The organism is Bacillus sp. FSL K6-0923, from assembly GCF_038630825.1.
Lineage (GTDB): Bacteria > Bacillota > Bacilli > Bacillales > Bacillaceae > Bacillus > Bacillus pumilus.
Genome location: NZ_CP152044.1, coordinates 346,029 through 403,699, shown reverse-complemented (window position 1 = coordinate 403,699; position 57,671 = coordinate 346,029). Strand labels below are relative to the sequence as shown.

Annotated in this window: 27 protein-coding genes and 1 riboswitch (2 of these 28 cut by a window edge); of the genes, 8 read left to right on the top strand and 19 right to left on the bottom strand. The window is 44.4% G+C overall.

Translation table 11 applies throughout. The annotated features are described in order from the left end of the window. From MHI16_RS01990 to MHI16_RS01945, 10 genes are all read right to left on the bottom strand, one after another. Window positions 1-7,943 carry the 5' portion of an amino acid adenylation domain-containing protein gene (locus MHI16_RS01990; RefSeq protein ID WP_342498048.1) on the bottom strand. 2,188 nt of this gene lie to the left of the window's left edge, so only the first 7,943 of its 10,131 coding nucleotides appear in the window; the start codon lies at window positions 7,941-7,943; its stop codon lies off the left edge, out of view. Between the two features lie 63 nt (window positions 7,944-8,006). After that, entirely contained in the window at window positions 8,007-11,840 is a 3,834-nt protein-coding gene (locus tag MHI16_RS01985; protein ID WP_342498047.1) for an amino acid adenylation domain-containing protein, read from the bottom strand. 44 nt (window positions 11,841-11,884) lie between these two features. Beyond that, on the bottom strand, window positions 11,885-22,579 hold the full coding sequence (locus tag MHI16_RS01980; RefSeq protein WP_268467738.1) for a non-ribosomal peptide synthetase: 10,695 nt from the start codon (window positions 22,577-22,579) through the stop codon (window positions 11,885-11,887). A 20-nt stretch (window positions 22,580-22,599) separates the two neighbouring features. Beyond that, entirely contained in the window at window positions 22,600-33,306 is a 10,707-nt protein-coding gene (locus tag MHI16_RS01975; protein WP_268467739.1) for a non-ribosomal peptide synthetase, read from the bottom strand. Between the two features lie 146 nt (window positions 33,307-33,452). Next, window positions 33,453-33,542: riboswitch (cyclic di-GMP riboswitch) on the bottom strand. 369 nt (window positions 33,543-33,911) lie between these two features. Continuing rightward, a complete protein-coding gene (locus tag MHI16_RS01970; protein ID WP_058015294.1) occupies window positions 33,912-34,715 on the bottom strand; it encodes an ABC transporter permease in 804 nt (267 codons plus the stop codon). Beyond that, entirely contained in the window at window positions 34,708-35,577 is an 870-nt protein-coding gene (locus MHI16_RS01965; RefSeq protein ID WP_058015293.1) for an ABC transporter permease, read from the bottom strand. The genes MHI16_RS01970 and MHI16_RS01965 overlap by 8 nt, the downstream gene beginning before the upstream one ends. Next, a complete protein-coding gene (locus MHI16_RS01960; RefSeq protein WP_058015292.1) occupies window positions 35,577-36,668 on the bottom strand; it encodes an ABC transporter ATP-binding protein in 1,092 nt (363 codons plus the stop codon). Before MHI16_RS01960 ends, MHI16_RS01965 begins: the two co-directional genes overlap by 1 nt. Before the next feature lie 8 nt (window positions 36,669-36,676). Further along, complete coding sequence (locus MHI16_RS01955; protein ID WP_058015291.1) at window positions 36,677-37,762, bottom strand: ABC transporter substrate-binding protein; 1,086 nt, start codon at window positions 37,760-37,762, stop codon at window positions 36,677-36,679. After that, window positions 37,759-39,744, bottom strand: coding sequence for a hydantoinase B/oxoprolinase family protein (locus MHI16_RS01950; protein WP_058015290.1), 1,986 nt, complete (start codon window positions 39,742-39,744; stop codon window positions 37,759-37,761). The genes MHI16_RS01955 and MHI16_RS01950 overlap by 4 nt, the downstream gene beginning before the upstream one ends. Continuing rightward, window positions 39,734-41,803: a hydantoinase/oxoprolinase family protein gene (locus MHI16_RS01945; protein WP_058015289.1), complete on the bottom strand. Its 2,070-nt coding sequence runs from the start codon at window positions 41,801-41,803 to the stop codon at window positions 39,734-39,736. Before MHI16_RS01945 ends, MHI16_RS01950 begins: the two co-directional genes overlap by 11 nt. A 367-nt stretch (window positions 41,804-42,170) precedes the next feature. On the opposite strand from MHI16_RS01945, the gene MHI16_RS01940 reads away from it, so the two are divergent. From MHI16_RS01940 to MHI16_RS01930, 3 genes are all read left to right on the top strand, one after another. Beyond that, window positions 42,171-42,599, top strand: a complete 429-nt coding sequence (locus tag MHI16_RS01940) for a NucA/NucB deoxyribonuclease domain-containing protein (RefSeq protein WP_268467741.1) — start codon at window positions 42,171-42,173, stop codon at window positions 42,597-42,599. Window positions 42,600-42,726: 127 nt separating this feature from the next. Then, on the top strand, window positions 42,727-44,424 hold the full coding sequence (locus MHI16_RS01935; RefSeq protein WP_058015287.1) for a methyl-accepting chemotaxis protein: 1,698 nt from the start codon (window positions 42,727-42,729) through the stop codon (window positions 44,422-44,424). A gap of 120 nt (window positions 44,425-44,544) precedes the next feature. Continuing rightward, window positions 44,545-44,931, top strand: a complete 387-nt coding sequence (locus tag MHI16_RS01930; RefSeq protein WP_058015286.1) for a competence protein ComJ — start codon at window positions 44,545-44,547, stop codon at window positions 44,929-44,931. 1 nt (window position 44,932) lies between these two features. Here MHI16_RS01930 and MHI16_RS01925 read toward each other — a convergent pair whose 3' ends face one another. Both MHI16_RS01925 and MHI16_RS01920 read right to left on the bottom strand, forming a co-directional pair. Next, on the bottom strand, window positions 44,933-45,739 hold the full coding sequence (locus MHI16_RS01925; protein ID WP_058015285.1) for an AAC(3) family N-acetyltransferase: 807 nt from the start codon (window positions 45,737-45,739) through the stop codon (window positions 44,933-44,935). Window positions 45,740-45,768: 29 nt separating this feature from the next. Then, the gene (locus tag MHI16_RS01920) at window positions 45,769-46,185 is read right to left on the bottom strand and encodes an Lrp/AsnC family transcriptional regulator (protein WP_058015284.1); all 417 of its coding nucleotides are present in this window, start codon (window positions 46,183-46,185) and stop codon (window positions 45,769-45,771) included. A 115-nt stretch (window positions 46,186-46,300) separates the two neighbouring features. Here MHI16_RS01920 and MHI16_RS01915 point away from each other — a divergent pair, with 115 nt between their 5' ends. Beyond that, on the top strand, window positions 46,301-47,065 hold the full coding sequence (locus MHI16_RS01915) for an MBL fold metallo-hydrolase (RefSeq protein ID WP_058015283.1): 765 nt from the start codon (window positions 46,301-46,303) through the stop codon (window positions 47,063-47,065). A 50-nt stretch (window positions 47,066-47,115) separates the two neighbouring features. Here the strand turns inward: MHI16_RS01915 and MHI16_RS01910 are convergent, their stop codons facing one another. After that, window positions 47,116-47,445, bottom strand: a complete 330-nt coding sequence (locus tag MHI16_RS01910; RefSeq protein ID WP_058015304.1) for a YckD family protein — start codon at window positions 47,443-47,445, stop codon at window positions 47,116-47,118. Between the two features lie 180 nt (window positions 47,446-47,625). Between MHI16_RS01910 and MHI16_RS01905 the strand changes: the two genes are divergently transcribed. Continuing rightward, the gene (locus MHI16_RS01905) at window positions 47,626-48,498 is read left to right on the top strand and encodes a transporter substrate-binding domain-containing protein (RefSeq protein WP_058015282.1); all 873 of its coding nucleotides are present in this window, start codon (window positions 47,626-47,628) and stop codon (window positions 48,496-48,498) included. A 12-nt stretch (window positions 48,499-48,510) separates the two neighbouring features. Continuing rightward, window positions 48,511-49,188, top strand: a complete 678-nt coding sequence (locus MHI16_RS01900) for an amino acid ABC transporter permease (RefSeq protein WP_058015281.1) — start codon at window positions 48,511-48,513, stop codon at window positions 49,186-49,188. Between the two features lie 46 nt (window positions 49,189-49,234). Here MHI16_RS01900 and MHI16_RS01895 read toward each other — a convergent pair whose 3' ends face one another. The 5 genes from MHI16_RS01895 to MHI16_RS01875 all read right to left on the bottom strand — a co-directional run bounded on the left by MHI16_RS01895 (window position 49,235) and on the right by MHI16_RS01875 (window position 55,459). Beyond that, window positions 49,235-50,533 (bottom strand): arsenic transporter, encoded by a 1,299-nt coding sequence (locus MHI16_RS01895; RefSeq protein WP_058015280.1) that lies wholly within the window; start codon window positions 50,531-50,533, stop codon window positions 49,235-49,237. A gap of 115 nt (window positions 50,534-50,648) precedes the next feature. Continuing rightward, the gene (locus MHI16_RS01890; RefSeq protein WP_058015279.1) at window positions 50,649-51,881 is read right to left on the bottom strand and encodes a helix-turn-helix domain-containing protein; all 1,233 of its coding nucleotides are present in this window, start codon (window positions 51,879-51,881) and stop codon (window positions 50,649-50,651) included. Between the two features lie 125 nt (window positions 51,882-52,006). Beyond that, a complete protein-coding gene (pruA, locus tag MHI16_RS01885) occupies window positions 52,007-53,554 on the bottom strand; it encodes an L-glutamate gamma-semialdehyde dehydrogenase (RefSeq protein ID WP_058015278.1) in 1,548 nt (515 codons plus the stop codon). A gap of 23 nt (window positions 53,555-53,577) precedes the next feature. After that, window positions 53,578-54,495, bottom strand: coding sequence for a proline dehydrogenase (locus MHI16_RS01880; RefSeq protein ID WP_061406706.1), 918 nt, complete (start codon window positions 54,493-54,495; stop codon window positions 53,578-53,580). Between the two features lie 160 nt (window positions 54,496-54,655). After that, window positions 54,656-55,459: a nucleotidyltransferase domain-containing protein gene (locus MHI16_RS01875; protein WP_081106420.1), complete on the bottom strand. Its 804-nt coding sequence runs from the start codon at window positions 55,457-55,459 to the stop codon at window positions 54,656-54,658. Window positions 55,460-55,519: 60 nt separating this feature from the next. On the opposite strand from MHI16_RS01875, the gene MHI16_RS01870 reads away from it, so the two are divergent. Further along, entirely contained in the window at window positions 55,520-55,834 is a 315-nt protein-coding gene (locus MHI16_RS01870) for a hypothetical protein (RefSeq protein WP_012008865.1), read from the top strand. A 35-nt stretch (window positions 55,835-55,869) separates the two neighbouring features. On the opposite strand, the gene MHI16_RS01865 is transcribed toward MHI16_RS01870, so the two are convergent. After that, window positions 55,870-56,829, bottom strand: coding sequence for an acetylxylan esterase (locus MHI16_RS01865; protein ID WP_061406702.1), 960 nt, complete (start codon window positions 56,827-56,829; stop codon window positions 55,870-55,872). A gap of 236 nt (window positions 56,830-57,065) precedes the next feature. On the opposite strand from MHI16_RS01865, the gene MHI16_RS01860 reads away from it, so the two are divergent. After that, window positions 57,066-57,671, top strand: the 5' portion of a protein-coding gene (locus MHI16_RS01860) for a carbon-nitrogen family hydrolase (RefSeq protein ID WP_061406700.1). The gene runs 180 nt beyond the window's last position; the window shows 606 of its 786 coding nt (coding positions 1-606); the start codon lies at window positions 57,066-57,068; its stop codon lies beyond the right edge, outside the window.

Sequence of the window (57,671 nt, the reverse complement as noted above, 5' to 3'; positions counted from 1 at the left end):
AATAAATCTTCGCGTCCGTGCCCTTCTAACGTGATCAGTAATGACTTTCCAACAGCTTGCGCAAGTCCAGATAAGAGTAAATCGTTCACTTCTGTTCGGTACGCTTGTGATGCGTGCCTTAGTAAAATGTCTGTTTGATCCTTCGTCAGTTGAACAGTCAGGATCTCTGCATGTTCTTCTATATTGAAAAGCGCAGGTGTTTGAAAAGGAGAACCTTCTTCCTCTTGATCGATGATTTTTTGCCAAAAAGGAACCTGCTCTTGTAATTGATCAGTTTGTGCATATTCATAGAGTGCCTCTGCCCACTGTTGATAGGAAGCGGTTTTCTTAGCAAGCGTGATCTCCTGCCCTGCCGCAGCCTGCTTCAACCCGTTTAAGATATCTTCCTGTATGATGCGCCACGAAATTCCATCCATCACAAGATGGTGGGCTGCGATGAAGAGTTCAGACGTGCGATCACTTGTCTGAAAAAGATTAAATTTGATCAATTCTCCTCTCTCTAATGACAGTGTTCCTTGACAAGCACTTGTCTCCATGCGGATTTGCTCTATCGCTTCCTCGTGAGACACATCCGTCAAATCAAAGATTGTGACACAAGGGATGATGCCGGGCGCACGAATGGTTTGAATCCATGTGACGTCTGCTGCTTTTGTATAAATGGCTCTCAGCATATCGTGATGATCGACAAGTTTTGAAAGAACTTGTGTTAACAATTCGGGTTGTATAGATTGCTTGAATTCAATATGAGCTGATAGATTCCAATAATCTTGGTTTGTCATCGATTGCTCAAGGAACCAAGATTGGATTGGAAGCAGACGTACATCTCCTGTAACAGGTGATTGATCATAAGACACAGATACATCTGCTCTTTTCATCGCGCGTGCCAGCTGTGAAATGGTCTGTTTTTCAAATACATCTCTCGGCTGTATGATGAAGCCTTCCTGTGCTAGGCGTGCCACCATTTGTATGACAATAATAGAATCTCCGCCAAGCTCAAAGTAGTTATCATGAACACCGATTGAAGGAGTGCCCAGAAGCTGAGTCCACACCTTTTCAAGTACTTGTTCTTCCTCACTGAGTGCCTGATCTGCTGGTTTGTCTGCTTCTTCCTGTCTCCACACTGGCGGCGGGAGACGCTTTTGATCTACCTTGCCGTTTGGCGTGAGCGGCAGTTCCTCGAGCTCTATGAATAGGCTCGGTACCATATAATCTGGCAGTCGATCTTTTAACTTGCGGCGAAGGTCTTGTTGGGTCCATGCACCTTTTTGGACAAAGTAACCGATGAGGCGCTTATGACCACTCTCATGCTGATGCGGAATGACCGCACATTCTATGATGTCTTCAACACTCAGCATAGCGGCTTCAATTTCGCCGCATTCGACGCGATGTCCGCGTATTTTCACTTGATGATCGATTCTTCCAAGGCAGTCGATGATGCCATTTGGGAGCCAGCGGCCCATATCACCTGTTTTATATAAACGCTCTCCTTTATGGAAAGGATGCGGGATAAATGATTGCGATGTTTTTTCTTCATCTCCAAGATAACCTAGTGCCAGCCCTGTTCCGCCAACATAAATCTCTCCAATGACACCTTGTGGAACCGGCTGCAGCTGGTCGTCTAATACATAGGCTTGTGAATAAGCAATTGGCTGACCGATAGGGACGGTCGTCTGCTCTTCGTCTAATGAGCAAATGTGATACACACAAGAGAACGTCGTATTTTCAGTTGGTCCATAGCCGTTTAAAAGACCTTCAGGTAAATATGGCAGTGCCTTGCGAATATGAGCTGCTGATAGCGCATCACCACCGACCAACAATGCATCGAATCCAGATAAAGCTTCTGGATGTTCCTCCGTCAATCGGTTGAACAGCGGCACTGTCAGAAATCCTGTTGTGATCTTGTATGACGTCAGCGTGTCAGCCAGTGTATCCATTGATAAAACTGTATTTCGATCGGTAAGAATCAGCCTTCCCCCGTTTAGAAGAGCTCCCCATATTTCATACGTAAAGGCATCAAAGGAGAAGCTGGCCATTTGTAAAATGCGCGTATGTTCATCAAAAGTGACATAGTCTGTTTCACAGACAAGCCGGATGACTGCTTGATGCGGAATCAAAACCCCTTTTGGCTGTCCAGTTGACCCTGAAGTGTAATTGATATAAGCGAGTCCATCAGGTTTTAGGGCAGCAGGTATAAGTTCTGCTTCTGATAAAAATTCTTCATATCCTTCATCAAGACAAATGAGTTCGGTTTGACTGATGGACACCTTTTTCAGCCATTCATTTTTTGTCAGTAACAGCTGAATACCTGTATCTCTCAGCATAAAATCAATGCGTGCATCTGGATATTCAGGATCAATCGGCACATAGGCGCCTCCTGCTTTCACAATCGCCAGCACCCCAAGAATCATTTCAGGCGACCTGTCCATGAGCAGTCCTACTGGTTCATGCGGCGTCACACCTCGCTGCTGAAGAGAAGCCGCCAGCCGGTCGACTTTCTCTTGTAACACATGATACGTCCACTGCTCTTCCCCGAATTCGAGAGCGATGGCATCAGGTGACTTTCTCACTTGCGCTTCAAACCGCTCCGTAATGAGAAGCGGGCCTGCCGGCTGATCCATTTTGCCGCTCCATTCATAGAGCAGCTGATGCTTCTCTTTTTCTGGCAGGTAATTCATTTGTTTGATCGGCTGTGCTGGATTTTCACAAATACGCCCAAGCAGCTGCTCGTAGTACCGAAGGAACCGGTCCATCGTTTCGTCAGAAAATAAGTCCACATCATACTCCAGTTTTAATTGAAGACCCTCCGCTCCTTCAAAGACAAACAGAGATAGATCGAATTTGGCGGTATCGTTATCTTCAATAGCTAAAACAGATGTCGCCTCCCCCATCGGAGAAGCCTCAAGCGGCAGATTTTGCAAAACGAACATGACCTGAAACAGCGGCTGTTTGCCAGCCTCACGTACAATATTCAGCTCATCTACGACCATCTCAAACGGCACATCCTGATGCGCATAGGCGCCCATTGTTGTTTCTTTCACCCGTTCTAATAGATCAGTGAAAGCAGGATTCCCGCTATGATCGATCCGAAGTGCCAGCGTATTGACGAAAAAGCCGATGAGTTGTTCCATCTCCGTCCGATTTCTCCCAGCAATGACTGACCCAATCACAAACTCATCCTGTGAAGACAAACGGTGCAGCAGTGTTGAAAAGGCGGTCAGCAGCGTCATATAAAGGGTACTGTCAGTTTTTTTAGAAAGCTCAGCCAGCTGATCGGACAGCGACTTCGACAGGTGGTATTTTTTCGTTTTTCCTTTGTAGGATTGAACAGCTGGCCGCGGGTAGTCATACGGCAAAACCAAATCTTCTACAGGGACTGCAAATTGCTCCTTCCAATAGGAAAGCTGCTTCTCCAGCGTCTCTCCAGTCAAATACTCCTTCTGCCATAGGGCGTAATCCGCATATTGAATCGGCAGCGGCGATAGATTAGGCTCCCGCCTGTCGATCATTGCTGTATACCATTCAGACAGCTCTCTTGCGGCAATCCCAACCGACCAGCCATCTGACACAATGTGGTGAATGGACATCAGCAGCAAATGATCTCTTTCCGACAGCCGAATGAGTTTTACACGAAAGAGCGGATCATGCTCTAAGCGGAAAGGTGTGCTTGCCTCTCTTTTTGCCCATTCAGCCGCTTTTTGTTCTTTTTCTTCCTGCGACGTCAAATCTGATAGATCCACCACTTCAAGCTCTGGAAGGATTATATGCTCATGGATCATCTGCACCGGTTCATCGCCGTTCATAGTAAAGGACGTTCTAAGCGACTCATGCCTTTGCACCATTTGCTGAAGACTGCGCTGAAGTACCTTCACATCTAAAGATCCATTTACCCGAAAGGAAATTGTATTATTGTAAAATGGCAGATCAGGCTGTAATTGATAGAGAAACCACTGTCTTTGCTGGGCATAGGACATCGGAATCTCCTGGCCCTTGGCCATTTTCCGTACCTGTACCGCTTCATCCACTTTTGCATGTGAATCGATCCATGCCGCTAATTCCCCAAGTCTCGTATGCTCGAAAAGAACAGCGAGCGGCACATCAAATCCCATTCTTTGTCTCACCGCTGACAGCATTTGCGTTGCCTTGAGCGAATGACCTCCGAGTAGAAAGAAATGATCACCACAGCTGACATTTGAGACTTCAAGGAGTTCGGACCAAATGCTTGCCAAAAGTTTCTCCGTCTCCGTTTGAGGCGCTCTGTCTTCTGCATCCTGTCCGCTTTCCTCAATGAATGCTTTGAAATACGCTTCATCCGGCATGCCATCCTCTGATTCTTTCCAGTATTCCTCAGGAAATAGATGGACGGAATATTCACCAGATAGATGAGTCTGCAAACATGTATAAATGGACTGATACAGCCGTTCTTCAATGGCTTTTGTTTTGTCGGTTTTGTAAAAGACATACACAGCTTTCTCTGTTCGGCTCTCCGCATAAAGCATCTCTTGAATGTCCTGCTTCGACCGATCTAATCCCATATAAATGAGAGGTGCATCTGTCATTAAACATGCCAGCATCGTCTGGAAGCCCGCCCGCTTCGGAATCGGAAGATAGCCTCTTTCTTTTAACATACCTTTGATCATCGAACCCTCGCTCATGCCAATCTCATCCCACATGCTAAAGCTAAAGCAGTATGGCTTCACGGACGATGTCAGCCTCTGATAATGAGCAAATTGTTCAACGAACTCATTGGCAGCAGAGTAAGCGCCTACGGTCATCCCGCCCTTCAATGTTCGTGCTGATGAGCTGGAAATAAATAAGACGTTCTTCCGTTTAGAAGCCGCTTCATGAAGCGCAATCGTGCCATATACCTTTGCTTCGTACATCGCATGTAAGGACACAGACGTCATGTCAGCAAGCAGCTCTTCTTGAATGATGCCAGCGAAATGAATCACGCCATGCAGCCTTTTTCCATGGGCCACCTCTTGTCTTGAGATAAGGGCTTCAAGGGCTTTTGCATCCGTCAAGTCCACTTCTTCATAATGAACAGTGCCGCCGCGTTTTTCCGCTTGTTTCTCAAGTGAGGTCAATACGTCTTGCTGCTCCACAGATAAAGCTACTCGTGCCTTTCTTCCAAGCAGAACAAGATGCGCTTGATAGGACGTCAGAAGATGTTCACTTAGCATCCGTCCTATTCCGCCAAGCCCGCCTGTCATCACGTAAAGCCCGGTTGATTCAAATGGTGGTGTCTTCCTCTTTTGCTCTCTTTCTAGATGAATCGGCGTTAAAAGAGGAATATAACGAACACCTTCGCGGTAAGCAGCAATATGACAGCTTGTGTCCTGTGTAAGCTCTGTCATGATCGCTGATGCATGGGAACGGTCAGCCGATTCTGTCAGAGAAAAATCAAGACACCGCACCTTGAGAAACGGCCACTCATGCTGTACAGCTGTCATCAATCCTGCTGTCGTTGCTTTTTCCACATGATGTGTTTGATCTTCTGGCAGATTCATCGCATGAGCGGAGACAAAAGTGATCTCTACAGGTTCCTCATAGGCGGCAATCGCTTTTGTTGTATATAATGCACTCATGCTGCCAATTTTCTGCGCTTCCTTCGCCATTGCTGCTTGAAGTGTGTCTTCCTTGTTTGTGTAGTTCCAAAGGTGAATGATTTGTTTCACCGAAACGCCATACGAACGGAGCGCCTCAAAGAGTTGTTCGTAGTCTGACGGCCGATTCGGGTGGATGATGAAGTGAGTATGTGTGAGTTGTGTGAATGCTTGACCCGGTTCAACCGTAATATAGGTTTGTTCATTGTTTGATAGGGATTTCAATTGATCTGCCAGACCTAATGCATCCGCAAAGATCACTGTATCCCCTGCTGTTTGCTTTTCAGTTTTATGAAGCGGAGCGGGTGTCCACTTCTTTTGATAACTCCAATCAGGCAAGGTGTGTTCATTTTCAAGTCTGATGTCCAGTTCCTTAATGATTTCGTCAAATTCTCCTTCCTGCCACCTTGTCTTGAGCTGTGCCCTTTCTATTTTTCCAGAGCTTGTTTTCGGAAAGGCATGCTTTTGGACAGGAATAACCCTTGGTGCAGAAAGACCCATTTTTGTTGCAATATGGGTTTTGATGTGCTGGCTAGCCCTCATGATATAAGCAGGCTCATACAGCTTCGGTGTAAAAAAGAGAATCAGTTCATCGGATGCAGATGCCTCCATTCGCACGGAGCAAGCAGCCACAAAGCTTGTTTCTACGCCGGGTACTTCCTCTGCCATGGCTTCAATTTCATAGTTGTGATAATTTTTCCCGTTGATGATGATCATGTCTTTTTCCCTACCAGTTAATGTCAGCTTTCCTTCATGCAGAAAACCTAAATCACCCGTGTGGAACCAGCCCTCTGTTTGAAAAACCTCTTCATTCGCTTCGTCATTCTTGTAATAGCCCTTCATTGTCGTCGGCCCTTTGATTTGCACGCTGCCAATATGATCTTCAGGAAGAAGCTCATGCTCATGGTTGACGATACGAATCGTGATACCTGGAATCGGTTTCCCCAACTCTGTAAAGCTGACGGTTCCAGTGTCGCGTGCATCCGCTGGTCTTAGCTGCTCTGTCAGCGATGTTTCCTCAAAGGTCAGAACCCCGCTGTTTTCATCTCCCCGCTCAATCGCAAAAGAGAAGACAACGGCTGATGAGATTTCTGACATGCCGAAAGCCGGTCTGATGACGTCTCCTTTTAAGCCGTGCGGAGCGAGCAAGTGTAAAAACCGGTGGATCGTCTTCGGTACGACCGCTTCTGCCCCATTGATCATGCACGACATGGAAGAAAGATCCCAAGACCCTGAAGAGATTTCTTTCTCATAATCATTGATCATCGCAAATGCGAAGTTAGGTGCCCATGTCTTCGTTGCACGATAACGGTCCATCCAGTCAAGCCAGCGCAGCGGCTGAGCGATGAAGTCATCTGTTCTTGCCCGAATCTGCTCACAGCCTGTGTACACATTGACAAGATGGAACATGACAATGCCGCCAATATGATCTAATGGCATCCAGTCTAACGAGACATCTTCTTGTGTAAACCCATTGGCTGCAACCGTTCCTTTGACATTCGCCAACACACTTCTATGAGAATGCTCTACGCATTTGGGCATCCCCGTACTTCCAGACGTTAAGATAAAAAAGACGGAATCATCAGGCGTGACTGGATGTGCTTCTAGATCTCTTTCTAAAGTAAGCATTGGTTCAACGGCTGCAACACGTAATTGATCTGTATGCCACAGTAAAGCTAAGCCTTGCACCTCATCAATCAGCGAATCATCCGTGAGAATGAGCGGATGCTCCAGCAGGTTCCAAGCGTGATGAAGCTTCTTCACTGAGGCATTCATTTCCCGATAGGTCGGGGCTGCCGATACAAGTGTTGGGACAAATCCGCCTAATACACATGCCCAAAAAGCCGTGACCATCGCATGATTCGATGAAAATTGAAAGAACACAGGATCTCCCGGCTCAAGGCCTAGTGCTCTTAAACCCGTCAGCACCCGCTCGGCATCCTCCTTCAACTGCGCGTAGGATTGCGTGAGCTCATTTTCACTATTGATGATATAAGTCAGCCCATTTGTTGATTTGGCTGCCTCAGTTAGAGCGTCCTGCAAGGTTTGAGCTCCTGCACGAACATCTATATCCCCTCCATAGGAAATGGCTGGGGGCATGTCTGCTAAAACAGGTGAAGCCATTTGCGTTTGTATCCATTCAGCTGCGGCCTCCTGCTCCATGTGATGGTCTAGAAATAAATGAGAGAGGTGATATGGCCGAGGTCGAATGGTTTTTTCACGAGAAAAAACAGCGAAGCGTTCGATTTCGTTGGTTTGTAAAATGGTATTCTGTACATCTTGTAAAATCGTATCCATTGATTCATGTACATTCGATTGATTGATGGTTGATGGTTTCATATGAGTTCCTTCCCTTTTTTGTCAGGCAGGGCTGCCAGTGTGCACCCCTGCCTCATCTAAAGTTTACAAGACTGTTTCTCTATTTTTATGATGGACTATTTCTTTAATGAGCTGTGCATTTCGGACGGCACATTCTTTGTTTTTGAACATGTCGGCGTGCTGACCAAAGCCTTGAAATTCTCGATAAGCGCCGGTCGTCGCAGTTTCCCATTTATCCATCCATTCTGGTATCGCAATATGCTCTTCGGATTGGATAAAGTCAATGTCTGCGTGTATCTCTCCTTGGTTCACCCCCTTAACAAAAGCTTCATAGTAAGCCCTCGTTTTTTGAGCAAGCTCGTCTTGAATGAGCTCCGCTTGGGCAAGTTCACTTTGCTTCGACTGATGGACGATCGCGGCGATATCGTCATCAATGGATCGTCCTTCTAAATCACTTTCTCCTATTTTCTTATACGAATCGATCATGATGACCTTTTCGACGGTCCGCCCTGCTTGTTCGAGCGATTGAACAAGCTCAAATGCTAGGTAGCACCCGCCAGAGTAACCCATCAAAGTCAGTGGTCCTTCAGGCTGAAGGTGCTGGATATGCTGAACGTATTGCGTGATTCGGTGATCAGCTTCAATAAAGTCAAAGGCGATAAAACGAATACCATCAAGCGTTTTTGCGGCTTCCTGATAGATAAAGCCATAGCCCGGTAATGGTGGTAGAGCAAAGACTGTTGGCGTTTGAGATTCATTGAATACAAGATAGCCTGCAGCTTCCTGATCCTGCTGTTGAATATAACGGCTGACTGCTTCAATGGTAGGTGTCTCAAACAGCAAGTGAATAGGCACTTGAACATCAAATTCCTTTGTCACCTTAGATAAAAGCGACATCGCTTTTAATGAATGCCCGCCAAGCTCAAAGAAATGGTCATCTGTGCTGATATCTTCTCTTTCAAGCACTTCCCGCCACATCACAAGCAGCTTTTGTTCTACCTCATTTACCGGAAGCTTCACATGACGGTTTCCTTGAGGCACCTCTGGCTTTGGCAGCTGACGTTTATCAACCTTTCCATTTGGCGTAAGTGGCATTTTCTCAAGTCTGATCAGTTCATGAGGCTGCATGTAAGCCGGAAGTTTTTCCTTTAGCCCTGACCTGATCACATTGAGTTTATCCTTCCACTCCTCCTCACACGTCATATAGGCAAGCAGCCTTGTATGCTGCGTGTTATGCTGATCAGCTATAAGGGCCGCTTGTTTTACACCTGGATGCATGAGAAGGTGGGCTTCAATTTCTGTCAGCTCAATTCGATGACCGCGAATTTTCACCTGATCATCCACTCTGCCCGCATACTCAATCAAACCGTCCGCTCGAAAATAAGCCAAGTCTCCTGTACGATACAGCCTTTCTCCCGCAGCGAATGGATGCGTGATAAAGGCTTGTTTCGTCAGATCAGGACGATTCAAATACCCCTTTGCAAGCCCTTTGCCGCTCAGACAAAGCTCTCCGACCATTCCAATCGGCTGAAGCTGTCCGTGCTGACTCAATATATAAGCACCCGTCTGGTTGAGCGGCTTTCCGATTGGAATCGAACGCGCTTCCATCGGCAGAGCCTCATCGACTGGATAATAAGTGGCGAATACTGTTGATTCGGTTGGGCCGTAGACATTGATGAGTCTGCCTTTCCCCATAACAGCAAAGGCTTTCCTCACATGCTGGACTGATGCCCGCTCTCCACCAAACAGCACCTTGCGCACACTGCGCATCCAGTCGGTTTCTTCATCAACGAGGAGATTAAATAATGCTGTCGGAACAAACATGACAGAAATATTTTCCCTTTTAATCAATCCCGTCAGCTCGCCCATGTTTAAAATGGTCTCTTTTTTCGGCAAGACAAGCTTCGCTCCGTTTAAAAGTGCGCCATACACATCAAATGTAAAGCCATCAAATACGCTGTTGGATAGTGACAGCAGTGTATCTGTTTCTGAAATGGTTAAGTAGTTTGTATTTTTGACCACCCGGGCAATATTCGAATGGGTCGTCATAATGCCTTTTGGCTGACCTGTTGTACCAGACGTATACATGATGTAAGCCGTATCGTGTAAGCCTGCTTCAAGCGGCAGATTCTCTGAGCTCATCAGTGAAATTTCTTGATCATCTGCAAACAGATACGTTCCATCAAACGCAAGTGCCTTCACTTGACCGATAAAGGATGAGTGAGTCAGTAGATGCGTTGCTGCGCTGTCTTTAAGCATGTATTGAATGCGGCTTTCTGGATAATCGGGATCAATTGGCACATAGATTGCACCTGCTTTTAAGACAGCAAGCAGACTGACAATCAGTTCAGGTGTGCGGCCCGCTAAAATGGCGATGACCGTTTGATGCGTGACCCCATTTTTTTGCAAATGTCTTGCCAATCGGTTGGCTTGTTCATTCAGCTCCGCATATGTCATCGTGTGCTCACCTGCTGATAATGCGACCGCATTCGGCTGTTTGCGGACATTATGCTCAAACCATTTCGACAAATACAGCTGGTCATGCTCAAGCTCGGGCGCATTCCATTCCTCAAGAATCAGCTGCTTTTCCTGTTTTGTGACAAGTGTAAGTGTATGAACCGATTGATCAGGATGTTTGACCGCCTCCTTCATCAATAGACTCAGCTGTTCCTTTAACCGTTGAACAAATTGAGGATCAAATGCTTTTTGATTAAAGGCCAGCTTCAATTGCAATTGTTCTCCTGGTGATGCCAGCAAATTGAGATCATAGTTCGATTTTTCATACACATTCATGTTTTCCACAGTAAATCCTAACCGCTCCTCTTGCTCTTCCTTCTTTGCGGCTGGGACATTTTCAAACACGACAATATGATCCATGAGTGGCTGATGACCTGTCTTTGCCTGAATATCATAAATTGGAATGTATTGGTGCGGCTCGGCCGCAAGAGACTGCTGCTGCGTTACTGACAGAAGAGAACGGAATGTCATGTCATCTGTCAGCTGAATTCTTCTTGGGATGACATTAATGAACAAGCCAACCATTCTGTCAACACCAGCCAAATCTGCCGGACGCCCCGACACAACCGTGCCAAACAGCACATCATTTGAACGCTGATATCTGCTCAATAAAATTGACCAGACTGATTGAAGGACACTGCTTAACGTCGCATTTTGCTGGAACGCTAACTCTGATAAAGCAGCCGTTTCTCCCTTGCTCATCGACCATTCCAATTCGCCTAATTCGTGTTCATTCGTTTGCTTTCTCTGTTCTTTAAAGGTAGATTGTCCATCAAACCCAGCTAAAGATTGCTGCCAGTATTGAAGTGATGCTTGTTTATCTTGTTTTTCCAGCCATTGAATATATTCTTTGTACGGTTTAACCGGTTCCAGCTTGTAAGGGATATCATGCAAAAGGGCATGATAAATCGCAAATAGCTCCTGCACCACAAGCCCAAAGCACCAGCCATCAAGAAGGATATGGTGATAGCTCCATATCCAGCGATAGCTGGCAGGGCCCGTTTGGAAAACAGTTGCCCGCATGAGCGCATCCTTCGAAAGGTCAAATCCTCTCAGCTGATCCTGTTGTTTAAATGTCTCAATACGTACAAGCTGTTCATCTTCAGAAAGCTTCTGCATGTCCACCACATCAAGCGTAAAAGGACGTTTCTTCAGTACAACTTGGACAGGGCGCTTCACTTTTTCGTGGAGAAATACGGTACGAAAAATATCGTACCGCTCCACGATGACATTCATGCTTTTCTCAAGTAAGTCATGACGCAGTGTGCCTTTTACGTTCATATCCATTTGCTCTACATAAAAGCCCTTTTCTTGGTGATGGAGGGTATGAAACAGCATGCCTTCTTGCATCGGTGACAGATAATACATGTCTTGAACTTGATCCCTTTTAAATGAACTCATCTATTTCATCCTCCCTTCCCGTTTTTATGTCTGATCTCATGTTGCTAAGTCAATTTCTCCTCAAGCATGTCAAAAATGTCATCCATTTCATCCATTTCAAGGTCACCAGCAGAGAAATCACTTGGCGTAAATTCTCGTTCGTGCTGCGCTAAACAATGAGTCATGATGGATTGGATTTTTTCTTTCAACAATGCCATGAACTGCTGTATCGTTTGTTCCTCATATTCATCTGTACAATAGGAACACGACATCATGAATCGATTATGTTGAACAAGACCACTGAGATTCAGCTTATAGACAGCTTCTGAATCAGGGCTTGCTTGTCGTCCCATATCATAGGCGGACGGTCTAAAGAGTTCTGTCGTCACTTCTTGATCAATCTGCCCCAGATAGTTCAAGCTGATTTCAGGTTGTACATGCTGTCCTGACGATTCAGTGGCTGTGAGGTATTTTAAAATCCCGTAGCCGATCCCTTTATTCGGGACACGCCGCAGCATCTCTTTCGTTCCTTTAATAGTCTCAGCTATGGTCTGATCCGGCTTTGCTTTCAGTACGACTGGATACATACTCGTAAACCATCCAACCGTGCGGGAGACATCCAGTCCTGATAAAATATCCTCTCTTCCATGACCTTCAAGCTGCACATGTACATGGGACTCACCTGTCCACTCCTGAACAGCAAGACCGAGCGCACATAGAAGAATATCGTTCATTTCCGTTGTGTACGGTAGATGAATGTCGGTCAAAAGATGCTCGGTTTCGGACTCTGAAAGCTGCATCTGTACTGCCTTTGTTTGCGCAACTTTTCTTTTCGTTACTTCACGATCAACAGGTAAAGTGGTGATTGGCGTCCTGTCAATCTCATTCCAGTACTCACTTTGGCTTTTTAACGGCTTGGACTGTGCGTATCGTTCGATCGCCTCTGCCCATTCTTTAAAGGAGTGGGTTTTGGGCGGCAGGACGAGCGTTTGTCCTTGGGCTGCCTGTTGATAAAGAGACATAAAGTCCTCTAGTAAAATTCGGCATGAGACACCATCAATGACAAGATGGTGTGTCACGATGAGTAAGTGATCGCCATCTTTTGCACGGAAACAGATCACTTTCATGAGCGGACCTGTTTCGAGGTTCAACTGACGCTGATACTCGTTGGCATAGGTGGAAATGGCTTTTTTCACGTCGTTCTCTTTAGAGACATCATGAGAAATTATCGCAATCGGCTCTGTAAGCTCCCGCTGGTTGTATTGCAGGATGCTGCCATTTTCTTGCCTGTATACCATACGCAGTGCATCATGATGTGAAAGTAATTTCTGCATCACTTGTTCTGTCATCGAAAGGTCAAACCCATTTGGCGCATGAAGCATCATCGAGAGATTCCAATGGTGCTGACTTGTAAAGTTCCGTTCAAAGAACCAGCGCTGAATCGGTGTTAACATGACTTCCCCTTCGACAGGTGATTGGTCGGCTGTCAGTTGATCAGCTTCTTCGATATATGGGCGCAGCTCGGCAATGGTTGGATACTGGAATAATAGCTTCATATCAAGCTTCCAGCCTGCTTGTGTGAGTCTGCTTGCCATTTGGATGCCTTTAATTGAATCTCCTCCAAGGAAGAAGAAGTGATCGTGAATGCCGACTTGGCTGACGCCAAGCACGTGTTCCCAAATACCGCATAGAAGTGTTTCCACTTCATCTCTTGGCGCTTCGTATGCCGTTTGGTTCGCTTCCATATCGGGTGCTGGCAATGCCTTTAGATCGACTTTGCCATTTGCCGTCATCGGCAGGTGGTCTAGCTTGATGATCCATGAAGGGACCATATAGTCTGGCAACGTTCGTTTTAGACTTTCCTTTAGGTCAGTCGTTTCTTCATCTGTGATGACATATGCGGCAAGCGCGTCTTGATCGCTGGCATCTTTGACCGTTGTCACAACTGCTTCTTTGACTTCCGAAAGTGCAAGAAGCTGCGCTTCAATTTCTGACAGCTCAATCCGGAAGCCGCGAATGTTGACCTGATGGTCTTTTCTGCCGAGATAGATCAGCTCGCCATCCTCTGTCCATTTCACTAAATCGCCTGTCAGGTACATACGCTCACCTGGATAAAATGGATCTGGGACAAAGCTTTTCTCTGTTTCCCCTGGAAGATTCCAGTACCCTCTTGCCAGTCCTTTCCCCGCAATCACAAGCTCACCCGGTACGCCTGGCGGCGAGAGGTCATATAACGAACCCATAATGTAAAAACGGGTATTGGCAATCGCTGTTCCAATTGGAAGCGTGCCTTGATCTGGGTTGATGATCCCGCTTGTCGCCACGACTGTGTTTTCAGTTGGACCATAGTTATTCACGAGTTGATAAGGAACAGGCTTTACCTGTTTTAGCTTGTCTCCGCCTGTTAGTAAGTAACGCAAGGAATGATTGTCCATCGACATAAACTGCTCGCATAGCTGGGTCGGCAGGAATGCAATGGTGATATTTTCGTCATTGAAATACGCATTGAGCTTGATCATATCGAGACGAATCGCTTCATCAATGATGTGCAGCTCTGCGCCGGCGATCCATGTCGGGAACATTTCCCAAATGGAGGCATCAAAGCCAAAGCCGGCATATTTGGCGGTTCGATCCGCATTGATCACTTGGAAGGCATCATTGTGCCAGAACGCAAGATTCACAAGGGACTGGTGCTCAACCATGACACCCTTCGGCTGTCCTGTCGTTCCAGACGTGTAAATCATATAGGCGAGATCAGTTGGTTTGACATGAACATGAATGTCTTGTGCTTCGCCTTCTACCGCATCTTCTATCAATAGAACATGACCTGTGAATGAAGATGGTGCAGCCAGCCCTTTTTGCATGAGGAGAACCTCTGCCCCGCAGTCTTCCAGCATGTAAGCAATACGCTGATCCGGATAATCCGCATCAATTGGAACGAATGCCGCACCTGCCTTGAGAACGCCAAGGACAGCTGCCGTCATATCAAGCGATGGGCGGGTCAGAATACCGACGCGGTCTCCTCGTTTTATGCCGTTTGAGATGAGTTTTGAAGCGACTGTATTTGCCCGATTGTTCAGCTCTTCATACGTCCAGCTCGTTCCTCGGAAGGTTGCCGCTTTTTGGTGCGGTGCTTCAAATGCTTTAGCCTCGATCAGTTTATGAATGGTTTGATCTGACGGTACATTTAGCACAGGACCTGACCATTCATTGATCAGCTCTTGTTTTTCCTCTTCATTTAAGATCGAAAGCGATGAAATTGGTTCATTTAGCTTCACCAGCATCTCGTCTATGATTTGTTCAAAATATCGACTCCAACGCTGAATGGTCTTCTTTTTAAACAGCGCCGTTGCATACTCAAAGCGTACGCCCACTTGATCTTGTTCTTCAAATACACCGAGCGTTACATCAAATTTTGCATGAGCTGTCTCTTGCTGTTTTTGCGAAAGCTTGAGTCCATTTAGATTCGGTAACGTCATGTCACGGTCATCCGTTGTCAGCATGACACTAAACAATGGATTGCGGCTCGTGTCTTTCGGAAGATCTAACTGTGCCACCAATTCCTCAAACGGAAATTCTTGATGTTCATAGGCTGATAGGCTTCGATCTTTCATTTTTTCAAGCAATTGTGCTGTCGTTTCCTCGAGCTGTACTTCATGTCGAAGAGCCAGTGTATTCACAAACATGCCTGGAACCCGTTCGATTGAAGCATGCGTACGTCCCGCTGTAACAGCGCCTATGACGATATCTGTCTGCCCGGTTAATTTGGAAAGGAAAATGGCAAATGCCGTTTGCATGACCATGTTCATGCTCACACCTTTATCAGCCATGAGTGCTTTAATGGTCTGCACCTTCTCAGGAGATAACCATCTATCGACTCGGTCTCCTTCAAATGACTGTACATGAGGACGCGGAAAATCAAGTGGCAGTGCCAAATCTTCAGGAGGCTCTGCGTATTGCTCCAGCCAATACTGACGCTGTTTCTCAAGCAGCGCTTGCTGCTTTTCTTCCTGCTGCCATACCGCATAATCCTTGTAGTGCAGCTGAACTGGTGGTAACGTCTTTTTCTCATACAGCTTTGCCAATTCTTGAATGAGCAGACTGCGTGTGACACCATCTGCGATGATATGGTGCATATCCATCATGAACACATATTTCTCATCAGAAAGCTTCGCCACCTTTGCCCTCATTAATGGTGCTTGATGTAATGAGAATGGGGTGATGAATGCGTCTATGACAGGTTGCTCATGACCGTTCTCTACTTCAACCACCTCTAACGTAAACGGCACTCGGCGATAGACTTTTTGAACGGGTACGCCGTCAATTTCTACAAAGGCTGTACGCAATGATTCATGTCGTTCGATCAAAGCCTGCAGCGCTTCTTCTAGCTGTTTTACATCAAGACTGCCTTCCATCATCAATACGGCAGGCATATGGTAAGTCACTGCTTCTGGATGCAGCTGCTGCAATACATACATCCGCTTTTGAGCAGAAGAGACAGGATAGAAATCTTGCTTCTCCGCCGGTTGAATGGATGTCATGTCCGAGGAATTCACTTCTTCTAAATAAGCTGCCATCGCCCGTATCGTTGGCTTTTCAAAAAGGACTTTGAGCGGCACATGTTTGTTCAGCTTGGCTTGCATTTTCGATATGAGCACCATGCCTTTGAGGGAATGACCTCCCAATTCAAAGAAGTGATCATGAACACCTATTTGTTCAACCCCAAGTACTTCTGACCAAATATCGCAAAGTGTCTGCTCAAGTGCCGTTTCTGGTGCTACATGCACCGCGCGATTCATATGCACCTCGTGCGGAAGCGGCAGAGACTTCGCATCTACCTTTCCGTTTTGAGTAAGCGGGATGTGGTCGACTTTGACAAAGTACGTTGGGATCATATAATCCGGCAGTGTCTCCGCAAGCTTTTCTCTAAACGTCAGTGTTCCAATTGGTTCAGGCGATGTGTAATAAAGTGCAAGCTCTGGTAAACGGGACATATAAAGTACTTTGACATACACCTCTGGAATGGATAATCGTGCACGTGCGGCATACTCAATTTCTTGCTTTTCAATACGATACCCGCGAATTTTCACCTGATCATCTATTCTTCCGAGAAACTCAATGTCTCCATTTTCATGCTGTCTGACCAAATCTCCTGTACGATACATCCGCTCTTCAGGATAATACGGATTTTCTAGAAAACGCTCTGCCGTTAATTCAGGCTGATTCAAATACCCTCTCGATACACCTTCCCCTGATATATAAAGCTCTCCAGGTGCACCATATGGGACGAGGCGTTGCTGACGATTGAGTGCGAGCGCTCTTGTGTGAGCAATTGGCTGTCCGATCACAGAGCGATCCTTGAGTGTGCCTAGCTCTTGCTTTGTAATCAGCTTGGTCACAGCCCCAATGGTTGTCTCTGTCGGGCCGTAGTGGTTCATGACAGCCACACATGGATGCTGTTCCATAAATGTTTCCACATCCTCAGAGACAATTGGTTCCCCTCCAAGTATGACAAGGCGTAAAGCGTTAAATGCATGTTCCTTCGAATCTGCTATCATATGAAATAAGGATGGTGTCATTTTGATATAAGTCAGCTCTTGTTCATCAATTAAACGCATGAGTCGAACCGGGTCTGTATACACATCTTCACGAGGCACATACAGTGTTCCTCCTGCCTTTAAGACAGGGAAAATGCTTGTGTAACCAAGATCGTATGCATAAGAAGAAAGCAGTGCCGTCCGATCGCATTCTTGCAATGTCACCTCATTTGTCAGCCAGTTCACGTAGTGTGATAGATTACGATGCGTGAGCTGAACACCCTTCGGTTTTCCTGTTGTCCCAGATGTGTAAATCACATACGCAAGTTGATCAGCTGATGCTTCCGGCAAATCTAGCGTGCGGCTTTGAAGTACTGCTTTTTCAACCTGCAGAACTTGAATCGACTTGTGATGTTGATAGGCCCCTGCAAGAGACTCATTTGTTACGATCACTTGTGCACCTGAATCTTCTAATGTGTAATTGATACGTTCCGCAGGGAAGGCCGGATCAATTGGTACAAATGCACCACCCGCTTTCATCACACCAAGCATTGAAACGATGACATAGACAGAGCGGTCAAGAATCAGCGCTACAGTCTTTTCTTTCTCGACGCCTCGTATCTTTAGTTCAATGACAAGCGCATTTGACATGTCTTCTAGCTCGCGGTAAGTGAGCTTCCGTTGATCATCCATCACCGCAATGGCATCTGGTGTTTCCTTTGCCTGACGTGAAAATTGGACATGGAAAGGCTCATGACGATTTGTTTGCACTTCGTCTTTTTTCTCCAACCGCTCTATTCGCTCATGCTGATCAAGGATACGGAGCAAGCCGATCTGTTTCTCCGGGTGTTGGACCGCTTCACGAATAATCGCTAGAAGATGAGTTCCGAATCTGCGGACCGTCTCTTCTTTAAATAACGCCGCTGCATAGTCAAAGCTCAGCTTTAATGCTCCCTCTCGTTCAAATGCTTCTAGAGACAAGTCAAATTTGACTGAATGATGCTGAATGGCATAAGGCGAAATGTGCAGATCGCCGAGCTTTAGTACGGGAACCTCCATGTTCTGCATGTTAAATGACACGCTAAAGAGCGGGCTTCGGGTTGTATCACGATCTAGCGGAAGACGTGCAATTAACTCTTCGAGCGGATAGCTTTGATGAGCAAAAGCGTCAACACTCGTTTCTTTTATTTCTTCAAGCAGCTGTAAAAATGTTTTCGTTTGCTCTGGTTTTCCGCGCATCGCAACGGTGTTGATAAACATCCCCGGCATGTCCTGTATATCAGGATGTGTCCGTCCTGCAACAGGGGAACCAACGATGATATCTTCCTGCCCGCTATAGGTGGCAAGCAGCACTTGAAAAGCAGATAACAAGAACATGTACATGGTCGTATCTGTTTTCTGAAGCAGGTCATGAATCCGCTGAGTCGTCACTTGATCACAGCCAAACATGAATCGTTCTCCTGAAAAATCACGCTCCGCTGGACGCGAATAATCAGTTGGCAGCTCTAATACTGGCAATTCTCCTTCGAATTGCTTCAGCCAATAGGCTTCATGCTCCTTCTGTTTCTCCGTCTCTTCTTCACTTAACTGCCAGACAGCGTAATCTTTATAATGAATGACTCTTTCTGCAAGAGCTTCTCCATCATAGGCCTTCGCCAAATCTTGTATAAACGTTTTCATGGAGCTGCCATCTGTAATGAGATGATGTGCTTCCAAGACAAGAAGATGACGGTTTTCACTGACCTTCAACAACTGGGCTCGTAATAAAGGCGCAGCAGTTAAATCAAATGGAGATTGCTGTTCAGAAAGAAATGCTTCCGCCTCTTCTTCCTTGACATCATGAACGGGAAGATCAAATGCCGTCCAATCATTCACTCTTTGAACAATGTCTTCTCCATTCATATGAAAACTCGTTCTTAGGATTTCGTGCGTTTGGATCAACTGATCGAACGCTGATTTGAGCCGCTGATATTCGAGTGTCCCTTCTAGTGTTAAGACGATTGGAATATGATAATTCGTGCTGTCTGGTTCGAGTGTCTGCAAAATATATAAACGGCGCTGAGCTGGTGATACCGGATACTCGTCCGCCTGCTCTGCTGGTAAAATCGGATGCCCCATTTCTTCTTGACCATCCTGATCGATATATGCCGCTAATGAACGAATCGTCGGCTTCTCAAAAATCACTTGAATCGGCACTTCTTTTTGAAGCACCTCTTGAATCTTCGCAGACATCATCATCGCTTTGAGAGAATGCCCGCCAGCCATGAAGAAATGTTCATCTGCTCCTACCGTTTTTCCAAGAAGCTCCTCCCAAATTTGAGCGAGTGCCTTTTCTGTCTCCGTCTCAGGCGGAATGATTTCCTTTTTCTCCTGATAGGCTTCGTCCGGCTTTGGTAAAGCTTTTCGATCTACCTTGCCGTTCGATGTGAGCGGAAAAGCATTCAACTTCATCACATGGTGCGGCACCATATAAGCTGGCAGCTCTTGATTAAATACATCTCGCACTTCTTCTTCTGTCATTGTCCCTGTAAAGTAAGCCGTGATTTCCTTTTCATCTGTGGAAAATGAATGGACAAGCACAACCGCATCATCTATGCCCGCTTTTTGCTGAAGTACTGTTTCAATTTCACCAAGCTCAATACGGAAGCCTCGAATTTTCACTTGATCATCTGTCCGTCCGAGGAATTCGATCTGGCCATCTGCGTCATACCGAGCCAAATCCCCTGTTCGATACAAACGGCCTGACGGCTTAAAAGGATCTGCCAAGAATACTTGATTGGTCAAATCTGGACGATGGAAATACCCTCTTGCGACACCATCTCCGCCAACATACAGCTCTCCTGGCGCTCCAATTGGCTGCAATCTTTGATCATCATCTAAAATATAAGCCGACGAATGATTGATCGGCTGACCAATTGGAATCGGACCCGTTTCATCTCCTCTTACTTCGTAAATGGTCGAGATGGTTGTATTTTCTGTTGGGCCATAGGCATTCAGTAAAACAAGTGCTGGATGATGCTGTTTCACGAGCTCCGCACTCTTCACATTAATCACGTCACCGCCTGTAATTAATGTGGTTAACCCTTTGAATATTTGCGGTCGCTGTTGAGCGAGCTGATTAAATAATCCAGTCGTTAAAAAGAGCGTCGTGATCTGATGTGTTTGGATAAATCGTTCGAATTGATGAATATCCAATAAAGTATCGCGGTCAACAGGATACAGTGTCGCTCCACCCAGCAGCGTGGTAAAGATTTCAAAGGTAATGGCGTCAAAGCTGACGGCACCTGTATGTGCCATACGATCCGACTTGGTCAAGCCTAATTTCTCCTGAGAGCAAGCCAATCTCACAATATGCTGATGCTCAATTTGAACTCCTTTTGGCTGTCCAGTTGACCCCGATGTATACATGATATACGCCAAGTGAGATGGAGACGTCCTGATTGATACATCCATGTGTGAGTGATGAGGCTTACTCGTCACATGTACAGCCCTGATCTGTTCATCAACTGACGGCGGACTATCAGCATGAAGCAAAATGGATGCGCCGCTATCTTCAAGCATCCATCGGATTCTCTCCTCAGGCTGGGAAGGGTCAATCGGTACATAAGCTGCCCCTGCGTGTAGAACTGCTAAGATGGCGATTACCGCATCAGCTGATCGGTTCATATACACCGCCACAGCATCCCCGGGCTGTACGCCTTTTTCAATAAGACTGCCAGCTAAACGACGGATTTCTTGTCCAAGCTCCTCGTACGTAAATGTTCGGTCGCCTTCAACTAGTGCTAGATGGTCAGGCTGCGCCTTCATACGTTCATTGAGCAGCTCAGGAATAGACAGATGCTTCGGATAATCTCGCTCCGTCTGATTCCACGCTTTTATCTGTCGCTTCTCTTCTTCCGTGATACATGTCACGTCATGAAGGCGTACATCAGGGTTTTTGGTGATTTGCTTCATGAGATTGGTCAGATGTTTTGATATGTTTTCAATGACCTTTTCTTCAAAAGCTATGGCGTTGTATTTGATTTTCAATGTCCACGTTTCACCTGGATACACAAGGACATTTAGATCAAAATTCGTTTGTTCAAATCCGTCCTTTACATCAATGGAAAAACCAAGACGTGCAGACATGGTGTCACCAGACAGCTCCTGATCTAAAGGATAGTTCTCAAACCCAACCAAATGATCAAAGAGCTGCCCTCCAGCAGTTGTCTTCTGCTGAATGTCATAAAGCGGCATAAAATCATAGTTTTCCGCTTCTAGTGCATGCTGCTGAACCTTTTGAAACAACTGTTTAAACGTCTGCTTCTGATCCAATGTCACTCGAACGGGTATCGTATTGATAAACAGCCCTGCCATGCGCTCAATTCCAGATACACTTGGAGGTCTGCCCGATACAACGGTGCCGAATGTGACATCATCAGTTGCATGATAGGTGGCTAAAAGAACAGACCAGACAGCCTGAAACAGGTTCGGGGCTGTCACTTGGCATTGTCTTGCTACATTTTGAATGGCTTGTACCGTTTGAGCATCCCATGTAAACGTCCATTCCTGATGGTCGTATTGCCCATTCGCTTCTTTTTGCTGTAGCAGCCCTTGATGCTGAACCGCTCCATCTAGACGCTTTAGCCAATAGCTTTCCGCTTCTTGTTTATTTTGCTTTCCAAGCCACTGGATATAATCTGCATAAGGCTTCCCTTGTGAGCGATCCGGCGTTCGACCGTTCCGAAAAGATTCATAGTAATGAAACAATTTTTTCATTAAAACACCCATGGACCAGCCATCCATGATGATGTGATGGTTGCTCCAAATCAGATGCCAGTTTGTTTCATTGAGTTGAAAAACAGCGACCTTCAATAACAGATCATTTGTTAAGTGAAATCCTTGCTTTCTCACTTGTTTTTTATATTGATCCAATACCATTTGCTGCTCTTGATGATTCAGATGTGATAGATCCTCTCTATACACATCGAGATGACGTTCAGCAAGTACAACCTGACGAGGCTTTTGTAATTGTTGATAAACAAAGGCTGTACGGAGAATGTCATATGTCCGTATGAGCTCATTGAGACTTTTTTCAAAAAGAGCGTGATCAAACTCTCCGCTTATTCCAAGCTCAAGCTGTGTGAAATAAGAGGAGGAATTAGGGTCTAGCATGGCATGATACAGCATGCCCTCCTGCATGGGTGTTAAAGGATATACCTTTTGAATCTTCTGCTTGCTCATATGTCCACCTCTTCGTTTGCTTAAAATATATCCATTAGCTTTTCAAGTTCATCCATCGTGAGATCTTCATCCCCTACATCACTAGGTGTCATCTGGGTTTCTTCCTGTGATACACAATGTGAGATCAGCGCCTTCACATTCTTTTCAAGAAGGTCCTTGAATTGTTCCATCGTACGTTCTTCAAATTCAAGATGATGATAAGAAATTGTCACATGGAGCATAGCTTGTTCGACGAAACCAACAATATCAAGTGCATGAGGTTTCTCTGATTCAGGACTCAGCGATTGTCCTGGATGCCACGTTGAGCGGTTTAACTCACCGCTGATCTGTTCATCAAACTGACCAAGATAGTTGAAGCTGATATCTGGCGCGAGATCGAATGAGATATCTTCCTTCATCTTGTCAGGGGTTAAATATTTTAATATGCCGTAGCCGATTCCCTTGTTCGGAATGTGCCTGAGCTCCTCTTTCAAATGCTTAATCTGATAAGAAAGATCGTCTGCATGCGACATATCCAGTAACACAGGGTACATACTTGTAAACCAGCCAATCGTCCGTGATACATTGACCGCAGGGAGGATGTTCTCTCTTCCGTGTCCTTCAAGATGAATAAAGTGTCTGTCTTCTCCTGTCCACTCTTTCATAGACAATCCGAGTGCTGTCAGCAAAATATCATTGATGTCTGTTTGATATGCTTCATGTACATCTGTCAGCAGACTGCGTGTTTCCTCCTCAGACAATGTAAAACGAATGGTCTGTGTATGAAGCATCCTCTGATCCTCTGTCACATGATCCTTTTGAATTGGTGTAACGGGATGCGCAAGCACCTTTTTCCAATAAGCTCTTTCCGACAGCAACTCATCTGACATCGCGTATTCCGTCAGCTTCTGGGCATATTCTTGGAAAGAGTGTGTTTTTTCAGGAAGTGTCAGGATTTCCCCGCGCTTCGACTGTTCATAAAGAGCCATAAAATCTTCAAGGAAAATACGCCATGACACACCATCGATGACAAGATGATGTACAGCGAGCAGTAAATGATCCCCTTGATCCGTTCGGAAAATGGCTGGCTTTACTAAAGGTCCTTCCGCTAGCGATATACTCGCTTGCACTTCATTTGCCAGCTTTTCTACCTGCTGGATTTGCTGCGACAGTTCCCCTCGTACTTCCATTACATCAACAGTTACCAAGTTTTCTTCGATTTTTCGATGACGCTGGATCACGCGTCCTTCTTCAAGCGGATACACCATTCGCAGCGCATCGTGATGGATCATGAGCTGCTCCAACACTTGCTGAACGATGGTTTCATCCAAGCCATTTGGCGCTTGGAGCATAACCGATTGGTTCCAATGGTGCTGATTCGTAAAGTTCCGTTCAAAGAACCAGCGCTGAATCGGTGTGAAAATGACTTCCCCTTCGACAGGTGATTGGTCGGCTGTCAGTTGGTCCGCTTCTTCGATATATGGGCGCAGCTCCGCAATCGTTGGGTATTGGAAAAGCAGTTTCATATCGAGCTTCCAGCCTGCTTGTGTGAGTCTGCTTGCCATTTGGATGCCTTTAATTGAATCTCCTCCAAGGAAGAAGAAGTGATCGTGAATGCCGACTTGGCTGACGCCAAGCACGTCTTCCCAAATACCGCATAGAAGTGTTTCCACTTCATCTCTTGGCGCTTCGTATGCCGTTTGGTTCGCTTCCATATCTGGTGCTGGCAATGCCTTTAGATCGACTTTGCCATTTGCCGTCATCGGCAGGTGGTCTAGCTTGATGATCCATGAAGGGACCATATAGTCTGGCAACGTTCGTTTTAGACTTTCCTTTAGGTCAGTCATTTCTTCATCTGTGATGACATATGCGGCAAGCGCGTCTTGATCGCTGGCATCTTTGACCGTTGTCACAACTGCTTCTTTGACTTCCGAAAGTGCAAGAAGTTGCGCTTCAATTTCTGACAGCTCAATCCGGAAGCCGCGAATGTTGACCTGATGGTCTTTTCTGCCGAGATAGATCAGCTCGCCATCCTCTGTCCATTTCACTAAATCGCCTGTCAGGTACATACGCTCACCCGAATAAAATGGATCTGGGACAAAGCTTTTCTCTGTTTCCTCTGGAAGATTCCAGTACCCTCGTGCCAGTCCTTTCCCCGCAATCACAAGCTCACCCGGTACGCCTGGCGGCGAGAGGTCATATAACGAACCCATGATGTAAAAACGGGTATTGGCAATCGCTGTTCCAATTGGAAGCGTGCCTTGATCTGGGTTGATGATCCCGCTTGTCGCCACGACTGTGTTTTCTGTTGGACCATAGTTATTCACGAGTTGATAAGGAACAGGCTTTACCTGTTTTAGCTTGTCTCCGCCTGTTAGTAAGTAACGCAAGGAATGATTGTCCATCGACATAAACTGCTCGCATAGCTGGGTCGGCAGGAACGCAACGGTGATATTTTCGTCATTGAAATACGTATTGAGCTTGATCATATCGAGACGAATCGCTTCATCAATGATGTGCAGCTCTGCGCCGGCGATCCATGTCGGGAACATTTCCCAAATGGAAGCATCAAAGCCAAAGCCGGCATATTTGGCGGTTCGATCCGCATTGGTCACTTGGAAGGCATCATTGTGCCAGAACGCCAGATTCACAAGGGACTGGTGCTCAACCATGACACCCTTCGGCTGTCCTGTCGTTCCAGACGTGTAAATCATATAGGCGAGATCTGTTGGTTTCATATGAACCTGAACATCGTGAGCTTCACCTTCTACGGCATCTTCTATCAATAGAACATGACCTGTGAATGAAGATGGTGCAGCCAGCCCTTTTTGCATCAGAAGAACCTCTGCCCCGCAGTCTTCCAGCATATAGGCAATACGCTGATCCGGATAATCCGCATCAACTGGAACGAATGCCGCACCTGCCTTGAGAACGCCAAGGACAGCTGCCGTCATATCAAGCGATGGGCGGGTCAGAATACCGACGCGGTCTCCTCGTTTTATGCCGTTTGAGATGAGTTTTGAAGCGACTGTATTTGCCCGATTGTTCAGCTCTTCATACGTCCAGCTCGTTCCTCGGAAGGTCGCCGCTTTTTGATGAGGCGTCTCGTATGCCTTAGCCTCAATCAGTGCATGAACCGTTTGATCTGACGGAACGTTTAGTACAGGACCCGACCATTCACTGAGCAGTTTTTGCTGCTGATTCGGTGATAATAGCTGCATTTGATCCAGCGATTGATCTGGCGCTGATACCATTTGTTCCAATAAATGAAGGAAAAACACCTTCCACTTTTCGATCGACGACTTTTGAAAAGTAGAAGAATTAAAATCGAACACAAGCTCAATGTGATCAGCTGATTCTTTTCCAGTTAAGGTCAAATCAAATTTGGCGATATTCTCTTCGAATGGCTGCGGAACAATATGAAGTCCGTCCATCGTTAAATCACGGATATCTGCATTTTCCATCGAGAACACCACATCAAAGATTGGATGACGGCTAGTATCTCGAACCGTTTGCACATGGTCTACCAATTCTTCAAATGGGTACAACTGATGCTCATTTGCCTCTAACACAAGCTGATGAACATTTGACGCAAATTCTGCCGCTGTCAGATGTCCTGCTGGCTTTGTTCTAAGTGCCAGCGTGTTCACAAACATACCAATGACAGATTGAATATCCGGATGAGTTCTACCTACAATCGGTGAACCGATGATGATATCTTCTTGTCTTGACAGCTTGCTTAAAAGGGTGCTGTAGCACGTGAGCAGCACTGTATACGTCGTACTGTTGAGCGCTCTGACCAGCTCATCCAATTTCGCTTTAAGCGGCCCATTGATTGTAAATGAGACGCGGTCTCCTTCGAATGTTTGCACTTTTGGTCTTGGCAGATCTTCTGGCAGTGCCAGTACAGGCAGTTCTCCTTCTAATTGTTTCAGCCAAAACGCCTCTTCAGCTTCTATTTGTGCAGCAAACGCCTCGCTTTTTGACCAAACCGCATAATCCTTATATTGAACAGGTAATTCCTCTAGTTTGTCTCCTCGATACAAGGCTGAAAGCTCCTCAATTAAAATGCCCACAGATGCACCATCTGAAATGATATGGTGCATATCAATCAGTAAATAATGGACATTTACGGAACCAGAAACTAGACCTACTCTGAGTAGAGGCGCCTTTTCTATATCAAATGGACGGATAAAGTCATTCATCAATTCCTGTATGTCTCGTCCGTTCCCTTCGATTGTCTCAATGTCTACGGAGATGTTTGATTCAATCCGTTGAACAGGTTCATTCTGAACAAAATCAAAGCTCGTTCTAAATGCTTCATGACGATGGACAAGCTGTTCAATCGCTTTTTTAAATCGTTTTTCATCAAAAGCACCTTCAAGCTTTAAAGCAGCCGGCATATGATAGCTTTGCTGCGCATCGGTCATTTTCTCCAATACAAACAGCCTTTTCTGAGCTGATGTCACTGGATAATAGGCCGCTTCTTCTGCAACCTCCACCCGCTTGATCTCCGTTTGATCCGCTTGATCAACCGCAAAGGCAAACGCCTCTAATGTTGGAGATTCAAATAAAGACTTCAAAGTGAGCTCCACATGCATCTCTTCATACAGCTTGTTCAGCATTTTCATGCCGCGCAGTGAATGACCACCGCATTCAAAGAAATGATCGTACCTGCCGATTCGCGGCGCTTCAAGAACTTCCTCCCAAATGCGCGCTACAAGACGCTCTGTTTCTGTTTGAGGTGGGATGTACTCATTTACCCCTTGCTCACTTAAGTCAGGCACTGGCAGCGCACGCCTATCTACCTTGCCGTTATTCGTCAGCGGCAGCTCGTCTAATTGCATGAAGAATGACGGCATCATATACACAGGCAGTTCACGCCCTGCCTGCTCGCGCAAATCAGTTAATGAGACGGACCCTTCGGCTGTAAAATATGCACATAATGTGTCATTTGGGGCTGCAATGACGACAGCTTCCTTCAATTGCGGATGGCAAAGCAGCTGATGCTCAATTTCTCCAAGTTCAATACGCTGACCTCGAATCTTTACTTGATGATCGATTCGTCCAATGAATTCAATCTCTCCATTTGTCAGCCAGCGTGCAAGATCACCCGTTTTATACATGACCTCACCAGGGCGGAAAGGGTTTTTCACGAACTTTTCACTTGCGAGTTCTGTCTGTCCATAATATCCTTTGACCAGTCCATCACCAGCGACACATAGCTCTCCCGCTACACCTGGCGGCTGCAGCTGTCCAAATTCATCTACAATATAAACAGCCGTTTGACTCACTGGCTTTCCGATTGGGATAGACAACGCCTGTTTCTCAATGTGATTCACAGGATAATACGTAGTGAAAATCGTGCTTTCAGAAGGACCATACATATGAACAAGCTTGCCTTCTCCTACCGTTTCAAGTGCAGTCATGACATGAGGCACAGAAGCACGTTCTCCGCCAAATAGAACTTTTCTGACGTTCTTCAGGCTGTCTTTTTTCATATCGATAAGTAAGTGAAAAAGAGCTGTCGTAATCATTAAAATACTGACTTTCTCCTTCTCAATCGCTCCAGAAAGCTCATTCATGTTTAAGATATGATCCTTTGGCAGAACAATCAGTTTCGCACCGTTTAATAAAGCACCAAACACATCGAACATAAAAGCATCAAATACATAGTTTGACAGGCTCATCACCGTGTCATCATGATGAATGGCAAGATAATTTGATTGCTTCACTGTCCTCAAAATGTTCCGGTGTGTCACCATATTTCCTTTAGGTTTTCCAGTTGTACCAGATGTATAGGTCAAATTCGCCAAGTCCTCTGGTAAAATATCAACATCTATAGGGCTGTCTGATTGCTGATCAATTGCCTGATCTTCTGTTTCGATGATGGTTCCCTCAAAAGAAGCGAGCACCGAGCGATGGCGCAGCACTTGATGTGTCAATAAGAATTGCGCACCGCTGTCTGTTAAAAAGTGCTTCACGCGCTCATCAGGAAAATCAGGATCAATTGGTACATAGACGCCGCCAGCCTTAAGTACAGCTAGAACAGAGAGTACCATCTCATGAGATCGTTCAAAGAATAAGGCTGCTTTCATCCCTCTTTCAAACCCATGTTCACTCAAATAATGAGCCAGCTGATTCACACGGTCATTTAGTTCTTGGTAAGAAAGAATCACGCCTTCACACTGGAGTGCAGGCTTATGACCGTGCGCCTCCACCTGTGCTTCAAACTGCGTCACAATGGTTTCTTCGGCCGGATAAGGTGATGGTAAAGGATTCCACAGATTCAGTTGAGCTTCTGCTTCTTGTTCAGAAAGTAATCGATAAGATCGGATCGCTTCCTCCGGCGCTTGGACCATCTGCTCCAGCAAATACATATAATGATGCAGCATCTGCTCGGCTGTACTTCGTTTAAATAGCGCCGTACTGTAATCGAGGACAAAGGATAAACCTTGATCTGACTCCATTGCTTGCAGCGTTAAATCAAACTTTGCAATATGGAAATTGGTTTCTTCGATTTCAACTTGCATTTCTCCAATATGCTGGGCTGATCCATGATCTGGCATGAGTGTAAAAACGGTATCGAATAATGGATGACGGCTAAAGTCTCTTGGCATATTCAGTTTTTCAAGCAATCGTTCAAATGGATATTGCTGATGCTCAAATGCATGCATCGTCTTTTCCTTCACTTGCTCGATCAACTGCGACATGGTTTTATTTGGATCAACCTCTGACCGCAATGCAAGTGTCTGGACAAACATGCCAATCATGTCATCCAAGTCTGCATGCACTCGCCCCGCCGCCGGTGTTCCTACCACGAATTTCTTTTGCCCCGTGTACTTCGCAAGCAATGTATAGTAAGCAGAAAGCAGAACCGTATACAGTGTCGTATGGTGTTTTGCCGCTAGCTCCTGTAATTGCCTCTTTAATGTTTCATTGATTTCATTGATCACACGATCCCCTGCAAACGACTGAATCGATGGGCGCTGATAATCGGTCAGCAGCTGTAAAGCAGGAAGATCACCCGAGAATTCCTGCAGCCAGAATGCCTCTTCTTTTTGAAAATTTTGTTGTTCTTGCCAAACAGCATAGTCCTGATATTGAAGCTTCAATGGGACTTTGACGGATCCTTCGTAAGCATCTGATAGCTCACGCAGCATCAAATCAATCGAAAGACCATCTGAAATCAGGTGATGCATATCGAAAAAGAGCAAGTGCTCCTGATCATCTAATGACTTCAAGCCAATGCGAAGAAGTGGTGCACACTCAAGGTCAAAGGGTCTGACAAATTTCTGCATATTTTCTTCCATCGTACCGCCTGTTAGCTGCTCTATTTGAAAAGGTACGGATGGAGCTACCCGCTGACGAGGAACGCCTTTCAACGTATGAAAAGACGTACGCAGCATATCATGACGTGTGATGAGTTTTTCAAAGGCTTCAGTCAGCCTCTCTTGCTGTAGCGTTCCTTTTAACCTCACAACAGCTGGCATATGATATGCAGTACTTTGCTCCAATTGACTCACCATATAAACGCGCTGCTGTGGAGGTGACAATGGGTAATGGTCTAAAGCAGGTGCTTTAGGTATCACCGTTTCAGGAGATGTTTCCGCTTGCTCAATGTAGGCAGCCAAAGCCGCAATGGTCTGCTGTTCAAATAAAATGGATAGAGGCACCTCTACATGAAAATCTCGCTGCACATGTGTGAGTACAGTCATTGCTTTCAGCGAATGCCCCCCACGTTCGAAGAAGGAATCATATATACCAATCTTCTCTTGACCAAGAATTTCTTCCCACAAACGCACAAGCTTCGTTTCGAGATCGTTTCTAGGCGCAGCATAAACAGCTTGAACGGCTTTATCACCTTTTAAGGCAGCAAGTGCACGACGATCAACTTTGCCACTAACTGTGAGTGGAAATGCATCAAGCTCTTTGAAATAGAGCGGCATCATGTAAGCTGGCAGCTGATGTTTGATAGCGGCTTGCAGCATGTTAACTGACACATCTTCATGACGGGCTTGATAGTAAGCACTTAACACCTTTTCCCCGTCCGCTTCATCAACTACTAGTACGACAGCTTGATCCACTCCATCTATCTGCTCCATCACTGCTTCAATTTCGCCTGTTTCTATGCGGTAACCCCTTATTTTCACTTGATCATCCATTCTGCCAAGATAATCAATTGTGCCATCTGGAAGCCATCTGACTAAATCCCCTGTTCGATACATCCGCTCACCTGGAGAAAATGGATCTGCCGTAAATACTTTCTCCGTTAATTCTGGCTGATTCACATAGCCTCGCCCAACACCTATCCCTGCAATACACAGTTCTCCAGCAGCCCCCTGTACCTGTAATTGATCATGGTCATTTAAAATATAAAGACGGTGATGACCGAGCGGCTTTCCGATTGACACATAACGCTGCTGTTCAGATGATTCGCGAAGTTCACTTAGTTCTAGGCGATGAACCGCCGCATCGACACACGTCTCAGTCGGACCATACACATTCCACAAAGTAAAAGCAGGCTCACTCATACGAACCGCTTCAATAAGCGAGTATGCTGCTTTCGCAGGCAATGCCTCTCCCCCAACTAACATATGTCTCAATGACAGACCGTCTAATTCCGCTGCAAGTAAAAGCTGTACATGGGCCGGGGTTCCGTCTGCTGCTTCAATTTGATGTTTTCTATAATAAGCCGCTAATTGAACACCATTTCTCGTTGTTTCTCGCGGAATAATATGAAGTGTATGCCCAAATAATATCGCAGCAAAAATTTGTTTCACCGATGCATCAAAATGGAATGGTGCAAGAAGCGCCATTTGAAGCTCACTCGCCTCCTCATAAATCTCATGATGCAAGGCATGAACCAAATGATGCAGCTGAAGATGCTCAATCATGACGCCCTTCGGTTTTCCAGTCGTCCCCGATGTATAAATCATATAAGCCAAATCCTCTGGTACCGACTGATCTACAAGCTGAGGCAGCAGTTCATCATCTAATTCGATTTGCTGCTGCACGACCATTTTTTCCGAGAGGGCACGGTATGTTGCAACGAACGTTTCCTCTGTTAACACAATGGAAGCACCAGAATCCTCCACAATATATTGAATGCGCTCCTCAGGTAATGCCGGATCAATCGGTACATACGCCCCGCCAGCCTTTAATATGCCGAAGATCGCCACCATAGCCTCTGCCTTTCGATCCATTAGGACAGCAACAGGCACATCACGCGAGACACCTTTCATTTGTAAAAAACGCGCCAGCCTTTCTGCCTTTTGATACAGCTCTCCATAAGTCAATGCTCCATTTTCTGCTACAACCGCTGTCCGCTCTGCATACTTAGTGGCTGCCTCATCAAACAAATGATGAACTGGCTTTTCAGCTGGTTTTTGAAACGGTTTTCTCTGAGATAATTGCAGCAGTTCCTTTTGTTCATCTTGTGGAAGTAAAGGAAGTTTCCCGATTAGCTGATCAGGCTGGGAGACCGCCGCTTCTAGTATGATTAAGAATCGATCAAACATCTGACTGATTTCTTCTTCGGTGAATACATCTGTACGGTAGTCCAAATCAATGGTCAATGTATCTGTATCCCAGCGGTCCTTTACATGAATGGAAATATCATTCATTCCGCTCCCGCTAAAGATCGGTTCAGTAATAAAAGACAGATTCTCTTTTTTCTGCCACTGCATGACCTGGTATTCTAAAGAAATATCAAAAAGGCGTCCTGTAAACCCTTCTCTTTCTCTCAAATCATTCATGAGAAGATTGTAAGGGTACTTTTGGTGACGCAAGATCTTCATTTGATCCGCCATGACCTGTTTGACGAAATCCAGAAATGATTGCGACCCCTGAACAGATGCACGCATCGGAATGGTGGAAACAAACATACCAATCATCTTTTTTTCTTTGGCATTTGTTCGGTTGCCCATAAAGGTTCCAAGGACAACATCCTCCATACCGCTAAAACGATGCAAATACATATAAACAGTAGACATAAACATCGAGAGCATACTGACTTTCTGCTCTTCACAAAACGCACGAAGTTTCTCCTTCAAAGAATCTGGAATATCCCCTGAAAATCGCTCCGCATGTAAACTCATCTCGTATCCCTTATGCGGTTTTAAAGAAGCGAAATCTGGAATATTGGCAAATTGCTCATTCCAAAAAGCTTGGTCTTTTTGAAACCGTTTAGAAGTTTCATAGCTTTGCTCACTCATGATATGGTCAACGAAGGAAATCTCCTCAACCGGTGAGATGTCTACCCCGTGCAGCATGTCCTGGTATAAGTCGATGATGCGATTTCCCATTAAGATAATGGAGATACCATCCGCCACAATATGATGTGCTTTACAAAACAGCCAGCACTCTTCATCACTGATTTGAAAGACTGTAAATTCAATCAAGGGGCTGTCAATCAACGGCATCGGCTCACGGATTTGCTCATTCGCCCAAGCCCTCACTTCTTCTTCACTCCAGCCCTTCTCCATGCGAATCGGCTGTTCTTCATAAGGCTTGATATATTGAACAGGCTCCTCCTGCTCATGTTGATACACTAGCCTCAGCCGAAGGGAGTCAGTTTGGCGAATGTACGCTTGAAGCACGTCAACGACCAAAGATGGATCTAAACCTGATACCGATCTCAATCTGGCGAATCCACCCAAATTAGAAATACTTGTACCTGGATAAAATCTTTCCGTGTAGAATACTCGCTTTTGCGCATGTGTTAAGGGGTAATAAACTGTATTCATTTTCATCCTCCGCCTCTTCTGTGTTTTCTCCACCAATGTGACAACCCTGCACCCTCTATATCAAAAGAACCAAGTCTATTTCATTAAAATAGACAGAATACGGAAAGAAGCCCACCCCGAATAAAACGGAGGGACTCCCATTTTGATTCGGTAACCTGCCGACCATAGTAAAAAACAATTTACCTTAGGACATGGCTTTGCGTCTCTACGTTTCCATAGATTTGCCTTTTTCTTCTTTTCTTTTTAAATATTTTCTATTTACGTCCACTTTATATGAAATTATTGTTTTTTTCACCGAAAAATGGGTGTAAAGATTCATGCGTTATACCGAATGAATCACATAATAATTTACGATATTTACCGAAAATAACTAATAATAGTTGCGTTCAACCGAAAATAATCGACTAAATACCGCAAAAATTTCATGTTTTCCCTTAAAATTTGCAAATATGACCGAAAATGTAGGATAGAGGTCTCCTTCCATCCTCCACAATTTCTTAAATCTTAAGAACTATATTCCCTAAAAAATTGAAAATATTTACCGTAAAAACAACACAAAAAGAGCTGCCATTTCAAATGACAGCTCCCTTGTTTCTTCATTATATTTACATCACCTTAGACAGGCCAATTGTTTTTTCAATAATGAGCAACGCAATGATAGAAATGATAATAAATATGACAGATATCGCATTGACACTCGGATCAAAGGTTTGCTCAATGTAATTAAACGTCCTGACGGGAATTGTAATCGTTTGGGGAGAGGAAACGAACAAACTGATCGATATTTCCCCAAATGACGTCACGGCTGAAAATACCCCGCCTGCAATAATTCCTGGCTTTATCAAAGGCAGCGTCACTCGAAAGAATGTGCGAATAGGTCCTGCGCCAAGATTCATTGAAGCTAGCTCAAGCCGCGGGTCCAAATTCGAGACACTGACGCCTACTGTTCGAACCACATAGGGAAAGCCAATGATGACGTGACCTATGACAAGCGCCCACAAAGATCCTGTAAGCCCCATAGCCGTAAACAAATAGAGCATGGCAATCCCTAACACTACTTGAGGAATCATAAGAGGTGACAAAATGAAGGCTTGAATCGCCTCCTTTCCCTTAAAGGAAAGCCTTGCTAAAGCATATGAAGCCATCGTGCCTAAAAGAACCGTGAGAGGCGTTACGATGATTAGCAAAATCACACTGATACGCAGAGACTCCATCCATTCTGGATTCGACACGACCTCTTGAAACCAACGAACAGAGAACGAAGTCGGCGGAAATTCAGGGAAGGCATTTGGACTAAAAGCAGATAAGACGATGACAAGAACAGGTATGGTCAAAAAGAGATAAACCAATGACCCAGCAGTCCAAATCAGGATTGAAAGCAAGCGATCACCAAATGATTTTTTACGCATGCATCCTCGCCTCCCAACGCTTCAATAGATAGCTTAATAAACTGACAACGACAAGCACACAAACCAATAACGTAAAGGACATCGCTGCAGCAAGAGGCAAGTTATACACCTGCATGACTTGCTGATAAATAGACAGCGGCAGCAGCGGCTGCATTCTTCCGCCGACTAAGAGCGGAGTGATATAGCTCCCAGCTGCCAGCGAAAAGACAATAATAGCCCCAGTCACCATCCCTGGAATGGTCAGTGGAAAAGTCACATGAAAGAAGGTTCGAATTCGTCCAGCTCCTAGACTCATAGAAGCCGGTCGTAAATGACGATCCATATCGGTTAAGCTCGTCGCGATAGGCAGCACTGCAAAAGGCAGCATGACCTGAACATAAGCAATAATCACCGCATTCATATTCCACAGCATAGAGAGCGGCTTCTCAATCACATGTAAATCTAATAACATGCCATTGATCAGACCATTTTGTGAAAGAAGGACAATCCACGCAAACGTCCGAATCACAACGCTTGTCAAAAGCGGCGAAACAAGTAAGATATAGAAAAATGCCCGCAGACGTGGATGAGGTGCCTTGACGAGCACGTATGCTGCTGGGTATGCCATCACTAAACAAATCACTGTTGTCTGCAAGGCTACCCACACTGTACTTCCAATCGCCTTCACATACGCATCTGTCGTAAACACATGAATATATTGAGAAAAGCTATACGTTTGTAATGTGTTCATCATTGAATCCACGTCACGAAAACTGAGGACGAACATCATCACAAGAGGCACTAGAAGAAATACAACAAGAAACAAACACGCTGGCAGCAGCATGAACCAATGAAATCGCTGATTCTTTTTCTTGATACGCATCACGTATGCACCTTCGAATCTAGGAAAACGATATCTTCAGGCTGCCAATTGATATGAATAGCTTCTCCAGCTTTCGGCAGCTCTGGAAATGCCGCATCAGTAGCATGAACAATCATTTCACCGCTATCGAGTCCCACCACCAAACGTAATGAGTGACCAATATAACTGACATCTGTCAGCACGCCTGATACATGGTTGGACTGAACGTCTCCCCGCTCAGAAGATATGCTGATTCTTTCTGGACGGAGCATGAGCAACTGATTTCCCTTCTTCTCTTGGTGTGCCGCTGCCTTTAACTGAACTTCCTGCCCGTTTGACTGGATTAAATGAGGAACGATAAATGCAGCACTTGCTTCATCATAGACTGCCTCAAATAGGTTCACTTGTCCGATAAATTCAGCAACAAATCGATTGTTTGGCTGTCGGTACACCTCTAAAGGCGTCCCGATCTGCTGGATTTTCCCCTCTCCTAAAATCCCAACCCGATCGGAAAGACTCAGTGCTTCCTCTTGATCATGGGTCACGAGAATGGTGGTAATTCCGACATTCCTTTGAATATTTCTAAGCTCTGTCTGCATGTTTTTTCTTAGTTTTGCATCTAGGTTGCTGAGCGGCTCATCAAGAAGAAGAACAGATGGCTGAATCGCAAGCGCTCTTGCAATCGCTACCCGCTGCTGCTGTCCACCACTTAATTGATGCGGCATACGTTTCGCAAACGCTTCTAATTGCACAAGAGACAAGCTCTCCATTACCTTCTCTTTGATTTCTGCCTTCTTTTTCTTTTGAACCTTTAACCCATACGCCACATTATCAAAGACGGTCAGATGCGGAAAGAGTGCATAGCTTTGAAAAACCATACCGGTTTTTCTTTGATAAGGTGGTAAATTCGTCACATCCTGATCACCAATATAGACGACACCTTTTGTTGGCTCTAAAAAACCTCCAATGATGTTTAATAACGTTGATTTCCCGCAGCCGCTAGGACCAAGAAGGGAGAAAAACTCCCCCTCATTCACCGTAAGACTGACATCGTTAAGAGCAATCTGCTCGCCGAAATGCTGGCTGATATGTTCTAAATGGATTCCACTCATACGATCACCTATTTTCCTCCACCTAATACTTCGTTCCATCGATTTGTCCAATTGCCCAGCTCCGAAGTTGCTGTTTCGTAATCTACCCAAGTCAGCTTGCTATAATAATTCTCTCCAACCTTGACCTTCCCCCTAATCTTGTCACCGTATTTCACATCAGAATTCGACATACCATAATAAGATTTTTCCGAGAAAGCTTCCTGAGCTTCTTTTCCACTTAAATAGTTTAATAGTTTGTAAGCCGCTTCTTCATGCTGACTTCCCTTCGTTAAAGCCCAGCTCGCAACTGCTGCAACAGCACCTTCTTTTGGATAGGAGAAACCAATATTCATACCTTCTTCTTCAAGTGCAAATGATCGTCCATCCCAATATGGAACTGCTGCGACGTCACCACGTTCTAACAAGGTTTGAATAGACCCTGGATTATCTGGAAAAGCAGCAACATGCCCTTTTAATTGCGAAAGGCTTTTAAAGGCTTTATCAATATCCTTAGGATTTGATTCTGTCCCCCCTTGAGCATGGACAAGCGCAGAGAAAAATTGTAACCCGGCTGAATAAGTTGGCGATGAAATGGCTACCTTCCCTTTTAGCTGACTGCTCCATAGGTCAGTCCAGCTGTTTGGTTCCTGCTTTACGAGGTCTTTTCTATAAGCAATTCCGAGCTGCCCCATGCTAAAGCCTGCTGCATATTGTTTCCCATCGACAGTGAGCTTCTTTTGAACAGAGCGGTAAAGTTTTTTGACATTCGGTGCTTGATCTTCATCGATAGGTGAAAGAACGTTTGCTGCAATGCCTCTTTGAATCGTATCAGGCTGTAAAATAAGCAGGTCATACGGTGGATTTTTACCATTTGACGCTTTTAATTTTGTAAACCATTCAGAATCCGCACCAGAGACTGTTTGGACTTTAATTCCCGTATCTTTTTCAAACTTTTCGAGGATCGGTTTGATATTCTTTTCCCAATCGCCTCCGTATACGCCAACGATCACAGTCTGCTGCTGTTTACCTTGATCCTGTCCATTCCCACCGCAAGCTGTCAGCAGTAGAATCAATGACAGAACACCTGCAAAAATAGTGATTAATCTTCTTTTCATGATTCATTTCCCCCTTTTTGTCCATCCATATGACGAAGTGCTTGAATAATATCTTTCTTTGTTAACGGCTCATTTCTATGACTGAAATATTGATGAACTGCATGTTTATAATGTGTACGTTCGTTAGCTGGATAGGAGCGCAGCCGCACAGCAAGCTCGCTGCTGGCTTCATCCGTCCATACTTTCTCATAAGCTTCTCTGTGTTCTCCGACATCCCACATGATATGAGCAGGGTGATTACCCTTTTCACGAAGCTGATTCGTTTGCTCTTCATCAATCTTCCATTCATTTTGGTCTAGATACACTTTAACGCCATATTGCTGTAGCGCTCTTTCTTCACTTAATAAACCTGCTTCCACTTCATGAAGGACTTTTTCTTTCTCTCTTGCAAATGGATTTCCCCATCCGCCTCCACTTGGTGATATCAATTGCACAATATCGCCTTTTTCAAGTCGTAGAACATCTATTTTCGGCTGGTCTTGTTTTTCACCTTTTGCTGTGACCAGTTTGACCTCACCGATAGCTCCCGCTCGGCCGCCCATTAATCCCCAAGGCTGAAACTTCATCCGTTCCATACCTCGTGCGGTCACCATGGATTCAGGCTTGATCATTTCAAATTCCAAACCAATCGCATGTCCGCCTCTGTTTTCTCCTGCTCCGCCTGTATTTGGCAAAAGCTCATATCGGTGAACATGAATATCAATATGCTGTTCTAAGCTCTCAATGGGTGTATTTTTCAAAAAGCCAGACGAATGATCAATACCATCTACTCCATCCGTTCCATTTTGAGCACCGCCGCCTCCGCCTAATGGTTCAACAACAGACATTTTCCTGCCACCTGTTTGATTATCAGGAACAGAGAGAACAACAATGGCAGATTGACCTGCACCTGCTGCCGGCACAGCTTCGGGTAACAGCTTACCAATGGCGCCTAGCACGACATTGAACAGCCTCATCGTAATCGAATGCCGAATACCAACAGAAGCCGGGTATTCTGGATGCACTAGCGTCCCTTTAGGTGAAATCACTTCAATCGGAAATGTGATTCCGCCATTAATCGGTATAAAGGGATCTTTACTAATAATGTAATTAATCAATCCTTGATATAGAAAGGAATGCTTCTGACCATTGGTGACAAGGTTAAAAGCTGTTTTCACTTGCGGGTCACACTCAGAAAAATCAAGCGTCAGCCGCTTTCCTTTCACCGTTAACTTGATTTTCAACCGGATCGGCACATCCGAGATCATATCATCATCTAAATAATCAGCGAATTCACTCGTTCCGTCCGGAATGGCTTCAATGACCTTTCCTGCACGAACCTCAGCTTGTTTCAGGAGGTCTATCATTCCTTGTTTCACTTCATTTATTCCAAATTTCCCGATCATTTCTTTTAACCGAATTTCTGCTGTATTTACTGCAGCAATCATTGCATTGATATCCCCATCATTTAAATGACCAGCTCGGCTGTTGGCTCTTAAAAAAGTACGAACAACCTGATTCTCTTTTCCACCTTCATAAATTTTCACTGGCGGTATTCTTAATCCTTCTTGATGAATATCTGTCGCTGTCGGTGAAATACTCGAGGGCACAAGTCCGCCCACATCACTTACATGAACAAAAGACCAAGCATAACTGACAATTTCACCATCTACGAAAATCGGCTTAATGATATGGACATCCGGCAGGTGAGTCGCTAAACCATCTGTCGTATAAGGGTCATTTGTGATGATAATATCTCCTGGCTGCATCGGTCCGCTCTCATCAATCGCTTTTTTAAGACTCAGCCCTAAAAAGATCGTGACACCCACTGTCTTCGGATAAACAAAGAAATCTCCAGAAGGCGTGGCTAACGCTGTCGCAAAGTCAGCTGATTCTTTAACGAAAGTCGTAAAAGACGTCCGCTCAATGACATGTCCCATGCCAGATGCAATTGCATTAAAATAACTGCGCATCATCTCAAGCTTTGCTGGATCAGTTCTCATGTAAAGCCGCCTCCCTTGAAATCACCAAGTTCCCTGATTGATCAATGCTGCCTGCCCAATTTGGCAGAATCAATGTTGTCGTATCAACCTGCTCAATGATGGCAGGTCCATTAATGACAGAACCTACTGACAAAGTATTTCTGTAATAAATAGCTGCATCATATTCTTTTTCTTCTATAAAGATTCGCCTGAATTCATGTGGCTTCAAAGATTGTCCGCTGCTTTCATGAACAGGTGTGAAAGGCAGCGGCGGCGTCTCGCCTATAACTCGAACTCGTAAATGAGTGAACTCGATGTTCGCCTGATCATCTCTATGACCATATTGACGTTGATGTAGTTTGTGAAAGGCTTCAACGAGTTGATGGATATCTTGTTCTTGCTTCAGCCATTCAGCTGATAATGGTAATTCAATCTCATAGGCTTGTCCTTGATAACGTGCATCTGCCAATAATAGAATGGATGTCTGTTTAATATGCTGAATGTTCTGCTGACTGAACCAATCAGTCGCTTTTCGAGAAAGCATCTCATAATCTTGTTTTAGTTGATCTATCGAGTAGTCTTGTAAGCATATCTTCTTCGACAGCACCGCATCATGAATAAAATCAGCGTTCAGGGCACCTAATGCACATAATGTTCCTGGACTTGGAGGAACGACCACGTTTTTCGCATGAATTTCTCGCGCAAGGAAGTTCGCTACAACTGGTCCTGCTCCGCCAAACGCTAGTAAACTAAAATCTCTTGGGTCAAACCCTTGCTGCTCCATGACATTGCTTAATTCTGTGTACATATTGGCGACAGCTACTTGAATCAGCTGGTCAGCCGCTTCTTCTACCTTTTTGTTGAGCTGGTCAGCAATTGGCTGAAAAGCCTTTTCCGCCGCGGACCGCTGTAGTTGTAGATGTCCTCCGGCAAAACGCTCTTGATTGAGATAACCACATATGAGGAACGCGTCAGTTAAAGCGGCTTTTATTCCCTTACCATACGAAGCAGGTCCCGGCTGTGAGCCGACTGATTCTGGTCCTGCTTTGAGAAGCCCGCCCTGATCAATCCATGCAACAGAACCCCCGCCTGCCCCTATTGAATACATCGCAACAGATGGAAGAATGATAGGAAAACCTGAAAGCTGATTTGACTGAGCCATTGTAGGCTGTCCATTTTGAATAATGGAAATATCTGCACTCGTCCCCCCAACATCAAACGTGATGAGATTGGATTCGTTTGCAGAAGCTGCAATTCTTGCCGCACCAATGACACCAGCTGCCGGACCAGAAAAAAGTGTTTTAACAGGTGAAGTTGCTGCACTTTCTGCATCCATTAAACCACCATTTGATTGGGTAATGTATGGAGAAATTGGTACACCTTCTTCTTTCAAACGGCTTTTCAATGTTTGTAAATACTGTTTCACCTTTGGTTGGATGTACAAATTGACAACAGACATCACGGTACGCTCGTATTCTCTCATTTGGGGCCATAATTCAGATGAAGTAAGGACTTCTAATTGCGGATAATGGTGTTTGATATAGGCTTTTGCCTGTAATTCGTGAACTGGATTTTGATAGCTATGTAAAAAAGAAATGACAATACCTGCTAGCCCTTTAGACATGACCTGCTGGACAGCATGATCTAATTGCTGCAGATGGAGAGGTTTTTTGATCGTACCATCGTGTATCAACCTTTCAGAGATTGGATATACGTGCTTTCGTGGTATTAATGGTTCTGGCAAACGAGAATTGAAGTCATAAGGAATGGGTAGTCGTAAACGCTGTAGTGACAATATGTCTTGAAAGCCTTCCGTCACAAAAAGGGCCAAATCTGCTCCTTTTCTCTGCAACAATGTATTAAGACCGATTGTCATGCCATGTACGAGATATTGGATTTTAGATAAATCAACACCTCTGTCTTTTAGAAGTTTTAGCCCATTGATAATTCCCTGAGCTGGGTCGTCAGTCACTGTGGGTGTTTTGAGCTCAGTTAACGCCCCTGTTGCTTCATTCATCAGCGATAAGTCAGTAAATGTTCCGCCTATGTCTATACCAAGCCGATAAGAGACATCCGCCATTTGTACTTCCCTCCTACAATGTAAATAGAATGATATTTTGATAAATTACGACATTTTTTGATATTTGACTCCATATTATTAAAGCATATCGGTCTAGTCAATTTTATTTTTTTAAAATTTCTGTGTGTTAAATTCTTGAAATTAGCCCAAAAAGCAGTGATAAAGCCATTTTGATAAAGCATATTCTTTTTATGAACTGAAAAATTAAAATTTTTATGAATTTTTTTAAATGTGAAAAGCAAGAAAACGGATAAAAACCGTTTTTCGAACTTTAAAAGGCGTTTTTTCAAAACCAGGAGAAATTGGTAAGTAATTCTGCTATACTTCTGTTTACAAAATACGCAAACAAGAAAGAGAGCTAGCATCTATGAAACTTCTTAAAATCATTCTCTTGCTTTTACTGATCATCGTTGGTGTAGCAACAGGCTATGTTCAGCTGGAGCACGGTAAACAAGAGACGACGAATTCATCTTATGACAAAACGATTCACTTCCCATCAGATCGTTACCCCGAAACCGCGAAGCACATAGAAGAGGCAATTGATGAAGGCCATTCATCCGTATGTACAATTGACCGTAAACATAGCGATGAACAAAGAGAACAATCACTTCATGGCATCCCAACAAAGCGCGGATATGATCGGGACGAATGGCCGATGGCGATGTGTAAGGAAGGAGGAACAGGAGCTTCAGTCAAATACATTAGTCCTTCAGATAATAGAGGAGCAGGCTCATGGGTCGGTCATCAATTATCAGATGATCCTGACGGCACAAGAATACAATTTATCATAGATTAACGACATGACCCTTTTCTATCTTAAAAAAATTTCCTCGTAACTGCTTACAGGTATTTCAAACATTTTTTTCATGCCGATAATCCTTAAGGAGGTTTATCCTACCTTATACCTAAAGGAGTCAAAAAGCATGAAGAAAAAGGGAAAACTGAGGCTTGGTGCCAAAATTTTGCTGATCTTTTTAAGTGTCATCATCATCTTCTCAGCAATTGTTGGTTATGTGGTGAATCGTGAAATGACAGAAAACATCAAGCACATGGCCACTGAAAAAGCAAAAGGTGATTTAAAGCTAGGCTATGCCTACCTAGATGAAAAAGTAGCAGGCTCGTGGCAGATAAAAGATGGAAAGCTTTACAAAGGGAATACCCAAATCAATGATCATGATACATTGGTCGACCATTTAGCAGAATACACCGATGATACCATCACAATATTCCAAGGAAATACCCGTGTCGCAACGAATGTCATGTTAAACGGAAAACGAGCTGTCGGTACACAAGTTTCACCAGAAGTGAAGGCCACTGTATTAGATAAAGGTGAAAACTATTACGGCACAGCAAATGTTGCCGGGAAAGACTACCAAACGGCTTATATGCCAATCAAAAATGATGCAGGTGAAACGATCGGTATTTTTTATACGGGTGCCAACCAAAGCATGATTTCACAAATGCTTCAGTCATTCTACATTCAATTTTTCATTGTTCTGTTGTTAAGCTTAATCGTTGCTGTAATCATTATTTCTATTTTCACAAAGCGGATTCAAACCCGTCTCAAGCGTATGGCTTCTGCCATTAAGAGTGCAGGTGAAGGAAATTTAACCATCAATGTGACAGATACAGCAGGCGACGAACTGTCTGATTTGGCTGATCATTTCAATAAGATGCGGGAAAAATTAAATCACACCATTCTTAATGTGATGAACACATCTGAATTAGTGGCAACCTCATCTGAACAGCTGTCAGCTAGTGCAGAGGAAACAAGTGCAGCATCCGAAAAAATCACCCATAGTATTCAAGAAGTCGCTCATTCATCAGAAGAACAGTCAACTCAAATGACAACAAGTGTGCACACGATGATTCAAGTATCTAACGAGTTGGCAAACATCACGGAAAATGCAGGGCAAATGGCTTCAAGAAGTCAATTTGCACAAGAAATGGCCCTAAAAGGTGTGGAGAATATTGGGGAAATAAACTCACAAATGACATCTATTGCAAAATCAATAGAGGAAAATGGGACAGCCATTCAAGCATTAGAAACACGTTCGGCTGAAATTGATCATATTTCCCATATTATTACAGACATCGCTAACCAAACCAACCTGCTTGCTCTTAACGCAGCAATTGAAGCAGCACGAGCAGGCGAGCATGGGAAAGGATTTGCAGTTGTCGCAGACGAAGTGAGAAAGCTCGCTGAAGAATCTCAAGCCTCATCAAATATGATTTCCCATCTCATTTCTGAAATCCAAAAAGAGATGACTCATTCAACAAATGCGATCAAACGAGTAAGAGAGGAAGCGGCTCAAGGGTCTGTACTTATTTCTCATACAGAAGAATCATTTATTGATATTCAACAGTCAATGAGAGAAATGGCAGATGGCATCAAGCATTTATCTAGTGCATCACAAAAAATCGCAGCTTATACAAACGATGCGAAACAATCCTTTGCCACTATTACAGAAGTGGTTAAACTAACGAGTGAACATTCACAGCAAGTAGCCGGCTTAACAGAAGAACAATTTGCCGCAATGGAAGAAGTAACTGCTTCATCAGAAGCTCTTGCTCATTTAGCAGGAGATTTAAAAGCAATGGTTTCACAATTTCACATCTAGATTCCTCATATAGAAGCGCAAGACGGCGACAATCGTCTTGCTGCCTAACATTCTCTTCAAGATTCACTCTTTCAACCATTCACATTCCAACGAAAATCTATGTATAAAGGGGTTTTTTAAATGAATAACTTAAACCAAGCCTATTCCCTATCTATCTCCTATCATCAAATCACCGTATACAGCGGAAGCAAAACACCACCTGTGATTGACTGGTCAGATGATGACATTCTTCAAGGATTCGCCATGGGAGATCACGGTGTATCCTTTGAAGGGGTCAACAACGGAAAAGCATCTGTTACTGTTACTTTAAATAGCGATATGCCCCCAGCCTCGGCTGACAGAACAGTCACAGTACCTTTTACTCATGCAAGCGATCAAGTTTATCTCACAAGCGTCATGGCTCAGGTGCTGTCTTTCCCTATTCCAAAGGGAGCCTATCAGCTCACCTGCTATACTTCACAGCAGCCTGATCAAGACCTTTATCATATCAATTTCCAAACTGTGTAGATCACGACTGATCGTACAAATCAAGCCACTTTTCCGCAAAGTCTACCGATTCTTTCATCGGTAATAAATATGAACTGGCAAGCCCGATTTGTCCGTGATGATGAGTGCCTCCTGATTGCAGAAAGTCACGGCCGATCTGCTCAAATAGTTCTTCTCTTGTGATAATATCCTGGTATTCTTTCCATACTCTCCATCCATTTTCTAAGATGGGAGCTCCTCTTGTCATGAGGTCTTGCTGAGGGATGCGATATTCAGCCAGATGGAAAGCTGTCAGACTTTCAAAAGACGTACCAATCAGCAGCACCTGAGCCTGAAGCTCATACATGCGGGCTAGAGGCGAATGTTCTCCTAATCCAAAAGAAAGTGCGTGGTGTTTCAGAAGCTCATGTTTCTTCTTCCCCCAAGCCGTGAATGAAAAATGAGGGTGATTGCTTCTCGCCACGCCTGGGTATTTCCAAAACGTTTCTACTACCTTTCCCATTGCTGTTGGCATCGAGTAAGCTGGATCAAATGCAGGCATCGTGTCTTTGATCGATTTCCACCATGAAAAAGGAACAGGCGGATCGATCCAATCAGCGGGATCAGAAAGCTCTAACGTTTGTGCCGGCATGATCAGTGTCCCCTCTTCTGTTAAGGTTTCCATCAATGCTTGTATGAGGGCAACAGCGCCACCGTTTACCCAGCCGATAGATGATAAAGATGAGTGAACACATAAAATCATGCCTTTTTCCACACCAAGTTGAACCAAGTCTGCTTTGATTTTTTCCTTTGTCACCGGTTCAGCTTGATTTTCGATTAATTTTTTCATCGTTTCCTTATCCTCCTGCGTCTCTTCTTTTACTGATGAATGAGACGCTTAACCGCAATAGACAGTTTATAATTTGCGTAATTTGTCAGCTCCGTTAAAAACAGATCCAGTTCATCATGACTGGAGAAATGGCCTTCAGCCATATAACAGCCCTGACCACTTATTTTAAATAAATTCTTGATCTCTTCCTGTTGGTCGAGAAATGACAGAAGTGGTTCGTGATGATGACTTCGGGTATAGAGCTGCATAAATGTTTGGATGGTCTTTTGCGTCCGCCAGTCAATCGAAATGGTATATGCTTCAATCACACCCTCTTCTTCAAGCTTTAACACTCGATTTGCAACAGCTTGGCCCGTTAAATGAACTTTTTCACCTAGCGCTTTCATGGTTAATCGACTGTTTTTTGAGAGCTCTTTTAAAATATCCATATCGGTTTGGTCTAACATTGGCTCACCTCTTTCAAAAATCAAGTCCCTCTGATGAAAGACTTTCATTACCCTCTGTCACATGGAACTCTTTTAATATACTGTAAACTTAATCAGAAAAAAAGGAGGCCTTTTCATGAAAATCACGCTCATTCGGAATGCTACTTTATACCTTGAATATGGGCAGGCAACTTTCTTCATTGATCCCTTTTTAGCAGCAAAAGGAACATATCCACCGTTTCCTCATACAGCCAATCAACATTTGAACAATCCGATTGTTGATCTGCCTATAAACATTGACTTAGACAACATGCTACACCCAGATGCTGTCTTACTCACTCATTTGCACGTGGATCACTTTGATGACGAGGCGAAACAAAAATTAGCCCAAAACCAGCCCATTTATACGCAATCGGAGAATGACAAAAAAGACGTTGAAGAAGCCGGTTTCGAGCATGTCATTTGCATTGAAGATGAAATAGACATTTGTGGTGTTCATATTCAGCGGACAGGTGGACAGCATGGGACAGGAGAAACAGCGAAGCGGATGGGACAAGTCAGCGGTTTTGTTTTCTCTCACCCTGATGAACCTATCCTTTACATTGCAGGTGATACCATTTGGTGTGATGAACCGAAGGAGGTTGTCAATACTTGCAAGCCAGATGTCATTGTGGTCAATAGCGGAGCTGCTCAATTTTTAGAAGGCGATCCGATTACGATGACGAAGGAAGACATTTTAGAGGTTCACCATTCTCACCCAGCAGCACAAATTGTCGCTTGTCACCTTGAGGCAGTGAATCACTGCTTGCTAACAAGAGCTTCTTTACAAGCTTACATTCAGGAGCATCAAGCAGAACAAGCCATTTTTGTCCCTCAAGATGGTGAAAGTCTCACCTTCTGAAAAAGAATCTCAAACAATAAAAAACCGGCACCTCGCTGCCGGTTTCATCCTTATGGTCGATGGTGCTGTGGTTTTTTCAATAATGGCACAAATCCGTTGTTTTTCAAATGATTGTAATGCTCATCCATTCGCTTCGTAATATGTGTACCTTGTTCCTTTGTTAACACACCATATTGGACATATTTCTCAATCACTTCTTTTCGCTTAGAAAGAATTTGCTGCTCAAGCGTTTCAATTTGTTTTTGTTGTTCTGTCGTTAGTTTTACTTGATGCGTTACTGGACGCTTTTCCATTTGGGGTGTTTCTCCATGAGCTGTTTCCATATAAAAACCAGACAACAGCATCATCGATAATATGATCAAGCCACTTATTTTTTTCATCATTTTCTTCCCTCCTTTATACGCATTTATTTTGTACGCACTTTCCTTTTTTATACATTATTTCATCGCGCAAATTGCACATAATATTCTTACTTTTTCGCTTTTCTTCTGAAAACGTTGTCCTAACAGAAAAAGCGTGCTATGTTTTGTTTTGTATAAAAAATAGAGGAGGATTCTTAAATGAGTCGTTTTTATCATAGAAAATCGATCTGGGTAATGCTTGTTGTGTCTGCTTTCATACTTGTCTTGTCTGCTTGCAGTCAATCAGGCTCTTCACAGTCTAAAGATTCAAAGTGGGATGAGATTCAAAAGAAAGGGAAAATCGTGGTTGCTACTTCAGGCACCCTTTATCCAACGTCATATCATGATACAGCTAATGGCAAGGATCAATTGACTGGTTATGAAGTGGAAGTGGTCAAAGAAGCATTTAAACGCCTTGATGTGAAAGTAGAATTTAAAGAAATGGGCTATGATGGCATGCTGAGCGCCATTAATTCTGGTCAAGTGGATGCCGCTGCAAATGACATTGACATCACAGATGACAGAAAAGATAAGTTCGCCTTTTCAACTCCTTATAAATATTCTTATGGCACGGCGATCGTAAGAAAAGATGATTTGTCTGGCATTAAAACGTTAAAAGATTTAAAAGGAAAGAAAGCAGCTGGTGCTGCCACAACGATTTATATGGATGTCGCTCGGAAGTACGGTGCGAAGGAAGTTATTTATGATAATGCGACAAATGAGCAATACTTAAAGGATGTCGCTAACGGTCGTACTGATGTCATTCTCAATGATTATTACTTGCAGACACTAGCTCTAGCTGCATTCCCGAAATTAAATATTACGATTCACCCTGACTTAAAATACATGCCAAACGAACAAGGTTTTGTGATGAAGAAAGACAACACAGAGCTTCAAAAAGAATTAAATCGTGTCTTAAAAGAAATGAAAAAAGACGGAACCATGAAAAAGATTTCCGAAAAATTCTTTAATCATGCAGACGTTTCAAAGAAAATAGATGCTGATGTCGAAGATGTCGACATTTCGAAATAAGGAGCCGCAAGCGTGGGAGATATTCATTTAGAATATATATTTAATCCTGCACTGGCAAAGGCGTCATTTCCATTTGTCATGAAAGGCATCTGGCTGACGCTGCTCATTTCCTTTGTGAGCATGTTTTTTGGTACCATTCTTGGCTTTTTTATTGCGCTTGCCAGAATGGCGAATACGTGGATGCTTCGGCTGCCTGCACGGCTGTATATCTCATTCATGCGTGGCGTACCCATTCTGGTGATTTTGTTTATTCTTTATTTTGGATTCCCTTATATCGGGATTGAGTTTACAGCGGTCACTGCTGCCATTATTGGATTCAGCTTCAATAGCGCTGCCTATATTGCAGAAATCAATCGGGCGGCTCTCTCCTCTGTGCCGAGTGGACAGGTAGAGGCTTCCAAGTCACTAGGTCTCAGCTATTGGCAAACGATGCGCGGTGTCATTTTGCCTCAATCCGTCCGCATCGCTCTGCCGCCATTGACCAATGTCATGCTCGATTTAATCAAAGCCTCCTCACTGGCTGCAATGATTACTGTACCCGAGCTGTTCCAGCAAGCAAAAATCGTAGGTGGGCGCGAATTCGATTATATGACCATGTATATTTTGGTCGCCCTCATTTACTGGGGCATTTGCAGCGTAGTCTCATTGCTTCAGGACTTTTTAGAAAAACGCTATGCAAAATATCTGTAACAAAAAAGAGCAGGTCGCTTGGATCTGCTCTTTTTTATATTCAGCTTTAATGTATGAACCATAACCACGCATATAACCCCAATAAAGTAAGGATCAAGGTCGGGATGGTGAGGATGATTCCAGCTTTCATGTATGCACCCCAAGAAATATGGACGCCTTTTTTCTTAAGAACATGAAGCCATAGCAATGTCGCCAATGAGCCGATAGGGGTCATTTTCGGGCCAAGGTTAGAGCCGATGACGTTGGCATAAATTAGTCCGTCTCTCATGACGCCTGCTGTATCTGTATGACCGATCGCAATCGCATCAATTAACACAGTAGGCAGATTGTTCATGACTGAGGACAGCACTGCGGCGAGCACACCCATAAACATCGTTCCCGCAAGCAAGCCATGCGATGCTCCTTGTTCGATCCATGCCGCCAATATTTCTGTGAGACCAACATTCTTCAGTCCATATACAACGACATACATGCCGATTGAGAAAAAGACAATGGACCATGGCGCTTCTTTTATGACGCGTTTTGTTGCCACTTGCGGACTTCTTCTGGCCAGCCACAAGAAAACAAGGGCAATACCGCCCACAATGATGGAGACCGGAACCCCAATGAGTTCCCCTGCAAAATAACCGATAAGCAGACAACCAAGCACATACCAAGACAAGCGGAACATGCGGATATCCCGGATCGCTGAAGCCGGTTCCTTCGCTTGTGACAGATCGTATGTTTTTGGGATGAGCTTTCGGTAAAACACATAAAGCACTAGCATGCTCGCTCCAAGCGACACAAGGTTTGGCACGAACATGTTTGCTGTATATTCTAGAAACCCAATATGAAAATAGTCGGCTGATACGATATTGACCAAGTTACTAATGACAAATGGCAAGGAGGTTGTATCTGCAATAAAGCCGCTCGCCATCACAAAAGGCAAGATCATCCGCTCATCCAGCTTTAACGCTCTCACTACAGACAAGACGATCGGGGTCAAAATCAGTGCCGCTCCATCATTCGCAAAAAAAGCAGCCACGACAGCGCCAAGCAATGTTAAATAAATAAACATGCGGACACCGTTCCCTTTTGCGGCTTTTGCCATATGCAGTGCAGCCCATTCGAAAAAACCGATTTCATCTAAAATTAACGAAATAATAATGATGCCAATAAACGCAAATGTTGCGTTCCATACTATTTGCGTCACTTCCCACACATCGCCCAGATGAACGACACCAAAGGCAAGTGCAAGAATGGCGCCTCCACACGCTGACCATCCAATGGTTAAACGTCCTGGCTGCCAAATGACAAGGACGAGGGTCAGGATGAAAATCAAAATGGCCAAGGTGACTGCTCCCAAAGGTGGTCCTCCTTTCACTCTCTCATAAAATCCTTATCTATCATACAACGTAGTGCAGCCGTTGTTTTTCACATGAAAACCCGCAGGTGATCCCAGGCACCTGCGGATTCGATGACTATTGATCTTTTTTCATCAGCATTAATTCAATAAATAACTCACATCGCTGACTGAAGTGACTTAAATCGATTGAGGTCATCTCAAAGATTTGTTTCATTCGATAGTTTAATGTATTTTGATGAATAAACAACTGCTCTGCGGCTGGCTTTAGCTTGCAGTTATTCAACAAGTAGACTTCAAGCGTTTTTAAAAATGAGGTTTGGCTCTCACGGTCTTTTTCCTTCAAACGTAACAAATCTGGATTGAAATCATTTTTCTTTTTTTGATGGCTGTAAATCGAGTCTAAGAATCGGAAAACCCCCAGATTCTCGTAATCATATGGAATCAGCTCTTGTCCCCCCACAATTTTCACGGCCTTCACGACCTCTATCGCTTCAAATCGACTTGTGCTCATTTTCATGACATCTCGATACTCTCTCCCCATCCCAATATACAATGGAGAAGGATGGGCATGCGCTTTCGATTGCAGGTGAGCGATGACGTCAGCCGCAGTGGCTTTCGGTGAATGCCGGTCTGACAAGCTGCCCAATATCACAACAATGTCGGCTTGAACGGAGTATACGTGATTCACCTTATCTTCTAACTGCAAATACGTTCGAATGACATCCTTTACATCTTCTGCCGTCTCACTTTTGTTATCGGCAGCGTGTACGACCATGACAGTAAATACCGCTGGCAGCGGGATGCTTAAATTCTCAGCCTCCCACTTCAGTTCTTCTTCTGTATAAAAATGATCATCCATGACCTTTTTGAAAAATTCTTCAATCTTGCCTTCCTTTTTCTCCAGCTGTTTTTTATTCTTATAAATCACTTTTCCCACTTGAAAGGAAGCTTCATGCAAAAATTGCAGCTCCTCCTGCGTGAGAGAATCCTCAATGTCCTGCACCCAAATAAAGCCCACAACCTCTTGTTTGTGCTTGGCACTCACAGCCACCCGCCGATTAAACCCGAGCTCGTCATGACCGCTCACATAAAAAGGCTTTGACTCCTTGTGAAGCCGCTCGATAACCCCTGTTTTCTTTAACCAATCGACTACAGACCCCGGACATTCCTTTGAGAAAATCGTTTGCTGATTGACTGGGTCAAACTGCTGAATGCTGTAAGAATTATAAGCAAGGAGCTGACACTCTGTGCTTTCTAAAATCACAGGTTTTTTTAAATACCCGCTAATAAATGCAATTAACTTATCGACATCAAAAAATGTATGAAGCTTTTCTAATATCTCTTCCATCCCGATTGCTCCCTGATTAAGTAATACATTTATCATACTTCTTTCCGGACAGATTTGCATAGAAACAAGTCGTAGACAAGCAAAAAAAGCATGAACCCGTGTGCACAGGTTCATGCTTTTCCAACTTAAAACATTTCACTAATCGTTTTTGCCTGCATGTGTAGAGCTAGGTAATCTGGACCGCCTGCTTTTGAATCGGTTCCTGACATTTTGAATCCGCCGAATGGGTGGTATCCCACGATGGCTCCTGTGCAGTTACGGTTAAAGTAGAGGTTCCCTACATGGAACTCCTGCTTCGCACGGTTGATATGATCACGATTATTGGTAATGACAGCACCTGTCAAACCATATTCCGTGTTGTTGGCTACTTCAAGTGCCTCATCAAAGCTAGACACTTTCGAGAAGGCCAAGACAGGTCCAAAGATTTCTTCTTGCATCAAGCGAGATGTTGGCTCAAGATCTGCAAAAATGGTTGGGTGAATGAAGTATCCTTCCGAATCATCACTCGTTCCGCCAGTCACTAAGCGGCCTTCCTGTTTGCCCACCTCGATATAATCCGTGATCTTGTCAAAGGACGCTTGATCAATGACAGGTCCCATGTAGACATCCGCAGAAAGAGGGTTCGCTGTTGTTTTCGTTTCTGTGATTTCCTTCACTCGCTCGATCACTTGGTCATACAGCTTCTCGTGGACGACAGCCCGAGATCCAGCTGAACATTTCTGACCTGAAAAACCGAAGGCTGATGTGAAAATGGCATTAGCCGCTAATTCGACGTCTGCATCCTCATCTACAACCACTGTATCCTTACCGCCCATTTCAGCAATGACACGCTTTAAATGCTGCTGACCTGGCTGGACTTTTGCCGCGCGTTCAAAGATACGTGTCCCTACTTCTCTTGAACCAGTGAATGTAATCAGGCTTGTTTTCGGGTGATCGACTAAATAATCTCCAACTTCAGCTCCGCTTCCTGGTACAAAGTTCACCACACCCTTTGGAAGACCTGCTTGCTCAAGCTCTTCCACAAAACGTGCCGCAATCACAGGGGTTGCACTTGCAGGTTTTAAGACAACTGTGTTCCCTGTAACGATTGGTGCTACTGTAGTTCCTGCCATAATGGCAAACAAGAAGTTCCACGGCGGAATGACGAGCGTCACGCCAGTTGGTGTGTATACGTATTGATTGTGTTCCCCTTCGCGGCTGTTCACTGGCTTGCCTTTCGCCAGCTCCAGCATTTGACGAGCATAATATTCAAGGAAGTCGATCGCTTCTGCTGTATCTGCGTCCGCTTCATTCCAAGGCTTCCCTGCTTCTTTGACAAGAAGGGCTGAATACTCATGCTTTTTACGGCGAATGCTTGCCGCAGCACGGAAGATGACGCTGGCTCTTTCTTCTGGAGACGTATAGCGCCAAGTTTCAAATGCTTTCGCCGCAGCCTGAACCGCTTGTTCTGCCTCTTCTTTTCCGGCCTTTGATACGGTTCCAACGACTTCATCCTTTTTCGCTGGATTGATCGAGACAATTTGGTCTTTCGTTTCGATTCTTTCTCCATTAATCACGAGCGGATAGGTTTGACCCAGTGATTCTGTTACCTTTGCTAATGCTTGTTCAAACGCTTTGCGGTTTTCTTCCTGGCTAAAATCCGTGAATGGTTCATGTTTGTAAGGTGTTGTCATCTTTGTCACGCTCCCGTTTCAAATTATTTTTTCGTCATCCCTTTTAAAGCAAAGGCAATGTTTGCCGGCCGTTCTGCAAGACGTCTCATGTAGTAGCCATACCACTCTCGTCCATACGGGGTGTAGACCCTCATTTGATAGCCTTCCTTCACAAGTGCCTGCTGCGTTTCTGATCTCATGCCATACAGCATTTGAAATTCGAACTGATTTGTCGGTATATTGTGTTTTTTCACAATATTTTTCGTAAACTCGATCATTTGATCGTCATGTGTCGCAATGGCTGTATAGTTCCCTGTGAGTAATTGCTTTTCGATCAGCTTCTTGTAATTCTGATCAACGTCTTTTTTGTTTGGATACGCCACTTCGGCGGATTCCTTATAGGCACCCTTTACAAGTCGTAAAAATGGATTCAGCTCATTGAGGTCATCAAGATCCTTTTCTGTTCTGTACAAATACGCCTGCAAAACCGTACTGACATACTCATATTGAGATTTCATCTCTTTAAAAATGTCCAGCGTTTTTTGACAGCGCTGTTCATCCTCCATATCGATTGTCACCATGATACGGTGTTTTTCTGCCGTATCTAAAATACGTTTCATATTGCGATACACAAGGTCATCGTCAATATCTAGTCCAAGTGATGTCATTTTGAGTGACACGTGGGAATTGAGCTTGGCCTCTGCAATCCGCTGAATGGTTTGAATACACTCATCCGTCCGCTCATTTGCAATCTCTGCCTTTGTGACAAACTCACCAAGGTGATCGACTGTTACAGCCATTCCTTGATCATTTAATCGTTTAATGACAGAGATAGCGCTCTCAAAATCTTTCCCACCGATGATTTTCTTAGATGCAACAGCACTTCCCCAATTACGAGCAATATGGTTCAAGAGACTGCTCTTTGACAAAAACAAGAAGAAATTTCTTGTGACCGACTCCATAAAGGGCACCTCCCACTCTTTGTAAGCTATGTCTTTATTGTAAGGCTCATAAGCTGTCCGCTACAATATTTGAAGATGACAAAAATTCTGACTTTTTTTGTGGTTTTATCACAATAAGAGCTAAAAAAGAGCCTGCCGCTATCCGGCTGACTCTTCCCTCCTACGCCCACACCTCATCAAGGGTAGACTGCAAAAGCTCATTTAATTCTTGCATCAGATTGTCTTTCGGCTGATTGTAGCTTTTCACCAATTCATCAAAACGCACCAGCTCTTGATCAATAAATGGATGGACATGAGCGAGACGGTTCTCTACATCCATTTCTTCTCCGTCCATTTTACGTTTGAGCAGTTCGTGAATTTCTGCTAAAAGCGGGCCTTCCTCCACTAGCTCCTTGAGTAATTCATGAAAGTCCATTGGTGGAACTGTTCGGTAACGTTCAATCCACTGACAGGCAAGCAGAGGACGAAGCACATAGAAATACTTCTTGATTCGCACCTGCTCTCCTCGTAAATGCCGGCTCTCATTCCGCTTCGCCATATTGAGGTAATGATACATCAAAGCCGCAGGGTAAAACGCTCGATCCTTTAATTCTCTTAGCTGCTTTGCCAAAGAGAAAGATTCAGCATAGATGATATCAGAAGACAGCCATTCCATAATGGACGGATTTGATTTATTGAATAGGCGTAGTGCCTTTCTAAGCTCCCAGCCGCTGATATCAAGCATGTCATCAATCGGCCGTTCAATGACATCACGATGCTCTTCCATCGCCCAATACCATTCTTTTCGGGGAACATATAAAAAGCGAACATCATAATCACTATCGGTCGAGGGAAATCCCCATGCCCTACTGCCTGATTCGACGGCAAGACAAATCTTTACGTCATACGTTGTTTCGATGATTTTCAGCTCTTCCTTAATTCTCTCTCTCAAGTGTCCATCAACTCTTTCTATAGAATTCTGCATGACTTCTTCACGTTTTGGGAAAATACGAATAAGACATATATGAAAAAGGAGTTGGATCTGATGTCTATATCTCGCATTATGAAATGGATCACTGGGATTTTTGAAGCTTGCCTTGCTATTCCTGTGATCGGAGGTCTATTCGTTATCAGCAATGGCTATTCACCGCTCATGGTCATGCTTATTCTGCATATTATCACACTCGTCTTATCGAAGCGAGACCAGGGACCAATGATTGGAAGTATCATTGGAATTGTCACATCCTGCCTTGCATGGATTCCGATTCTCGGATTCATTCTTCATATCATCACTGCCCTTGCCCTCATTATCACCGCGTTAGTGCCTGATGAAAAAACGAGACAGAATACGAGCTATTAAAAAAGAGGCCCTCCTAGAGAGTGGCCTCTTTTCTTTTAATTATTCGTTAAATGCTTTTGTAAGAAGGCTAGCTTCTCTGTTTGAAAAGCCGGGATGTACTCGTGTCCAAAATAGCGGTACACCTTTAAATCTTTATCTGTTTCTAAATGGTTGTATACCGCAAACACAGTAGATGGGGGGGTGATTTGGTCGATCAAACCGATTGCCATCAACGTGGGCTGTTTCACCCATCCGGCTAAATTGATCAAATCAAAATAGCTTAACGTCTCAAATACCTTTTCTTCCGCTTCTGGATCACTGTTTCTGCGAAAGTATGAATTGATTTCTAAATAAGGCTGCTGTAATGCCACATCTACCGCACGTTCGAAATTTGATAAGTACGGATAATCTGCCACGACGACCTTCGGAATGTCTGAAAGTGCTGCAGCTGCAACTGCTAGTGCACCACCCTGGCTGCCGCCCACCACACCGATTCGGTGTTCATCCACTTCTGGGAAGGACTGAATCACGTCGAGCGCTCGAACCGCATCTAAATAAACACCCCGATAATAGTAGGTCTCTTTCGATAAAATACCTTTTGTCATCCAGCCCAGAGACTGCCCTGCTGGTGTCACTGTCTTATCTTCACTGCCGCCTTGACCGCGGACGAGCATGCCAAATGTCGCATAGCCATGGAGTGCCCAATTGACGATGTCATGAATGTCGCCGTCATAGCTTGCATTATAGCCATGAAAACGAACGAGTGCTGGATGCGGACCTGTTTGATCTGGTACCGCATACCAGCCTTCAATTTGAGATTGACCAAAGCTTTGAAACGTCAGGCGATACACCTTAACGCCCTTTACTGGATAATCATAAGGTTCAAGTGCTGGCTCTGCCTCCACTTGGTTCAGTTCTTCAAGCGACGCCTTCCAAAAGTCTGAGAAATCAGGACGTGCTGTTTTCTTCGGTTTATACTTTTTTAGCTCATCTAACGGTAAATCAAACAACTGCATATCCTACTATCCCCCTTTGTTTTATTAGTTATGTGTATCATATCACTGTTTTCTTGACGAAGAAAGACATTTTCACCACAAAAGACAAAACCTTCTGACATTTCTATTGGCAAAGAAGATTGAAACCTTTATGATAAAGAAACTGGCTTGAAAACTAGAGATTCTTAGACAAAACAAATCAACAAATCCATTCATGGATTTCACATTCGCAATCATCGAATAAAGGAGGAACCTGTATGAAAATCGCCCTTGTCCAGATGGACGTACAAATTGGAGAACCTGATGTGAACTTTCAAAAAGCAGAAGCATTTTTAGAAGAAGCGATCCGCGAGCAGCCTGATCTGATCATTTTACCCGAAATGTGGAATACTGGTTACGCTCTTGAAAAAGCCGATCAGCTGGCGGATGTAAACGGTGAACGAACAAAACAGCTTTTCTCTTCCTTTGCCCGTAAGCACCAAGTCGTTCTCATTGCAGGAAGTGTATTGAACAAGCGCACAGAAGATGAGAGGATCACCAACACGATGTATGGATTTAACCGCCAAGGTGAGCTTTTAGTCGATTATGACAAAATTCATTTATTCCGCTTAATGGATGAGCACAGCTATTTAACCGCTGGTGATCAGCTTGGTTTATTTGACTATGATGAGGATGTGAAGATCGGGGCGATGATCTGCTACGACCTTCGCTTTCCGCAGCTTTCCAGAACACTTGTCAACAAAGGGGCGAAGGTGCTTATCAATACGGCGCAATGGCCATCAGCAAGAGTAGATCATTGGCGCAGCTTGCTTATCGCAAGAGCGATTGAAAATCAGTCATTTATGATTGCTGTTAACAGAACA

Coding starts and splice junctions, on each gene's coding strand:
- MHI16_RS01870 (WP_012008865.1), top strand. CDS start 55,520: ATGTCTATATCTCGCATTATGAAATGGATCACTGGGATTTTTGAAGCT.
- MHI16_RS01890 (WP_058015279.1), bottom strand. CDS start 51,881: ATGGAAGAGATATTAGAAAAGCTTCATACATTTTTTGATGTCGATAAG.
- MHI16_RS01940 (WP_268467741.1), top strand. CDS start 42,171: ATGAAACTTCTTAAAATCATTCTCTTGCTTTTACTGATCATCGTTGGT.
- MHI16_RS01880 (WP_061406706.1), bottom strand. CDS start 54,495: ATGGAGTCGGTCACAAGAAATTTCTTCTTGTTTTTGTCAAAGAGCAGT.
- MHI16_RS01955 (WP_058015291.1), bottom strand. CDS start 37,762: ATGAAAAGAAGATTAATCACTATTTTTGCAGGTGTTCTGTCATTGATT.
- MHI16_RS01950 (WP_058015290.1), bottom strand. CDS start 39,744: ATGAGAACTGATCCAGCAAAGCTTGAGATGATGCGCAGTTATTTTAAT.
- MHI16_RS01930 (WP_058015286.1), top strand. CDS start 44,545: ATGAATAACTTAAACCAAGCCTATTCCCTATCTATCTCCTATCATCAA.
- MHI16_RS01925 (WP_058015285.1), bottom strand. CDS start 45,739: ATGAAAAAATTAATCGAAAATCAAGCTGAACCGGTGACAAAGGAAAAA.
- MHI16_RS01975 (WP_268467739.1), bottom strand. CDS start 33,306: ATGAATACAGTTTATTACCCCTTAACACATGCGCAAAAGCGAGTATTC.
- MHI16_RS01935 (WP_058015287.1), top strand. CDS start 42,727: ATGAAGAAAAAGGGAAAACTGAGGCTTGGTGCCAAAATTTTGCTGATC.
- MHI16_RS01875 (WP_081106420.1), bottom strand. CDS start 55,459: ATGCAGAATTCTATAGAAAGAGTTGATGGACACTTGAGAGAGAGAATT.
- MHI16_RS01915 (WP_058015283.1), top strand. CDS start 46,301: ATGAAAATCACGCTCATTCGGAATGCTACTTTATACCTTGAATATGGG.
- MHI16_RS01960 (WP_058015292.1), bottom strand. CDS start 36,668: ATGAGTGGAATCCATTTAGAACATATCAGCCAGCATTTCGGCGAGCAG.
- MHI16_RS01965 (WP_058015293.1), bottom strand. CDS start 35,577: ATGCGTATCAAGAAAAAGAATCAGCGATTTCATTGGTTCATGCTGCTG.
- MHI16_RS01910 (WP_058015304.1), bottom strand. CDS start 47,445: ATGAAAAAAATAAGTGGCTTGATCATATTATCGATGATGCTGTTGTCT.
- MHI16_RS01905 (WP_058015282.1), top strand. CDS start 47,626: ATGAGTCGTTTTTATCATAGAAAATCGATCTGGGTAATGCTTGTTGTG.
- MHI16_RS01980 (WP_268467738.1), bottom strand. CDS start 22,579: ATGAGCAAGCAGAAGATTCAAAAGGTATATCCTTTAACACCCATGCAG.
- MHI16_RS01970 (WP_058015294.1), bottom strand. CDS start 34,715: ATGCGTAAAAAATCATTTGGTGATCGCTTGCTTTCAATCCTGATTTGG.
- pruA (WP_058015278.1), bottom strand. CDS start 53,554: ATGACAACACCTTACAAACATGAACCATTCACGGATTTTAGCCAGGAA.
- MHI16_RS01945 (WP_058015289.1), bottom strand. CDS start 41,803: ATGGCGGATGTCTCTTATCGGCTTGGTATAGACATAGGCGGAACATTT.
- MHI16_RS01920 (WP_058015284.1), bottom strand. CDS start 46,185: ATGTTAGACCAAACCGATATGGATATTTTAAAAGAGCTCTCAAAAAAC.
- MHI16_RS01865 (WP_061406702.1), bottom strand. CDS start 56,829: ATGCAGTTGTTTGATTTACCGTTAGATGAGCTAAAAAAGTATAAACCG.
- MHI16_RS01985 (WP_342498047.1), bottom strand. CDS start 11,840: ATGAGTTCATTTAAAAGGGATCAAGTTCAAGACATGTATTATCTGTCA.